Origin of the sequence: Pseudomonas sp. P116 (assembly GCF_020149425.1) — a bacterium.
GTDB classification, from domain to species: Bacteria; Pseudomonadota; Gammaproteobacteria; order Pseudomonadales; family Pseudomonadaceae; genus Aquipseudomonas; species Aquipseudomonas anatoliensis.
Genome location: NZ_JACVHB010000006.1, coordinates 346,030 through 403,700 on the forward strand (window position 1 = coordinate 346,030; position 57,671 = coordinate 403,700).

General features: G+C 57.8%; 50 protein-coding genes and 2 pseudogenes (2 of these 52 only partly in view). 32 read left to right on the top strand and 20 right to left on the bottom strand.

What is annotated here, in order from left to right:
- The 5 genes from lepB to pdxJ all read left to right on the top strand — a co-directional run.
- Positions 1-841: the 3' portion of a signal peptidase I gene (gene lepB / locus ICA15_RS21705; protein ID WP_150617216.1), read on the top strand. 14 nt of this gene lie to the left of the window's left edge; only the last 841 of its 855 coding nucleotides appear in the window; its start codon lies beyond the left edge, outside the window; it ends in the stop codon at positions 839-841.
- 169 nt (positions 842-1,010) lie between these two features.
- Positions 1,011-1,700 (top strand): ribonuclease III, encoded by a 690-nt coding sequence (gene rnc / locus ICA15_RS21710; protein WP_042557788.1) that lies wholly within the window; start codon positions 1,011-1,013, stop codon positions 1,698-1,700.
- Positions 1,693-2,595 (top strand): GTPase Era, encoded by a 903-nt coding sequence (era, locus tag ICA15_RS21715; protein ID WP_042557789.1) that lies wholly within the window; start codon positions 1,693-1,695, stop codon positions 2,593-2,595. The genes rnc and era overlap by 8 nt, the downstream gene beginning before the upstream one ends.
- Before the next feature lie 119 nt (positions 2,596-2,714).
- Entirely contained in the window at positions 2,715-3,404 is a 690-nt protein-coding gene (recO, locus tag ICA15_RS21720) for a DNA repair protein RecO (protein WP_150603749.1), read from the top strand.
- Between the two features lie 48 nt (positions 3,405-3,452).
- Positions 3,453-4,199: a pyridoxine 5'-phosphate synthase gene (pdxJ, locus tag ICA15_RS21725; protein WP_210554572.1), complete on the top strand. Its 747-nt coding sequence runs from the start codon at positions 3,453-3,455 to the stop codon at positions 4,197-4,199.
- Between the two features lie 114 nt (positions 4,200-4,313).
- On the opposite strand, the gene mltF is transcribed toward pdxJ, so the two are convergent.
- Positions 4,314-5,774, bottom strand: coding sequence for a membrane-bound lytic murein transglycosylase MltF (gene mltF, locus ICA15_RS21730; protein ID WP_210554573.1), 1,461 nt, complete (start codon positions 5,772-5,774; stop codon positions 4,314-4,316).
- Positions 5,775-6,059: 285 nt separating this feature from the next.
- Between mltF and purL the strand changes: the two genes are divergently transcribed.
- The 3 genes from purL to ICA15_RS21745 all read left to right on the top strand — a co-directional run bounded on the left by purL (position 6,060) and on the right by ICA15_RS21745 (position 11,668).
- On the top strand, positions 6,060-9,956 hold the full coding sequence (purL, locus tag ICA15_RS21735; RefSeq protein ID WP_210554574.1) for a phosphoribosylformylglycinamidine synthase: 3,897 nt from the start codon (positions 6,060-6,062) through the stop codon (positions 9,954-9,956).
- Positions 9,957-9,976: 20 nt separating this feature from the next.
- Positions 9,977-10,288, top strand: coding sequence for a YqfO family protein (locus ICA15_RS21740; RefSeq protein WP_150617221.1), 312 nt, complete (start codon positions 9,977-9,979; stop codon positions 10,286-10,288).
- A 1,020-nt stretch (positions 10,289-11,308) separates the two neighbouring features.
- Positions 11,309-11,668 (top strand): DUF6124 family protein, encoded by a 360-nt coding sequence (locus ICA15_RS21745; protein WP_210554575.1) that lies wholly within the window; start codon positions 11,309-11,311, stop codon positions 11,666-11,668.
- A 252-nt stretch (positions 11,669-11,920) separates the two neighbouring features.
- Here ICA15_RS21745 and nagE read toward each other — a convergent pair whose 3' ends face one another.
- The 7 genes from nagE to ICA15_RS21780 all read right to left on the bottom strand — a co-directional run bounded on the left by nagE (position 11,921) and on the right by ICA15_RS21780 (position 20,678).
- Positions 11,921-13,636 (bottom strand): N-acetylglucosamine-specific PTS transporter subunit IIBC, encoded by a 1,716-nt coding sequence (gene nagE, locus ICA15_RS21750; RefSeq protein WP_210554576.1) that lies wholly within the window; start codon positions 13,634-13,636, stop codon positions 11,921-11,923.
- A gap of 23 nt (positions 13,637-13,659) precedes the next feature.
- Positions 13,660-16,176 carry a phosphoenolpyruvate--protein phosphotransferase gene (gene ptsP, locus ICA15_RS21755; protein WP_210554577.1) on the bottom strand — a complete coding sequence of 839 codons (2,517 nt, stop codon included), beginning with the start codon at positions 16,174-16,176 and terminating at the stop codon, positions 13,660-13,662.
- Positions 16,177-16,364: 188 nt separating this feature from the next.
- Positions 16,365-17,387: an SIS domain-containing protein gene (locus ICA15_RS21760; RefSeq protein WP_210554578.1), complete on the bottom strand. Its 1,023-nt coding sequence runs from the start codon at positions 17,385-17,387 to the stop codon at positions 16,365-16,367.
- Complete coding sequence (gene nagA / locus ICA15_RS21765; protein WP_210554579.1) at positions 17,368-18,474, bottom strand: N-acetylglucosamine-6-phosphate deacetylase; 1,107 nt, start codon at positions 18,472-18,474, stop codon at positions 17,368-17,370. Before nagA ends, ICA15_RS21760 begins: the two co-directional genes overlap by 20 nt.
- Before the next feature lie 24 nt (positions 18,475-18,498).
- Complete coding sequence (locus ICA15_RS21770) at positions 18,499-19,230, bottom strand: GntR family transcriptional regulator (RefSeq protein ID WP_042557811.1); 732 nt, start codon at positions 19,228-19,230, stop codon at positions 18,499-18,501.
- Positions 19,231-19,512: 282 nt separating this feature from the next.
- The gene (locus tag ICA15_RS21775) at positions 19,513-20,028 is read right to left on the bottom strand and encodes a murein L,D-transpeptidase family protein (RefSeq protein ID WP_150617226.1); all 516 of its coding nucleotides are present in this window, start codon (positions 20,026-20,028) and stop codon (positions 19,513-19,515) included.
- Positions 20,029-20,126: 98 nt separating this feature from the next.
- Positions 20,127-20,678, bottom strand: a complete 552-nt coding sequence (locus ICA15_RS21780; RefSeq protein WP_210554580.1) for an NUDIX hydrolase — start codon at positions 20,676-20,678, stop codon at positions 20,127-20,129.
- Between the two features lie 146 nt (positions 20,679-20,824).
- Here ICA15_RS21780 and ICA15_RS21785 point away from each other — a divergent pair, with 146 nt between their 5' ends.
- From ICA15_RS21785 to purT, 5 genes are all read left to right on the top strand, one after another.
- Entirely contained in the window at positions 20,825-21,424 is a 600-nt protein-coding gene (locus ICA15_RS21785; RefSeq protein ID WP_150594921.1) for a CoA pyrophosphatase, read from the top strand.
- A gap of 51 nt (positions 21,425-21,475) precedes the next feature.
- Positions 21,476-22,000, top strand: coding sequence for a gamma carbonic anhydrase family protein (locus ICA15_RS21790; RefSeq protein WP_047538150.1), 525 nt, complete (start codon positions 21,476-21,478; stop codon positions 21,998-22,000).
- On the top strand, positions 21,997-22,212 hold the full coding sequence (locus tag ICA15_RS21795; protein WP_150603762.1) for a DUF1289 domain-containing protein: 216 nt from the start codon (positions 21,997-21,999) through the stop codon (positions 22,210-22,212). Before ICA15_RS21790 ends, ICA15_RS21795 begins: the two co-directional genes overlap by 4 nt.
- Positions 22,213-22,355: 143 nt before the next feature.
- Positions 22,356-22,823: a preQ0 transporter gene (locus tag ICA15_RS21800; RefSeq protein ID WP_210554581.1), complete on the top strand. Its 468-nt coding sequence runs from the start codon at positions 22,356-22,358 to the stop codon at positions 22,821-22,823.
- Between the two features lie 100 nt (positions 22,824-22,923).
- The gene (purT, locus tag ICA15_RS21805; RefSeq protein ID WP_122662258.1) at positions 22,924-24,105 is read left to right on the top strand and encodes a formate-dependent phosphoribosylglycinamide formyltransferase; all 1,182 of its coding nucleotides are present in this window, start codon (positions 22,924-22,926) and stop codon (positions 24,103-24,105) included.
- Positions 24,106-24,219: 114 nt separating this feature from the next.
- Here the strand turns inward: purT and ICA15_RS21810 are convergent, their stop codons facing one another.
- The 3 genes from ICA15_RS21810 to ICA15_RS21820 form a co-directional block, all read right to left on the bottom strand.
- Positions 24,220-25,536 (bottom strand): MFS transporter, encoded by a 1,317-nt coding sequence (locus ICA15_RS21810; protein ID WP_210554582.1) that lies wholly within the window; start codon positions 25,534-25,536, stop codon positions 24,220-24,222.
- Positions 25,537-25,848: 312 nt separating this feature from the next.
- Entirely contained in the window at positions 25,849-27,090 is a 1,242-nt protein-coding gene (locus ICA15_RS21815) for a transporter associated domain-containing protein (RefSeq protein ID WP_210554583.1), read from the bottom strand.
- A gap of 12 nt (positions 27,091-27,102) precedes the next feature.
- Entirely contained in the window at positions 27,103-27,915 is an 813-nt protein-coding gene (locus ICA15_RS21820) for an inner membrane protein YpjD (protein ID WP_150603765.1), read from the bottom strand.
- 210 nt (positions 27,916-28,125) lie between these two features.
- Here ICA15_RS21820 and ffh point away from each other — a divergent pair, with 210 nt between their 5' ends.
- From ffh to ICA15_RS21885, 13 genes are all read left to right on the top strand, one after another.
- Positions 28,126-29,502: a signal recognition particle protein gene (gene ffh / locus ICA15_RS21825; protein ID WP_150617231.1), complete on the top strand. Its 1,377-nt coding sequence runs from the start codon at positions 28,126-28,128 to the stop codon at positions 29,500-29,502.
- Between the two features lie 249 nt (positions 29,503-29,751).
- A complete protein-coding gene (rpsP, locus tag ICA15_RS21830; RefSeq protein WP_042557823.1) occupies positions 29,752-30,003 on the top strand; it encodes a 30S ribosomal protein S16 in 252 nt (83 codons plus the stop codon).
- Positions 30,004-30,008: 5 nt separating this feature from the next.
- Positions 30,009-30,545, top strand: coding sequence for a ribosome maturation factor RimM (rimM, locus tag ICA15_RS21835; RefSeq protein WP_210554584.1), 537 nt, complete (start codon positions 30,009-30,011; stop codon positions 30,543-30,545).
- A gap of 2 nt (positions 30,546-30,547) precedes the next feature.
- Positions 30,548-31,300, top strand: coding sequence for a tRNA (guanosine(37)-N1)-methyltransferase TrmD (gene trmD, locus ICA15_RS21840; protein WP_042557825.1), 753 nt, complete (start codon positions 30,548-30,550; stop codon positions 31,298-31,300).
- A gap of 45 nt (positions 31,301-31,345) precedes the next feature.
- Positions 31,346-31,696, top strand: coding sequence for a 50S ribosomal protein L19 (gene rplS, locus ICA15_RS21845; RefSeq protein ID WP_003175895.1), 351 nt, complete (start codon positions 31,346-31,348; stop codon positions 31,694-31,696).
- A 150-nt stretch (positions 31,697-31,846) separates the two neighbouring features.
- Positions 31,847-32,260: an acyl-CoA thioesterase gene (locus ICA15_RS21850; RefSeq protein ID WP_150603767.1), complete on the top strand. Its 414-nt coding sequence runs from the start codon at positions 31,847-31,849 to the stop codon at positions 32,258-32,260.
- A gap of 69 nt (positions 32,261-32,329) precedes the next feature.
- Positions 32,330-33,226 (top strand): site-specific tyrosine recombinase XerD, encoded by an 897-nt coding sequence (gene xerD, locus ICA15_RS21855; RefSeq protein ID WP_042557828.1) that lies wholly within the window; start codon positions 32,330-32,332, stop codon positions 33,224-33,226.
- Between the two features lie 326 nt (positions 33,227-33,552).
- Positions 33,553-34,284, top strand: a complete 732-nt coding sequence (gene dsbC / locus ICA15_RS21860) for a bifunctional protein-disulfide isomerase/oxidoreductase DsbC (RefSeq protein ID WP_150617232.1) — start codon at positions 33,553-33,555, stop codon at positions 34,282-34,284.
- A 131-nt stretch (positions 34,285-34,415) separates the two neighbouring features.
- Entirely contained in the window at positions 34,416-35,720 is a 1,305-nt protein-coding gene (locus tag ICA15_RS21865; protein ID WP_150617233.1) for a homoserine dehydrogenase, read from the top strand.
- Between the two features lie 105 nt (positions 35,721-35,825).
- Positions 35,826-37,235: a threonine synthase gene (gene thrC / locus ICA15_RS21870; protein ID WP_210554585.1), complete on the top strand. Its 1,410-nt coding sequence runs from the start codon at positions 35,826-35,828 to the stop codon at positions 37,233-37,235.
- 120 nt (positions 37,236-37,355) lie between these two features.
- Positions 37,356-38,729, top strand: a complete 1,374-nt coding sequence (locus ICA15_RS21875) for a transporter substrate-binding domain-containing protein (protein WP_210554586.1) — start codon at positions 37,356-37,358, stop codon at positions 38,727-38,729.
- Between the two features lie 117 nt (positions 38,730-38,846).
- The gene (locus ICA15_RS21880) at positions 38,847-39,254 is read left to right on the top strand and encodes a response regulator (RefSeq protein ID WP_150617236.1); all 408 of its coding nucleotides are present in this window, start codon (positions 38,847-38,849) and stop codon (positions 39,252-39,254) included.
- 164 nt (positions 39,255-39,418) lie between these two features.
- Positions 39,419-39,700: a DUF3509 domain-containing protein gene (locus tag ICA15_RS21885; RefSeq protein ID WP_150617237.1), complete on the top strand. Its 282-nt coding sequence runs from the start codon at positions 39,419-39,421 to the stop codon at positions 39,698-39,700.
- Positions 39,701-39,876: 176 nt separating this feature from the next.
- Here ICA15_RS21885 and ICA15_RS21890 read toward each other — a convergent pair whose 3' ends face one another.
- Positions 39,877-40,803, bottom strand: coding sequence for a TIGR02285 family protein (locus ICA15_RS21890; protein WP_411959665.1), 927 nt, complete (start codon positions 40,801-40,803; stop codon positions 39,877-39,879).
- A complete protein-coding gene (locus tag ICA15_RS21895; protein ID WP_210554588.1) occupies positions 40,784-41,983 on the bottom strand; it encodes a CaiB/BaiF CoA transferase family protein in 1,200 nt (399 codons plus the stop codon). The genes ICA15_RS21890 and ICA15_RS21895 overlap by 20 nt, the downstream gene beginning before the upstream one ends.
- A 146-nt stretch (positions 41,984-42,129) precedes the next feature.
- On the opposite strand from ICA15_RS21895, the gene ICA15_RS21900 reads away from it, so the two are divergent.
- From ICA15_RS21900 to ICA15_RS21910, 3 genes are all read left to right on the top strand, one after another.
- Positions 42,130-42,672: a YaeQ family protein gene (locus tag ICA15_RS21900; protein ID WP_042557838.1), complete on the top strand. Its 543-nt coding sequence runs from the start codon at positions 42,130-42,132 to the stop codon at positions 42,670-42,672.
- A gap of 51 nt (positions 42,673-42,723) precedes the next feature.
- The gene (gene recJ, locus ICA15_RS21905) at positions 42,724-44,433 is read left to right on the top strand and encodes a single-stranded-DNA-specific exonuclease RecJ (RefSeq protein WP_210554589.1); all 1,710 of its coding nucleotides are present in this window, start codon (positions 42,724-42,726) and stop codon (positions 44,431-44,433) included.
- Between the two features lie 252 nt (positions 44,434-44,685).
- Positions 44,686-45,792, top strand: coding sequence for an NADH:flavin oxidoreductase/NADH oxidase (locus ICA15_RS21910; protein ID WP_150617241.1), 1,107 nt, complete (start codon positions 44,686-44,688; stop codon positions 45,790-45,792).
- A 340-nt stretch (positions 45,793-46,132) separates the two neighbouring features.
- On the opposite strand, the gene ICA15_RS21915 is transcribed toward ICA15_RS21910, so the two are convergent.
- Entirely contained in the window at positions 46,133-47,764 is a 1,632-nt protein-coding gene (locus tag ICA15_RS21915; RefSeq protein ID WP_150603778.1) for a glucan biosynthesis protein D, read from the bottom strand.
- 404 nt (positions 47,765-48,168) lie between these two features.
- On the opposite strand from ICA15_RS21915, the gene ICA15_RS21920 reads away from it, so the two are divergent.
- Both ICA15_RS21920 and ICA15_RS21925 read left to right on the top strand, forming a co-directional pair.
- Positions 48,169-48,354 (top strand): hypothetical protein, encoded by a 186-nt coding sequence (locus tag ICA15_RS21920; RefSeq protein ID WP_102357616.1) that lies wholly within the window; start codon positions 48,169-48,171, stop codon positions 48,352-48,354.
- A 203-nt stretch (positions 48,355-48,557) separates the two neighbouring features.
- Positions 48,558-49,280 carry a tellurite resistance TerB family protein gene (locus ICA15_RS21925; protein WP_210554590.1) on the top strand — a complete coding sequence of 241 codons (723 nt, stop codon included), beginning with the start codon at positions 48,558-48,560 and terminating at the stop codon, positions 49,278-49,280.
- Between the two features lie 268 nt (positions 49,281-49,548).
- On the opposite strand, the gene ICA15_RS21930 is transcribed toward ICA15_RS21925, so the two are convergent.
- The 3 genes and pseudogenes from ICA15_RS21930 to ICA15_RS21940 all read right to left on the bottom strand — a co-directional run.
- Positions 49,549-50,736 carry a DUF6708 domain-containing protein gene (locus tag ICA15_RS21930; RefSeq protein WP_224450901.1) on the bottom strand — a complete coding sequence of 396 codons (1,188 nt, stop codon included), beginning with the start codon at positions 50,734-50,736 and terminating at the stop codon, positions 49,549-49,551.
- Between the two features lie 200 nt (positions 50,737-50,936).
- Positions 50,937-51,206: a hypothetical protein gene (locus ICA15_RS21935; RefSeq protein ID WP_210554591.1), complete on the bottom strand. Its 270-nt coding sequence runs from the start codon at positions 51,204-51,206 to the stop codon at positions 50,937-50,939.
- A 51-nt stretch (positions 51,207-51,257) separates the two neighbouring features.
- A pseudogene (locus tag ICA15_RS21940) lies at positions 51,258-51,647 on the bottom strand (hypothetical protein); the annotation flags it as partial.
- On the opposite strand from ICA15_RS21940, the pseudogene ICA15_RS21945 reads away from it, so the two are divergent.
- Positions 51,646-51,869, top strand: a pseudogene (locus ICA15_RS21945) (transposase); the annotation flags it as partial. The pseudogenes ICA15_RS21940 and ICA15_RS21945 sit on opposite strands and share 2 nt — an antisense overlap.
- A 7-nt stretch (positions 51,870-51,876) precedes the next feature.
- Here ICA15_RS21945 and ICA15_RS21950 read toward each other — a convergent pair.
- The 3 genes from ICA15_RS21950 to ICA15_RS21960 form a co-directional block, all read right to left on the bottom strand.
- The gene (locus ICA15_RS21950; protein ID WP_224450902.1) at positions 51,877-53,136 is read right to left on the bottom strand and encodes a hypothetical protein; all 1,260 of its coding nucleotides are present in this window, start codon (positions 53,134-53,136) and stop codon (positions 51,877-51,879) included.
- Between the two features lie 592 nt (positions 53,137-53,728).
- Positions 53,729-54,700 carry a tetratricopeptide repeat protein gene (locus ICA15_RS21955; protein WP_210554592.1) on the bottom strand — a complete coding sequence of 324 codons (972 nt, stop codon included), beginning with the start codon at positions 54,698-54,700 and terminating at the stop codon, positions 53,729-53,731.
- Positions 54,693-57,671: the 3' portion of a hypothetical protein gene (locus tag ICA15_RS21960; protein WP_210554593.1), read on the bottom strand. Its footprint extends 33 nt past the window's final position; only the last 2,979 of its 3,012 coding nucleotides appear in the window; the start codon falls outside the window, past its right edge; its stop codon occupies positions 54,693-54,695. The genes ICA15_RS21955 and ICA15_RS21960 overlap by 8 nt, the downstream gene beginning before the upstream one ends.

The following is a 57,671-nucleotide window of genomic DNA, read 5'->3' on the forward strand; positions in this document are numbered from 1 at the left end:
CCCGCTGTTGCTGGTCATCGCCGTGTTCGTCTGCGGCCTGTTGGCGTTGCTTGATCTGTTGATCCTCGCGCCGCGTCGGCGTGCTGCCATTGCCTCCTATCAGGGCAGCGTCAGCCAGCCTGACGGGGTAGTGGTCGAGAAACTGAACAAAGAGCCGCTGCTGGTTGAATACGGCAAGTCGTTCTTCCCGGTGTTGTTCATCGTGCTGGTGCTGCGTTCGTTCCTGGTGGAACCGTTCCAGATTCCATCCGGCTCGATGAAGCCGACCCTGGACGTCGGCGACTTCATTCTGGTGAACAAGTTTTCTTACGGGATCCGCCTGCCGGTGATCGACAAGAAAATCATCGAAGTCGGTGATCCACAGCGTGGCGATGTGATGGTGTTCCGCTACCCGAGCGACCCTGCCGTCAACTACATCAAGCGTGTAGTCGGCTTGCCGGGCGATACCGTGCGATACACCGCTGACAAGCGTCTGTTCGTCAATGGCGAGTCGATTGCCGAGCAACTGGTCGGCTCCGAGCCGGGCACGCTGGGCAGTGCAGAGCTCTACAAGGAAAAACTTGGCGCTGCCGAGCACCTTATCCGCAAGGAAATGGGCCGCTACCGCACCCCGCCGGATCGTACGTGGACAGTGCCGGCCGGGCACTACTTCATGATGGGCGACAACCGCGACAACTCGAACGACAGTCGCTACTGGGATGATCCGAACATTCCCAAGGATCTGCTGGGCATGGTTCCCGACCAGAATATCGTCGGCAAGGCCTTCGCGGTCTGGATGAGCTGGCCGGAACCGAAACTCAGCCACCTGCCGAATTTCTCGCGGGTTGGCCTGATCAAGTAATCACACACGGCGCTGTTGACCACAGCGCCGAATGCATTTCTGGAGTCGACACAATCGGCTTCGCTATCGCCAGGATTTAATTTTTGAACACAGCGTTAATTGTCCCAGGCCTGCGCCGTACCCCGGCGATGGCGGTGGAATCCAGCTTTGAACACAGCGTGGGTAAACCGTGAGCGCCTCATTAAGCCGTCTCGAGCGTCAGCTCGGTTACACCTTCAAGGATCAGGAGCTGATGCTCCTGGCCCTTACGCACCGCAGTTTTGCCGGGCGCAACAACGAACGCCTGGAATTCCTCGGTGACGCCATCCTCAATTTCGTCGCCGGCGAAGCACTGTTTGATCGCTTCCCGCTGGCCCGCGAAGGCCAGTTGTCGCGTTTGCGCGCACGTTTGGTGAAAGGTGAGACGCTGGCCGTACTGGCTCGCGGTTTCGACCTCGGCGATTATTTGCGTCTGGGTTCCGGTGAACTGAAAAGCGGCGGTTTTCGTCGCGAATCGATTCTGGCCGATGCCCTTGAAGCACTGATCGGTGCGATCTACCTCGACGCCGGCATGGACGTCGCCCGCGAACGCGTACTGGCCTGGCTGGCCGGCGAGTTCGAAGGCCTGACGCTGGTCGACACCAACAAGGATCCCAAGACCCGCCTGCAAGAACATCTGCAATCGCGCGGTTGCGACCTGCCACGTTACGAAGTGGTGGATATCCAGGGTGAGCCGCACTGCCGAACCTTCTTCGTCGAATGCGAAGTTGTCTTACTGAATGAAAAAAGCCGAGGTCAGGGTGTGAGCCGTCGTATTGCCGAACAGGTAGCGGCCGCCGCAGCACTGATTGCCCTGGGCGTGGAGAATGGCAATGACTGATACAAACGCAACTCGCTGTGGCTATGTTGCCATCGTCGGCCGTCCCAACGTGGGCAAGTCCACGCTGCTGAACCACATCCTGGGCCAGAAGCTCGCGATCACCTCGCGCAAGCCGCAGACCACTCGCCACAACATGCTCGGGATCAAGACCGAGGGTGACGTGCAAGCGATCTACGTCGACACCCCGGGCATGCACAAGGGTGGCGAAAAGGCGCTGAACCGCTACATGAACAAGACCGCTTCGGCGGCGTTGAAAGACGTCGACGTGGTGATCTTTGTGGTTGATCGCACCAAGTGGACCGACGAAGACCAGATGGTTCTGGAGCGCGTGCAGTACGTGACCGGCCCGCTGATCGTCGCACTGAACAAGACCGATCGCATCGAAGACAAGGCCGAGCTGATGCCGCACTTGTCGTGGTTGCAGGAGCAGCTGCCGAACGCGCAGATCATCCCGATTTCGGCGCAGCACGGGCACAACCTTGAAGCGCTGGAAAAGGTGATTGCCAACCACTTGCCGGAAAATGATCACTTCTTCCCGGAAGACCAGATCACCGACCGCAGCAGCCGTTTCCTTGCCGCCGAACTGGTGCGCGAGAAAATCATGCGCCAGATGGGCGCCGAGCTGCCGTACCAGATCACCGTCGAGATCGAAGAATTCAAGCAGCAGGGCAAGACCCTGCACATTCACGCCTTGATCCTCGTCGAGCGTGATGGCCAGAAGAAGATCATCATCGGCGACAAGGGCGAGCGCATCAAACGCATCGGCACCGAAGCGCGCAAGGACATGGAGCTGCTGTTCGACTCCAAGATCATGCTCAACCTGTGGGTCAAGGTGAAGGGCGGCTGGTCCGACGACGAGCGTGCATTGCGCTCGCTGGGTTACGGCGACCTCTAAGCGGTACCAAGATCAAAAGATCGCAGCCTTCGGCAGCTCCTACAGAGTTTTGTGTATACCTGTAGGAGCTGCCGAAGGCTGCGATCTTTTTTGCAATCTCCGACCGGGAAACAGCCCTCATGTCGCAAAACCCGCCTCCCGCCCAACCCGCCTACGTCCTCCACTCACGCGCTTACCGCGAAAACAGCGCTTTGGTGGATTTCCTCACGCCGCAAGGTCGGCTGCGGGCGGTGTTGCGCAGTGCGCGGGGCAAGGCCGGGACACTGGCGCGGCCATTTGTGCCGCTGGAAGTGGAGTTTCGTGGCAAGGGTGAACTGAAGAACGTCGGGCGCATGGAGAGTGCCGGAACCGCGACCTGGATGGTTGGCGAGGCACTGTTCAGCGGCCTCTATCTAAACGAGCTGTTGATCCGCTTGCTGCCTTCGGAAGATCCGCATCCGGCGGTGTTCGATCACTACGCCGCGACTTTGTCGGCCCTGGCTGAAGGCCGACCGCTGGAACCCTTGCTGCGCTCCTTCGAATGGCGATTGTTGGATGATCTTGGCTACGGCTTTTCCATGAACACTGATGTTCACGGCGAACCTGTCGCGCCGGACGGTCTCTATCGCCTGCAAGTGGATGCAGGGCTTGAGCGTGTGTATCTGCTGCAACCGGGGCTGTTCAACGGCACCGAATTGCTGGCCATGGCCGAAGCCGATTGGTCGGCGCCTGGTGCATTGTCCGCTGCCAAGCGGTTGATGCGTCAGGCATTGGCCGTTCACTTGGGCGGTCGTCCTCTCGTCAGTCGCGAGCTGTTTCGCAAGCCCTGATCTCACGTATGCTGTGCGCCGAATCTTTTCCTTCAGGAGCGCGCATCCGTGACCACCAGCAATCGCATTCTTCTTGGCGTGAACATCGACCACGTCGCCACCCTGCGTCAGGCCCGTGGCACGCGCTATCCGGATCCGGTCAAGGCTGCGCTGGACGCGGAAGAGGCGGGCGCTGACGGTATCACCGTGCACCTGCGTGAAGACCGCCGCCACATTCAAGAGCGCGATGTGCTGCTGCTCAAGGATGTGCTGCAAACCCGCATGAACTTCGAAATGGGCGTCACCGAAGAAATGATGGTGTTTGCCGAGCTTATCCGCCCGGCGCACATCTGCCTGGTACCGGAAACCCGTCAGGAACTGACCACCGAGGGCGGTCTTGACGTGGCGGGGCAGGAAGCGCGGATCAAGGCCGCGGTTGAGCGGCTGTCGAAAATCGGCAGTGAAGTGTCGCTGTTCATTGACGCCGACGAGCGCCAGATTGCTGCGTCCAAACGTGTGGGCGCACCGGCGATTGAGCTGCACACCGGGCGTTATGCCGATGCCGAAACCCCGACTGAAGTCGCTGAGGAATTGAAGCGTGTGGCGGACGGTGTGGCGTTTGGTCTGGCGCAGGGGCTGATCGTCAATGCCGGTCATGGCCTGCATTACCACAACGTTGAGGCGGTCGCGGCGATCAAGGGCATCAACGAATTGAACATCGGCCATGCGCTGGTGGCGCATGCGTTGTTCGTGGGTTTCAAGTCTGCGGTGTCTGAGATGAAGGCGCTGATTCTGGCGGCTGCCTTGAAGGGCTGAAGATCAAAAGATCGCAGCCTGCGGCAGCTCCTACAGGGGGATCATGCTGACCCCGCAATTTTGCGGCGCATGTGATCCCCTGTAGGAGCTGCCGAAGGCTGCGATCTTTTGCTTTTAAAGCGGAGCAGGCTCTTGGGTCGGCTTGGACTTGTCGATCGCCGGCACATGCAGGTTGCCCTCGGCCACTTGATCACCCTCAAGCTGCGGTTGGGTCACCCAGGTAAGAATGTCGTAGTAACGACGGATGTTCGCCACGAAATGCACGGGCTCGCCGCCTCGGGCGTAGCCGTAGCGGGTTTTGCTGTACCACTGCTTCTGCGATAAGCGCGGCAGGATTTTCTTCACGTCCAGCCACTTGTCCGGATTCAGCCCTTCCTTGGCCGTCAGTTTGCGCGCGTCATCCAGATGACCGATGCCGACGTTGTACGCCGCCAGTGCAAACCAGGTGCGATCCGGCTCCTTGATCGAATCATCAAGCTGATCCTTCATATAAGCGATGTACTTGGCGCCGCCCATGATGCTCTGCTTCGGGTCGAGGCGGTTGGACACGCCCATCGCCTGAGCAGTGTTCTGGGTCAGCATCATCAAGCCGCGCACGCCGGTTTTCGAGGTGACCGTCGGTTGCCACAGCGATTCCTGATAACCGATGGCCGCGAGCAGGCGCCAGTCGACTTTCTCTTTCTTCGCGTAGTTCTTGAAGTGTTGTTCGTATTTCGGCAGGCGCTGCTGCAAGTGTTGGGCAAACGTGGTGGCGCCCATGTAGCCAAGGACGTCGACGTGGCCGTAGTAGCGGTCTTTCAAGCGTTGCAAGGTGCCGTTCTTCTGCACCTTGTCCAGATAGTCGTTGATCTCGTTGAGCAGGCTGTTGTCTTCGCCGGGGCCCACCGCCCAGCTCTGACTGCGCGCATCGCCAAGGTCGAAGGCCACGCGGATGTTGGTGAAGTAAACCTGATTCATTGCCACTTCGTTGGAGTCGACCAGGGTCAGGTCGATCTGGCCTTCATCGACCATGCGCAACAGGTCGACCACCTCGACAGCGTCGGACTCTTCGTATTCGATGCCGGGGAATTTCTGTTTCAGCTCGGCCAGTTGCTCGGCGTGGGTGCTGCCCTTGAGCACCATGATCTTCTTGCCGACCAGATCACCGGCATCGGTCGGCCGCGACTGGCCGTTGCGATAGATGATCTGCGGCGTGACTTCCAGGTAGGAGTGGGAGAATCGCACCTGCTGCTTGCGCTGGTCGCTGCTGACCAGACCGGCAGCCGCCAGTACCGGCCCGTTGGGCTTGCCGATCTGGTTGAAGAGGTCGTCGAGATTGTCGGCGGTCTCGATTTTCAGTTCGACACCCAAATCGTCGGCAAAGCGCTTCACCAGCTCGTATTCGAAGCCGGTTTCACCACTGCGATCCTGGAAGTAGGTGGCGGGGCTGTTTCGGGTAATCACCCGCAGCACGCCATCCTCCTTTACGCGCTCGAGTGTGTTGGGTTTATCAACACAGCCACCGAGCATCAGGAAGAGTCCGGTTGCGATCAGCCATTTGGCGTACCGCGGACGCAAAGCCGTTGGGAAAAACATTTGCGCAGTATACGCAAAGGACTGCGGGCGCCATATCTCGACAGTGCAGGGCGACTCTGCTAGAGATCACAAAACCAGCCGAAACCCCGCAGAAACGGGCCTGAAGGGCATTTTGTTACAGTTAAAATTAACGTTGTTCACCTAGTCCGGAAATTTGACTCTCAAGGCAGAAACACAGATCGACACCCGAGTGCAACCGTGCGTAGCGTTTCGGGTGATGTTGAGGGCGGTTTAGGCTAGAATGCACGGCCTCAAAGCACACCCCTTCCCGAGGCTGTCCCGAAGATGTTGATCCTGCGCGGCGCTCCTGCCCTTTCTGCCTTTCGCCACAGCAAACTCCTTGAGCAACTGAGCCAGAAAGTTTCGGCTGTCAGTGGCTTGTATGCTGAATTCGCTCACTTCGCCGAAGTTACCGGCGTCCTGACCGGCGACGAACAGCAGGTGCTTGCGCGCCTTCTGAAGTACGGTCCAAGTGTTCCGGTTCAAGAGCCGACCGGCCGTCTGTTCCTGGTGTTGCCGCGTTTTGGCACCATCTCGCCATGGTCGAGCAAGGCCAGCGACATTGCCCGCAATTGCGGCCTGAGCAAGATCCAGCGTCTGGAGCGCGGCATCGCGTTCTACGTGGCCGGTCAGTTCAGCGACGTCCAAGCACAGCAGATTGCTGATGTATTGCATGACCGCATGACGCAAATCGTCCTCGGCAACCTTGAGCAGGCCGCCGGTCTGTTCAGTCACGCCGAGCCGAAGCCGCTGACGGCGATCGACATCCTCGGCGGCGGTCGCGCCGCGCTGGAAAAAGCCAACACCGAGCTGGGTCTGGCCTTGGCCGAAGACGAGATCGACTACCTGGTCGACGCCTTCAACGGTCTCAAGCGCAACCCGCACGACATCGAACTGATGATGTTCGCCCAGGCCAACTCCGAGCACTGCCGTCACAAGATCTTCAACGCCAGTTGGGATATTGATGGTGAGAACCAGGAAAAAAGCCTGTTCGGCATGATCAAGAACACCTACGTGATGCACAGCGAAGGCGTTCTGTCGGCTTATAAGGACAACGCTTCGGTGATCGTCGGCAACGTTGCCGGCCGTTTCTTCCCGAATCCTGAAACCCGCCAGTACGGCGCGGTGCAGGAGCCGGTGCACATCCTGATGAAGGTTGAAACCCACAACCACCCGACCGCGATTGCCCCGTTCCCGGGCGCATCCACCGGTTCCGGTGGCGAGATCCGTGACGAAGGCGCAACCGGTCGTGGCGCCAAGCCAAAGGCTGGCCTGACCGGTTTCACCGTATCCAACCTGCAGATCCCGGGCTTCGAACAGCCGTGGGAAGTGCCGTACGGCAAGCCTGAGCGCATCGTTACGGCGCTGGACATCATGATCGAAGGCCCGCTCGGCGGCGCCGCGTTCAACAACGAATTCGGTCGTCCGGCCCTGACTGGTTACTTCCGTACCTTCGAACAATCGATCACCACCCCGCACGGTGACGAAGTTCGCGGTTACCACAAGCCGATCATGCTCGCTGGCGGCATGGGTAACATCCGCGAAGAACACGTCAAGAAAGGCGAAATCGTCGTTGGCTCCAAGCTGATCGTGCTTGGCGGCCCGGCGATGTTGATCGGTCTGGGCGGCGGCGCGGCTTCCTCCATGGCCACCGGCACCAGCTCGGCGGATCTGGACTTCGCTTCGGTTCAGCGTGAAAACCCTGAAATGGAACGTCGTTGCCAGGAAGTCATCGACCGTTGCTGGCAGTTGGGTGACAAAAACCCGATCAGCTTCATCCACGACGTCGGCGCGGGCGGTCTGTCCAACGCCTTCCCGGAACTGGTCAACGATGGCGAGCGCGGTGGCCGTTTCGAACTGCGCAACATTCCAAACGACGAGCCGGGCATGGCCCCGCACGAAATCTGGAGTAACGAATCCCAGGAACGCTACGTTCTGGCCGTTGGCCCTGAAGACTTCGCGCGCTTCCAGGCCATTTGCGAACGCGAGCGTTGCCCGTTTGCCGTCGTCGGTGAAGCCACCGCCGAGCCACAACTCACCGTGACCGATAGCCACTTCGGCAACAACCCGGTGGACATGCCACTGGAAGTGTTGCTGGGCAAAGCCCCGCGCATGCACCGTTCGGTTGTTCGTGAAGCCGAGCTTGGCGATGACTTCGATCCGTCGAATCTCGACATCAGCGAAAGCATCGAACGCGTTCTGCATCACCCGGCTGTTGCGAGCAAGAGCTTCCTGATCACCATCGGCGACCGCACCATCACTGGCCTCGTCGCCCGTGACCAAATGGTCGGCCCATGGCAGGTTCCGGTGGCCGACGTTGCCGTTACCGCCACCAGTTTCGACGTTTACACCGGTGAAGCGATGGCGATGGGCGAGCGTACTCCGCTGGCTCTGCTGGACGCTCCGGCGTCGGGCCGCATGGCCATCGGCGAAACCCTGACCAACATTGCCGCTTCGCGCATCAACAAGATCTCCGACATCAAACTGTCGGCGAACTGGATGTCGGCTGCCGGTCACCCGGGCGAAGACGCGCGTCTGTACGACACCGTGAAAGCGGTCGGTATGGAACTGTGCCCTGAGCTGGGCATCACCATTCCGGTGGGCAAGGACTCGATGTCCATGGCCACGCGCTGGAATGATGAAGGCGTCGAAAAAACCGTGACCTCGCCGATGTCGTTGATCGTGACCGGTTTCGCGCCAGTGGCTGACATCCGTCAGACCCTGACTCCGGAACTGCGCATGGACAAGGGCACCACCGACCTGATCCTGATCGACCTCGGTCGCGGTCAGAACCGCATGGGTGCTTCGATCCTTGCTCAGGTTCACGGCAAGCTCGGTTCGCAAGCGCCGGACGTCGATGATGCTGAAGATCTCAAAGCCTTCTTTGCCGTGATCCAGGGCCTCAACGCCGACGGTCACCTGCTGGCTTACCACGACCGCTCCGACGGTGGTCTGCTGACCAGCGTCGTGGAAATGGCCTTCGCCGGTCATTGCGGTCTGAGTCTGAACCTCGATGGTCTGGCTGAAACGTCGGCCGACATCGCCGCGATCCTGTTCAACGAAGAACTGGGCGCCGTGATCCAGGTTCGTCAGGACGCCACGCCAGACATCCTCGCGCAGTTCAGCGCTGCCGGTCTGGGCGATTGCGTTTCGGTGATCGGTCAGCCAATCAACAACGGCCAGATCAACATCACCTTCAACGGTGACACCGTGTTCGAAGGCCAGCGTCGTTTGCTGCAGCGTACCTGGGCTGAGACCAGCTACCAGATCCAGCGTCTGCGCGACAACGCCGACTGCGCCGAACAAGAGTTCGACGTGCTGCTGGAAGAAGACAATCCGGGCCTGAGCGTCAAGCTGAGCTACGACGTCAACCAGGACATCGCCGCGCCGTACATCAAGAAAGGCATCCGCCCACAGGTTGCCGTGCTGCGTGAGCAGGGCGTCAACGGTCAGGTGGAAATGGCCGCCGCGTTCGACCGCGCCGGTTTCAACGCGATCGACGTGCACATGAGCGACATTCTGGCCGGCCGTGTCGACCTGAACGAGTTCAAAGGCCTGGTGGCGTGCGGTGGTTTCTCCTACGGCGACGTACTCGGCGCCGGTGAGGGCTGGGCCAAGTCGGCACTGTTCAACAGCCGCGCCCGCGATGCGTTCCAGGGCTTCTTCGAACGTAACGACAGCTTCACCCTCGGCGTGTGCAACGGTTGCCAGATGATGTCCAACCTCCACGAGCTGATCCCGGGCAGCGAATTCTGGCCGCACTTCGTGCGCAACCGTTCCGAGCAGTTCGAAGCGCGCGTGGCAATGGTTCAGGTTCAGGAATCGAACTCGATCTTCCTGCAGGGCATGGCCGGCTCGCGTATGCCGATCGCCATCGCTCACGGTGAAGGTCATGCCGAGTTCTCCAGCGAAGAAGCACTGCTGGAAGCGGATCTGTCGGGTTGCGTGGCGATGCGTTTTGTCGACAACCATGGCAAGGTCACTGAATCGTATCCGGCCAACCCGAACGGTTCGCCGCGCGGGATCACCGGTCTCACCAGCCGTGATGGCCGTGTGACGATCATGATGCCGCACCCGGAGCGTGTGTTCCGTGCCGTGCAGAACTCGTGGCGTTCGGAAGACTGGAACGAAGACGCACCTTGGATGCGTATGTTCCGTAATGCTCGGGTCTGGGTAAACTAAAAGCGGGTGAACTAAGACCTGTGTACAAGCTCGCTTTTTTTGTTCCTGACAGTCATGTCGAGGTGGTCAAGGGGGCTGTGTTCGCTGCCGGTGGTGGGCGGATCGGTGACTATGACCACTGTGCGTGGCAGGTGCTTGGTTTGGGCCAGTTTCGACCTTTGGACGGGAGTCAGCCGTTCATTGGTGAGGCGGGGCAGGTCGAGCAGGTTGAGGAATGGAAGGTTGAGCTTGTTGTTGCGGATGAGTTGATTGTTGCTGTTGTGGCGGCTTTGAAGCTTAGTCATCCGTACGAGACGCCGGCTTATGAAGTGTGGCGGCTGGAAGATTTCTAATCTTCCTTGCTGCTGAAACAGGAAACCCGCAGATCAGTGATTGTCTGCGGGTTTTTTGTTGCCCCCGATTTTGTGTGTTAACTCATCCCACTGTGGGAGCTGGCTTGCCAGCGATGGCGCCCTGACAGGCGACCATGCTCTGTCTGATTGAGAGAATATCCATTTCTTCGAGTGCTGCGGCTGGCGGTTTCGCCCTTACGGCGACTCACTTTTTTACAAGCGCCTAAAAAAGTAAGCAAAAAACGCTGGCCCCAACATTCGGCCCGCTCGCTGGGGCTCGGGGTTCCTTCGTTCCGGGATCCATCCGGGCGCATCGTCTCCGGTTTGCTTCGCTGCACCTCCTCTCGATGTGTTTGGCTTCGCCAAACGGTCGCTGCGCTCCCACCCCCGGATGAATCCCTCCGCTCAGCCTGCCGACGGGGCGGGTGGATCAAGGTCAAGAGCTGCAGCCGAGCTAACGCTCATCCTGTTGGTTGGTGAGGAGCAGGAGCGAGTAGGTGGCGCTGCTTTGCTTTTCTGTGGGAGCTGGCTTGCCAGCGATGGCGGCCTGACAGCCGACCAGTCTCTGAGGGTGTAGCTATCCCCTGTAGGAGCTGCCGAAGGCTGCGATCTTTTGATTTTGATGTTGAAACGTCAAAGTCAAAAGATCGCAGCCTTCGGCAGCTCCTACACGGGGTGTATTTTAATTCGGTATGTTTAGTTGTGTGTGGAACAGACAGAGGATTCCCACAAGGTTTTCAGGTTGTCCGTCGGACGTGCGGTCTCTAGGCTTGGGTTGTCACTGCCAATGCGGTGATCGGGCGTGAGAACCCGGGTAAGTGTCATTCCAGCGCCAGTAGTCCCATAATTGCCGCCAGCTCATTCGCTGCTGCATTTTTATGGTGGCTATGTGCGGGCGGACTTCGGTCCGGCCGGAGGTTTGCTGGTCTTTGCCCGGTTTCTCACCCCGCACATAGCTGCCACCCAATTCGCCGCGTGAGAAACGGTATTTGGATGGCTCCAACCAGCAAGGACCGATCTATGACTAAAATCGTCCCCGACCCACCCGAAACCAAAACCCCACTCGAAGAAGCCCTCCGCGCCGAGGAGCAGGCCCGAAACCGCGAAGCCATCAAGCGCGCCCTCGACTTCTACCTGTGCCCCGAACCCGCAAAACCTCGCCGACCGAGCACCATGTTCATGGTCTGCCCCCAGGCCGACACCGAAAGCCTGCTCGCTCACGCGGTCGAATCGTTGGCCAGCGCAAGCGCCGCCGCCAGCAACTTCGCCAATGAGCTAAGCGGTCTGCAGCGCAGCACGGCATTAGGCATCCAGCAAATCGTCATGCTCGCCGAACTGGCAGTGAATAGGGCGCTGGATCGGGTCGACCCGCAAAACTGACTACCGTGTCACCGTTCATCGCCAGCAGGCTGGCTCCACCGGGGCGTGCACGATCTTGAGAACACTGCACAACCTGTGGGAGCCTGGCTTGCCAGCGATGGCGGCTTGCCAAACGACCTGACTCTAGGGGTTGAGAGCATCCCCTGTAGGAGCTGCCGAAGGCTGCGATCTTTTGATCTTGCCTTTGACTGTCAAAAAACAAAGTCAAAAGATCGCAGCCTGCGGCAGCTTCTACATGGGTGAAGTGGTAGGTCAGACCTTGGCGCCGACCTCGCTACGATTGACCAATGCCTCAATCGCCCCACTCAAACTCGCCGCCTTATCCCCCACCAACAAATGCCAAACCCCACCTTCCAACTGGCTGACACCTTGGCAGCCCAATTCCTTCAACTGAGCCTCGGACAACGCCTTGCCATCCGCCAGCAACAGCCGAATACGGCTCATGGCGATGCAATCCAGTTGCAGCACATTGCCGCCGCCGCCCAGTGCATTCAGCCATTTCTGTGCCTCGGCGCCCGCGACCATCAGCGCTTTCGGCTCTTCGACAACGGCAACAGATTCGGCAATAACAGCACGCCCCAACGCCGGCATCGCCAGGCGAATTTCATCAGCAATGCTGTCGGCCAGCGGCCCGACCACTACCTGCAAACTCCCCCCTTTACCCGGACGCACCACCGCCATTGCACCCAGTGCTTTCAGATCGGCATCCGAGGCCTTGTTGCGATCCACCATCTCCAGCCGCAATCGCGTGGTGCAAGCGCCAACAGTCAGCAGGTTTTCAGCGCCGCCCAATGCCTTGATGTAGGCACTGGCGCGCTCGTTTTCAGTCAGTACGGCTTTCTCACTGACAGCGACATCTTCTCGGCCCGGCGTCTTCAGGTTGAATCGACGAATACAGAAATCAAACACGGCGTAATACACAACGGCATAAGCCAGCCCGACCGGAACCACCAGCCAACCATTGGTGGACTTGCCCCAACCCAGCACCATGTCAATAAAGCCGCCAGAGAACGTAAAGCCCAAATGAATATTCAGCGCATTGGTGATCGCCATCGCCAGCCCGGTCAGCAGTGCGTGCAGCAGAAACAGCAGCGGCGCCAAAAACATGAAGGCGAATTCGATCGGCTCGGTCACGCCGGTCAGGAATGAGGTCAGCGCCATCGACAGGAAGATCCCGCCCATGACTTTGCGGCGTTCGGGCAGGGCGTTGCGATACATCGCCAGGCACGCGGCGGGCAGGCCGAAGATCATCATCGGGAACATGCCGGTCATGAACTGGCCGCCCTTCGGATCGCCGGCGAAGTAGCGTGACAGGTCGCCGGTCACTAGTGCGCCAGTGGTCGGGTCGGTGAAGTTGCCGAAGACGAACCACGCCATGTTGTTGAGGATGTGGTGCAGGCCGGTGACGATCAGCAGGCGATTGAACACGCCGAAGACAAACGCGCCGATGCTGCCGCTTTCCATCATCAGGGCGCCGAAAGCGTTGATGCCGTGCTGGATCGGCGGCCAGATGTAGCCGAACACCACGCCCAGGCCGACGGCCGCGAATCCGGTGACAATCGGCACGAATCGTCGGCCACCGAAGAACGCCAGATACTCCGGCAGCTTGATGTCCTTGAAGCGGTTGTACAGTGCGCCGGCCATCAGGCCGCTGACGATCCCGGCGAGCATGCCCATGTTGATGCTCGCATCGAGCACTTTAAGGGTGGAGATCATCACCAGATAACCGATCACCCCGGCCAGGCCCGCGGTGCCGTTATTGTCCTTGGCGAAACCGACGGCGATGCCGATGGCGAAGATCATTGCCAGGTTGGCGAAAATGACTTGGCCGGCGTCGTGAATGATCGCGATGTTCAGCAGGTCGGTGTCACCCAGACGCAGCAGCAGGCCGGCGATGGGCAGGATCGCAATCGGCAGCATCAGCGCACGCCCGAGGCGTTGCAGGCCTTCGATGAAGAGTTGGTACATGGCGGTTCTCCTTCTTGTTGTTATTAGCGCAGAGGCCAGTGTTGGTGGCAGGCGTGACGTACCGCGGCGGCGCTGCTCAGCTTGAGCAGGTCACGGGCGAGGCGTTGGCATTCGGCTTCGTGCAGCTGACGCACACGGTCCTTGATTTCACCGATCTGCACCGGGCTCACCGACAATTCAGTGACGCCGAGGCCGATCAACACCGGCGTCGCCAGCGGGTCAGAGGCAAGGGCGCCGCAGACACCGACCCAACGCTTGTGCACCGCCGCGCCTTCGCAGGTCATGGCGATCAGGCGCAGCAGCGCCGGATGCAAGGCATCGACACGTGCGGCGAGGCCGGCGTGGTCGCGGTCCATGGCCAGGGTGTATTGGGAGAGATCGTTGGTGCCGATGGACAGGAAGTCTGCATGTTCGGCCAGTTGTTCGGCTTGTAACGCGGCGGCCGGAACTTCGATCATCACGCCGATTTCCGGGCGTTGAGTGATACCGAGTTCATTGCACAACGCATCGACGCGCTCACGGATGTGCAGCAGTTCGTCGACTTCGGTGACCATCGGCAGCAGGATCCGGCAACGCTGCAACGGGCTGACTTGCAGAAACGCACGCAGTTGTTGATCGAGGATTTCCGGCCGCGCCTGAGCCAGACGAATGCCACGCAAGCCCAACACCGGGTTGGCTTCGGAGGGTAGCGGCAGATAGTCGAGCTGCTTGTCGCCGCCGACGTCGATGGTGCGGATGATCACCGACTTGTCGCCCATCGCATCGATCACGGCCTGATAGGCAGCACGTTGTTCTTCGACGTCCGGTGCGGTCTGGCGATCAACGAAAAGGAATTCGGTACGCAGCAGGCCGACGCCATCGGCGCCGTTGGCGAAGGCGTCTGCTGCTTCAGCGCTGGAGGCGACATTGGCGACGACTTCGATGGTCACACCGTTGCGGGTTTCGGCCGGCAGATGCGCTTTGGCTTGCTGCGCATCGCGGCGTTGCTGGCGGTCGATTTGCATTTGTTGGACTTCGGCCAGTCGATCAGCGCTTGGCGTCAGTTCGAGGCGACCGCCATCGGCATCAAGCACCACCGCTTGGCCTTGCGGTTGATCGAGCATTGCTGAACCTAGCGCAACCATGCAGGGCAGACCTTTACCGCGCGCGAGAATCGCCACGTGAGAAGTCGCGCCGCCCTCGGCCATGCACAAACCGGCGACACCTTGCGCGCTGAGTTGCAGCAGATCCGACGGCGTCAGTTCATGGGCTGCGACGATGGCGCCGGCCGGTACGTCGTAGTGCCAGGCCTCGCCGAGCAGGGCGCGCAACACGCGTTGCTTGAGGTCGCGCAGGTCATTGGCGCGCTCGGCCAGCAGCGCGCTGCCGGTGTGTTGCAGGACTTCGCACTGGACATCAATCGACTGGCTCCATGCGTGAGTTGCTGCACTGCCTTGGTCGATGGATTGCTGTGCAGCGTCGAGCAGGGCCGGGTCTTCCAGCAATGCCAAATGCGCGGCGAAGATGGCTTCTTCGTCGGCGTTACGTTGTTTTTTCGCCTGGGCGAGGGTGCCGTTGATTTCGTTGCGCACCTGGGTCAGCGCAATCTCAAGTTTCTGCTGCTGTTCCAGCAGATCATGATTGCCGGCATCCACTGGCAAGTTGATGGTGTTCAAACGAAATAACGGCCCGCCGACTAATCCCGGTGCAGCGCAAACACCCTGCAACACGCCAGCCTCGGCCGGACGCTTGGGGGATGCAACGCGCACAGGTGCGGCGGCGTGATGATCATCCGGCAGTGCGGTGGCCAATGCGCTGAGCAACGCTTGCAGCGCGGCTTCGGCGTCCGGTCCCTGACAGCTGACTTGCACTTCATCCTGCTCGCCGATCGCCAGCGCCATCAACCCGATCAGGCTGTTGCACGGCGCCGATTTGCCGGCGAAATGCAGCTGCGACTGGCTTTTGAAACGCTGCGCAGTCTGACGAATCAGCGCAGCGGGGCGCGCATGCAAACCGCCTCGATGCGCAACCAGCACATAACCGTTAACCTCAGGCCCGGCGATTTCTTCTGCATTCGCCGCCGAAGCGTTGCGCGCCACGATGTGCAACAACGGCTCGCCGACTTTCACCGGTTTCAGGGTGATCGGTCGCACCTGAAAATCCTGGCTGTTGGTCAGGATCAACAGGCTGACCAGGCTTTTGCATTGCTGGCCGACTTTGTCCAGGTCGTAGCGCAACAGCGGCTGACCGTTGCTCACTCGCACGCCTTCCTTGACCAGCATCGAGAAGCCTTCGCCGTTCAGCTCAACGGTGTCGAGGCCCAGGTGCAGAAGAATTTCCGCTCCATTGTCGGCGCGCACGGTGAGGGCGTGGCCGGTGCGGGCGACGTGAATGATCACCCCGGCGCATGGCGAATACAGGGTGTCGTTGAGTGGATCGATGGCAATGCCATCACCCATCGCACCGCTGGCGAACACCGCGTCCGGGACTTTGGCGAGCGTGAGCACCGGGCCGCTGAGCGGGGCGCTGAGGGTCAGCTCTTTATTGTTGTTGTTTTGCATGGCTCGGTCTCATCAGTAGTTCGGAATTTCGCGATTGCACGGTGTTGCTGAATGCCTGCATCGCGATCTCACGGTTTCGCTGAACCCTGTAGGAGCTGCCGAAGGTTGCGATCTGTTGATCTTGATCCATAAAAACAAGATCAAAAGATCGCAGCCTTCGGCAGCTCCTACAGGTCGCTCATCAGTGGTCAGTGCGTGCGGGTCACTTTGCTGAGATGGCGCGGTTGATCCGGGTCCATGCCTCGGGCCACGGCCAAACCTGCGGCCATCACGTAGAAACTCTGGATGGCCAGAATCGGATCAAGGGCCGGGTGTTCGGCGCGGGTCAGGGTCAGGTCGCGTTCGCTCACATCATCTGGCGCGGCCAGCAATACCCGTGCGCCGCGTTGACGCATTTCTGCCGCAAGGCTCAACAGACCAGCCTGTTCGGCACCGCGTGGGGCGAACACCAACAGTGGGTAGTGCTCGTCAATCAGCGCCATCGGGCCGTGACGCACTTCGGCGCTGCTGAACGCTTCGGCCTGGATCGCCGAGGTTTCCTTGAACTTCAATGCCGCTTCCTGGGCAATGGCAAAACCGGCGCCACGGCCGATGACCATCAGGCGTTCGCAATCGCGCAGTGCTTCGATGGCCACGCTCCAGTCCTGCTGGGCTGCTGCACGCAAGCCTTCGGGCAGGGCGTTGTGCGCCTCAAGCAGTTCGCTGTCTTCTTTCCAGTGCGCGATCAAACGGGCGCTGGCGCTGAGGGTGGCGATAAAGCTCTTGGTAGCGGCGACGCTGCTTTCGATGCCGGCGAGCAGCGGCACGCTGAATTCACACGCGGCTTCCAGTGGCGAATCGGCGGCGTTGACCATCGACACGCTCAGCGCGCCACGCTTGCGCAGCAGACGCAGGCTGTTGACCAGATCCGGACTTTGGCCCGATTGCGAAAAGGCAAACGCCACCTGACCGCTGACCTTCAGCGGCGCTTGCTGCATGGTCACCACCGACATCGGAATCGACGCCACGGGCACGCCCAGTTGCTGCATGGTCAGGTAGGCGAAGTAGCTCGCCGCGTGGTCGGAGCTGCCGCGCGCGATGGTCATTGCCACTTGTGGCGGCTGACGGCGCAGACGCCCGGCGATCTCGATCAGTTGCGGGTCGAGCTGTTGCAGTTGGGCTTGCACGGCCTCGAACGAGGACAGCGCCTCTTCAAGCATTTTTGAAGTCAATGTCTTCTCCTTCGACCATGACGGCGGTCAGTGTGAGTGAGCGATCCAGCCGCACGCAGTCGGCCCAGGCGCCGGGTACAAGGCGCCCGCGTTCGGTGATGCCGAGATAGTCGGCGGGGAATTGCGAAAGACGTTGCGAAGCCTCGGCAATCGGCAAACCGATCTTCACCAGATTGCGCAGGGCTTGATCCATGGTCAGCGTGCTGCCGGCCAGCGTGCCGTCGGGCAGGCGCACGCCGCCCAGGCATTTGGTCACGGTGTGGCTGCCGAGTTTGTATTCACCGTCGGGCATGCCGGCGGCGGCGGTCGAATCGGTGACGCAATACAGACACGGGATCGAGCGCAGGGCGACGCGGATAGCGCCGGGGTGCACGTGCAGCAAATCCGGAATCAGCTCGGCGAATTTGGCGTGGGCCAGTGCCGCGCCAACGATCCCCGGCTCGCGGTGATGCAGCGGGCTCATGGCGTTGTACAAATGGGTGAAGCTGGTCGCGCCGGCGTCCAGTGCGGCGACGCCTTCCTCGTAACTGCCGAGTGTGTGGCCGATCTGCATGCGGATGCCGCGACTGCTGAGCTCACGAATCAACGCGTCGTGGCCGGCGATTTCCGGGGCGATGGTGATCACGCGAATCGGCGCGAGCGCCAGATACTCTTCGACCTCGGCCATCAACGCGGTGTGGGCGAAGTTCGGTTGGGCGCCGAGTTTGCCGGGATTGATGTACGGGCCTTCAAGGTGCACACCGAGCACTCGCGCGCTGCCTTTCGGACGCTGTTCGCAGAACTCGCCGACCTCTTTCAAGACGCTGGAAATCTCTGCGCTCGGTGCGGTCATGGTGGTGGCCAGCAGCGAGGTGGTGCCGAATCGCACGTGGGTTTTGGTGATGGTCTCGAAGGCGCTGGCGCCTTCCATGATGTCTTTGCCGCCACCGCCGTGAACGTGCAGGTCGATGAAGCCCGGCAGCAGATACGGCAGATCGTTGTCTGCCGGATCGCAAGGCACGCCTTCGATCGACACGACTTTGCCGTGTTCGTGAATCAGCCGGCCGCGAATCCAGCCGCTGGCGGTGAGGATGTTGTCTTCGGACATTTTGGTTCTCGCTTATGGCTGCTCTTAACGACGCAGCTCTGCAACAAAGTCGTAGTAGTCGTTGCGGCAATAGGTGTCGGTGACTTCGATCGGCGTGTTGTCTTCCAGATAGCCGACCCGGGTCATCAGCAGCATGGCGGTACCGGGGGCGATGCCGACCAGGGCGGCAAACTCGTCCGAGGCGTTGATCGCCTGAATGTGCTGCAAGGCGCGGACGATCGGTTTGCCGATGCCGTCGAGGTATTCGTAGAGCGAATCGCCCACCGCTTGCGGCTTGGGCATGATCGAGGCGGGCAGGGTGCTCATCTCGATGGCCATCACGGTGTCGTCGGCTTTGCGCAGGCGTTTCATGCGCGCGACTTTGTCGTTCGGCGACAGGCTGAGACGGATCAGTTCTTCGTGGGTCGGCAGGGTGATTTCTCGCTCCAGCCATTGCGAACTGGGCACGAAGCCCTTGAGGCGGAGCATTTCACTGAAGCCGGAAAGGCGTGAAAGAGGTTGTTCCAGGCGTGGGGTGATGAACGTGCCGGAACCTTGCAAGCGCCGGATCAGGCCTTGGTCGAACAACACTTCCAGCGCCTTGCGGGCGGTGACTCGGGAGATGCCGAGCTGCTCGCTGAGATTGCGCTCCGAAGGCATCGCCTGTTCGGCTTTCCATTGACCGGAATGAATCGCCGCTTCCAGGTTGCGCGCCAGTTGCAGGTACAGCGGCGTCGGCTGGGAGTCGTCGGGGCGTAGGACGTGGAGGTCATTCATGTCGGTCATTTCCGGCGCGAGTATTGGATTGTTGTGGCTCGCTTGTGGGGCGGAAATTAATACCACTTGAATACCATGTCAACGCAGTGAAATGGCCATTAGGCCAATGAAATGGCGGGTTTTAGGTCGGTGGGCTTGAAGTGGTATTAGGGCTGGACTGTAAAAAGCAAAAGATCGCAGCCTTCGGCAGCTCCTACAGTAGGAAGTGGTATCAACCCTGTAGGAGCTGCCGAAGGCTGCGATCTTTTGATTTATTTTTTGCAGGTGACCGGCGGTCGGTGATTAAGGGCGGATTTCGATCATCGTGCCGTCCGGCACCAGACCCCACACTTCGCGCATATCGACGTTGCGCATGGCGATGCAGCCGTCGGTCCAGTCCAGGGTGTGCAGCAGGTCTTCGGGGTTTTCCTCCGTGTCAGGCGTGCCGTGAATCATGATCATCCCGCCGGGCTCGACGCCTTCACGGCGGGCGCGGGCGGAATCGGTGATGTTCGGGTAGGAAATGTGCATCGACAGATTGAATTTCTCGCTGGTCTTGCGCCAGTCGATCCAATAGAAACCTTCTGGAGTGCGTTTGTCGCCTTCTATCAGTTTCGGACCCTTTTTCGCGCCCTTGCCAAGCGAGATGCGATAGGTCTTGAGCGGCTTGCCGTCGGCAATCAACTGCAGACGATGAGCCGATTTGAGCACCAGGACTTTTTCGATCATCGGGGTGTTTGAAGGCGTCACGGTGGTCACGAATGACGCTTGCGAGACCGTAACGAACGACAGGCAGAACAGGGCAAGCAACCAACGCATTGAAACGATTCCCCAGGAAGTGACGCAAATATGACGTTAAGTGTAGGAGCTGCCGCAGGCTGCGATCTTTTGATCTTCTAGCCGGTGCCGTCGCCGGATCAAATAATGACCGGCTGGGCCAGCGGCGGAATCGATTCGGAACGAACCGGGTAGGTCTCGGCGCGCCGATCCGCGAAGAAGCATTCTAAAGTACGCCCCACCGTGCGGAAAGCCAGCTCATCCCATGGAATGTCGGCTTCGTCGAATAGTTGTACTTCCAGGCTCTCGGGGCCGGCAGCAAAATCCGGCTCGGCCAGCTCGGCGCGGAAGAACACATGCACCTGACTGATGTGCGGCACGTCGATCAGGGTATAGATGCTCAGGTTGCGCACCCGGGCGCAGGCTTCCTCGGCGGTCTCGCGGATCGCGGCCTGCTCGATGGTCTCGCCGTTTTCCATGAATCCGGCGGGCAGGGTCCAATAACCGAGGCGCGGTTCGATGGCGCGGCGACAGAGCAGCACTTTAGTACCCCAGGTCGCGACACAGCCGGCGACGATATTGGGGTTCTGATAGTGAATGGTCTGACAGCTATCGCAGACAAATCGCAGTCGCGAGTCGCCCTCGGGAATGCGCTGGGTCACCGGGTTGCCGCAATGGCTGCAAAATTTCATGCTTGGGTTCCTGAAGGCTGCGCCTATCTTGGCGTGCAGCGGTGTCGGTCGGCAAGTTGTCGTTTCGCGACATGGCCCCGTGAGGGGGTTGGGCGGCTGCAATGATTGGTGCATGATGCAGGGTAAGGCACAGATCGAGAACACTCATGCTGGACGAGCTACTGCATAGGGTAAGCAACCACACACCGCGCACGCTGGAGACCGACAAACGTTTCCCCGAGGCCGCCGTTCTGGTGCCGATCACCCGCAGTGACGAGCCGGAACTGGTGCTGACCCTGCGGGCCAGCGGCCTCTCGACCCACGGCGGCGAAGTGGCCTTCCCCGGTGGGCGCCGCGACCCGGAAGACCCCGACCTGATCTTCACCGCGTTACGCGAAGCCGAAGAAGAAATCGGCCTGCCGCCAGGGCTGGTCGAAGTGATCGGTCCGCTTAGCCCGCTGATCTCCCTGCACGGTATCAAAGTCACGCCTTATGTCGGCGTCATCCCCGATTTTGTCGAATACCAGCCCAACGACGCAGAAATTGCCGCCGTGTTCAGCGTCCCGCTGGAATTCTTCCGTACCGATCCCCGCGAACACACCCATCGCATCGACTATCAGGGCCGCAGCTGGTACGTGCCGAGCTATCGATACGGTGAGTACAAGATCTGGGGGCTGACGGCGATCATGATTGTCGAGTTGATCAATCTGCTCTATGACGCGAAAATCAGCCTGCATCAGCCGCCCAAAAGCTTTATCAACACCTGAAGTCATAAGCCATCGTTCGAATGGCCACTCGTGAGCCCTGAGGAAAACAAGATGAAATACCGCTTGGGCGACGCCCGCGTCGAGACCCATCCACAGAGCTGGGTCGCCCCCAACGCCGTGCTGGTGGGCAAGGTCAAGCTGGAAGAGGGCGCCAACGTCTGGTTCAACGCCGTACTGCGCGGCGACAACGAGCTGATCCTGATCGGCAAGAACAGCAATGTGCAGGATGGCACGGTGATGCACACCGACATGGGCTACCCGCTGACCATCGGCACCGGTGTGACCATTGGCCATAACGCCATGCTGCATGGCTGCACAGTTGGCGATTACAGCCTGATCGGCATCAACGCGGTGATTCTCAATGGCGCAAAGATTGGCAAAAACTGCATCATCGGCGCCAACTCGCTGATCGGCGAAGGCAAGGAAATTCCTGATGGCTCGTTGGTCATGGGTTCGCCGGGCAAGGTTGTGCGTGAGCTGACCGAGCCGCAGAAGAAAATGCTCGAAGCCAGCGCCGCCCACTATGTGCATAACGCTCAGCGTTATGCCCGCGATCTGGTTGAGCAGGAAGAATGACTACGCCCGAAAGACCAGTCGCCTCGCCGTGCGTGAATATTTGTGCGCTGGATGAGGCTGATATTTGCACCGGGTGCCAGCGTACGGTGGCGGAGATTACGCGCTGGAGCCGTATGAATAACGATGAGCGGCGGGTGGTGTTGGGGTTGTGTCATGAGCGGGCGAAGGCGAGTGGGTTGGTGTGGATGATAGGTAAGACGCCGGGCCAATAATTCAAGATCAAAAGATCGCAGCCTTCGGCAGCTCCTGCGGAATGGGCGGCGAACACGGTTAATGCAGGAGCTGCCGAAGGCTGCGATCTTTTGATTCTGCTGTGTCTAAAGTACCCTGTGCGCCAATCTGACAGGTCGCCCCCATGATTTTCCTCATCGCCTACATCAGCAGCGTTGTACTCATCAACTTCGCTTTCTCCACCGCGCCACACCTGGACATCATCTGGTCGGCGTGGGGCGGCTTGGTGTTCGTGCTGCGTGACATGGTGCAAACCCGCTTCGGCCACGGCGCAATCATTGCCATGCTGGCGGCACTGGTGTTGTCCTACGTCACGTCTGATCCGTCCATCGCTCTGGCCAGTGCCACGGCGTTCGCGGTCTCCGAATGCATCGACTGGCTGGTGTTCAGCATCACCAAGCGCCCATTGCGCGACCGGTTGTGGATCAGTTCGGCACTGAGCATTCCCCTCGACACCTTCATCTTTTTCGGCATGATTGACCTGCTGACTCCGCCGGTGATCATCACTGCGCTGGTCTCGAAGTTTGCCGGCGTCACCACTGTCTGGTTGATCATGGCCTGGCGCGATCGCAAACAGGCCGTCGCCAGCTGAAGCCAAACCCTCGGGTTCATGTAAAATGCCGCGCTTTCTCCCCATGGAAAGCGCGCATGGCGACGCTTTCCTCGATGATCCGCTTCTTTGAGGACCTGAGATGACCCGTATCGGAACTCCATTGTCGCCAACCGCGACCCGCGTATTGCTGTGTGGCTGTGGTGAGTTGGGCAAGGAAGTGGTGATCGAACTGCAACGTTTGGGTGTTGAAGTGATTGCCGTTGACCGCTACGCCAACGCGCCGGCCATGCAGGTCGCGCATCGCAGCCACGTGATCAACATGCTCGATGGCGCCGCCCTGCGCGCAGTGATCGAAGCCGAGAAGCCGCACTTCATCGTGCCGGAAATCGAAGCCATTGCCACCGCCACTCTGGTCGAGCTGGAAGCCGAAGGCTTCACCGTGATCCCGACTGCTCGCGCTGCGCAATTGACCATGAACCGTGAAGGCATCCGTCGTCTGGCCGCCGAAGAGCTGGACCTGCCGACCTCGCCGTACCACTTCGCCGACACCTTCGAGGACTACAGCAAAGCTGTTGAAGACCTGGGTTTCCCATGTGTCGTCAAACCAGTGATGAGTTCGTCGGGCAAAGGCCAGAGCCTGCTGCGCAGCGCCGATGACGTGCAGAAAGCCTGGGACTACGCCCAAGAAGGTGGTCGTGCCGGCAAAGGGCGGGTGATCATCGAAGGCTTCATTGATTTCGACTACGAAATCACTCTGCTGACCGTGCGCCACATCGGTGGCACTACATTCTGCGCACCGGTCGGTCACCGTCAGGAGAAGGGCGACTATCAGGAATCCTGGCAGCCACAAGCCATGAGCCCGGTTGCGTTGGCGGAATCCGAGCGTGTTGCCAAAGCGGTAACCGAGGCGCTGGGTGGCCGTGGGCTGTTTGGTGTCGAGCTGTTTATCAAAGGTGATCAGGTGTGGTTCAGCGAAGTTTCGCCGCGTCCGCATGACACTGGCCTGGTAACGCTGATTTCCCAGGACCTGTCGCAATTCGCCCTGCATGCCCGCGCGATTCTGGGCTTGCCGGTGCCGCTGATCCGTCAGTTCGGCCCATCGGCTTCGGCGGTAATTCTGGTGGAAGGGCAGTCGACCCAGACTGCATTCGCCAATCTTGGCGCTGCGCTGAGCGAACCGGATACGGCACTGCGTCTGTTCGGCAAGCCAGAAGTGAACGGTCAGCGCCGGATGGGCGTGGCATTGGCGCGGGATGAGTCGATCGAGGCTGCTCGTGCCAAGGCGACCCGTGCTGCTCAGGCTGTTGTTGTAGAGCTGTAAACCGAGGCGCGTTCATCGCGGGCAAGTCCGCTCCCACAGGTTGTTTGGTTGCACACAAAATTTGTGATCAACAGAAATCCCTGTGGGAGCGGGCTTGCCCGCGATAGCGGTCTGTCAGGCAATCTGATTCAGGTCGTTATTGCGCGTTTCCTTCAAGCACAGCACCGCGATCAAGCTGATCACCGCCGCTCCCGAAACATACCCGCCGACATAACTCAAACCACCCATCGCCACCAGTTTCTGCGCAAAGAACGGCGCCGCCGAGGCTCCGACAATGCCGCCTAGGTTGTACGCGGCCGACGCGCCGGTATAGCGCACGTGGGTCGGGAACAGTTCCGGCAGCAACGCGCCCATCGGTGCGAACGTCACGCCCATCAAGAACAGTTCGATGCACAGAAACAGCGCCACGCCCCAGGTCGAACCCTGGGTCAGCAGCGGCTCCATCAGAAACCCCGAAAGAATCGCCAGTACACCGCCGATGATCAGCACCGGTTTGCGTCCATAACGATCGCTGGCCCAGGCTGACAGTGGCGTCGCTGCGGCCATGAACAACACGGCAAAACACAGCAGCCCCAAGAACGTCTCGCGGCTGTAACCGAGGGTGGACACGCCGTAGCTCAGGGAAAACACCGTCGAGATATAGAACAGCGCATAACACACCACCATCGCCGCCGCGCCCAACAGGGTCGGCGCCCAATATTGGCTGAACAGTTCGACCAGCGGCAGTTTGACCCGCTCCTGGCGCGCCATGGCGTTGGCGAACACTGGCGTTTCGTGGAGTTTCAGACGTACATACAGACCGACCATCACCAGCGCTGCGCTGAGCAGAAACGGAATGCGCCAGCCCCAACTGCGGAACTGTTCGTCATCCAGCGTCATGGCCAGCGTCAGGAACAGACCATTGGCGGCGAGAAAACCAATCGAAGGGCCGAGTTGCGGAAACATGCCGAACCACGCTCGTTTGCCTTTCGGCGCGTTCTCCGTCGCCAGCAGCGCGGCACCGCCCCATTCGCCGCCCAATCCCAGGCCCTGACCAAAGCGCAGCACACACAACAGAATCGGCGCCCAGGCCCCGATGGTGGCGTAACCCGGCAGCACACCAATCAACGTGGTGCACACGCCCATCAACAGTAGCGAGGCGACCAGTGTCGATTTGCGCCCGATGCGGTCACCGAAGTGACCGAACAGCGCCGAACCCAACGGCCGGGCGAGGAAGGCAATGCCAAAGGTGAGAAACGCCGAAAGCATCTGCGCAGTGCCGGATGTTTGCGGAAAGAACACCGGCCCGATCACCAGTGCGGCAGCCGTGGCGTAGACGTAGAAGTCATAGAACTCGATCGCGGTGCCGATAAAACTCGCCGTGGCTACGCGGGTGGCGGAGTTGGTCGGTTGGGCTGGCGTGGTTTCGCTGAAAGCGGTACTGGTCGTCATGCGGTGATCCCTGACAGTCATGAGCTCCGGTGGAGCGAATTATTATGGTTGAGCACCCAGGGATGTGGGATCAGGCGCGAGCGCTGTTTCGAGTAGGAACAGTCGTCGGAGTGAAGCGGAAATCGTCGAGATCCGTGTAGTGCGGGGTAAGCACAAGGTTCGGCGAGGCTTGGGTAAGCCGGCTGGATTATAGGAAGGTGGCTAACAATCAAACAAGAGTAAAAGATCGCAGCCTTCGGCAGCTCCTACAGGGGACCGCATTCCAAAATGTAGGAGCTGCCGAAGGCTGCGATCTTTTGATCTTTTGATCTTCTATCTGGCAGGCACCAGAGCAGGTACAGAAGAGGTATGCCAGATCAGCACCTTGCTCACCCGGTTCTCCTCGGTCTCGAGAATCTCCAGCCGATAACGCCCGATCTTCAAGCAAACAGCGCTTTCCGGAATGGTCTCCAGCGCCTCGGTTACCAGGCCATTGAGGGTTTTCGGCCCATCGCTGGGCAAGTGCCAGCCCAGGCACTTGTTCAATTCACGGATCGAGGCGGTGCCGTCGATCATCATGCGGCCATCGGCTTGTGGGTGAATGTGCGGATTATCGAGGCTGTGCTCGCTTTCGAATTCGCCGACGATTTCTTCGAGAATGTCTTCCAGCGTGACGATGCCGAGCACTTCGCCGTACTCGTCGACCACCATACCCAGACGTCGCTGCTGCTTGTGGAAGTTGAGCAGTTGCAGCTGCAGCGGTGTGCTTTCGGGCACGAAGTACGGCTCGTAACTGGCGGCTAGCAGCGCTTCGCGGGTCAGGTCGTCATCGTTCAGCAAGTGACGGATCTGCCGGGTGTTGAGCACGGCTTCAACCTGGTTGATATCACTGTGGAACAGCGGCAGGCGCGTGCGCTTGGTGTTGCGCAGTTGTTCGATGATTTCTTCGATCGGGTCGTCGAGGTTGATACCGTCGACGTCACTGCGTGGCACCAGAATGTCGTTGACCGTAATGTTGTCCAGCGCATGGATACCCGACACCGGGTGCGCGCGAACCGGGTGCTCCGGGGCATCGTGACGATCAGTCGGCGCATCGTCTTCGCTTTGCTGCACGACCTGGACTTTGCGCACCAGCGGCGTCAGCAGCAAAGCGCTGATACGGCTGAACAGCCAGGCGAACGGGTAAACGATTTTCAGCGGCACCGCCAGCAGCGAATTGCCAAACGCCAGCACGGCATCCGGATAACGCTGGGCGAGGGAGCGCGGGAAGTAATCGGCAAACACCAGCAATACCGCACCGACACCCAGGCACGCCGCCCACGGGCCGTTTTCTTCACAGAGGAAAATCGCCAGTAGCGTGGCGATCATCACCGCGAGCGCACGGCACAGGGTATTGCAGAGGATCAGGCTGTCGAGCGGGAAGCTCAGCTTCGCCAGCGGTTTATCGCTGGCACGCGAGGCTGTGCGTTGTGCGAGCAGGTGCTGCTGCGCGATTTCGACGGCGGTAAATAGCCCCGACCATAAAACCAGCAGGATAAATACCGCGAGCATCGGCCCTATGGGCAAACCGTCCATTTATGCCGCCCGTCAGATGTGCAGAATGTATTCACGAACCAGTTTGCTGCCGAAGTACGCCAACATCAGCAGGCAGAAACCGGCGAGGGTCCAGCGAATCGCCTTGTGGCCGCGCCACCCCAGACGATTGCGGCCCCACAACAGCACGCTGAAAACGATCCAGGCCAGACACGCCAGCAAGGTCTTGTGCACCAGATGCTGGGCGAACAGGTTCTCGACGAACAGCCAGCCGGAGATCAGCGACAGCGACAGCAGCGTCCAGCCGGCCCAGAGGAAACCGAACAGCAGGCTTTCCATGGTTTGCAGCGGCGGGAAGTTCTTGATCAGCCCGGACGGGTGCTTGTGCTTGAGCTGGTGGTCTTGCACCAGCAGCAGCAAGGCCTGGAACACCGCGATGGTGAACATCCCGTAGGCGAGGATCGACAATAGAATGTGCGCAAGAATACCCGGCTCTTCATCGATGATCTGCACCGTGCCGGCCGGCGCGAACTGCGCCAGCAACACGGTGATCGCACCCAGCGGGAACAGCAGCACCAACAGGTTCTCTACGGGAATCCGCGAGCAGGCGAGCAGTGTCAGGGCGATCACTGCCGCCGCGATGAGACTGGAGGCGCTGAAGAAATCCAGGCCCAGACCGATCGGGGTCAGCAAATGCGTGAGCAGGCTGGCGCTGTGAGCCACCACGGCGAGGACGCCGAGCGTAACCAGCAGGCGCTTGTTCGCCTTGGCGCCGGTGGCCAGACGAGTGCTCTGATAAAGGGTCGCAGCGGCATATAGAAGGGCGGCGGCGAGGGTAGTCAGCAAACTGGGTGACAAGGGGAGCATAAATCCTGTTAGGCAAGCCCGAAAGGGGCTGAGTTTGGCATAGAACCGCCATGACACGAAAGACTCAGGAAGCTGACAGCGAGGTGTCCGCCAGACGCAGTCTTCGCTATAATCCGCGACCTGCCCACGCCGCAGGCTCGCCGAGCACATGTTGATTCCGGTCTGGGCCGCCATTATCCCGGTCTACACAGGGCCTGAAAGGATCGCGCAATGTTTGAAAACTTAACCGACCGTCTCTCGCAGACGCTGCGCCATGTCACCGGCAAGGCGAAGCTGACTGAAGACAATATCAAAGACACCCTGCGTGAAGTGCGCATGGCGTTGCTCGAAGCCGACGTCGCCCTGCCGGTGGTCAAGGACTTCGTCAATTCGGTCAAGGAGCGCGCTGTCGGCACCGAGGTGTCGCGCAGCCTGACGCCGGGCCAGGCGTTCGTGAAGATCGTCCAGGCCGAACTCGAAAGCCTGATGGGCGCAGCCAACGAAGACTTGAACCTGAGCGCCGTGCCGCCCGCCGTCATTCTGATGGCCGGTCTGCAGGGTGCTGGTAAAACCACCACCGCCGGTAAACTTGCGCGCTTCCTTAAAGAGCGCAAGAAGAAGTCGGTCATGGTCGTGTCGGCGGACGTTTATCGTCCTGCTGCTATTAAACAGCTGGAAATGCTGGCCGGTGAAGTCGGTGTCACCTTCTTCCCGTCCGACCTGAGCCAGAAGCCGGTCGACATCGCCGCTGCGGCTATTAAAGAAGCAAAGCTTAAATTCATCGACGTGGTCATCGTCGATACCGCCGGCCGTCTGCACATCGACGAAGAGATGATGGGCGAGATCAAGGCGCTGCACGCCGCGATCAACCCGGTCGAAACCCTGTTCGTGGTCGATGCCATGACCGGTCAGGACGCGGCCAACACGGCCAAGGCCTTCGGCGATGCACTGCCGCTGACCGGTGTGATCCTGACCAAGGTCGACGGCGATGCACGCGGTGGTGCGGCCCTGTCGGTGCGCGCCATCACTGGCAAGCCGATCAAGTTCATCGGTATGGGCGAAAAGAGCGAAGCGCTCGATCCGTTCCACCCTGAGCGTATCGCTTCGCGGATTCTCGGCATGGGCGACGTGCTCAGCCTGATCGAACAGGCTGAAGCGACCCTCGACAAGGACAAGGCCGACAAGCTGGCCAAGAAGCTGAAGAAGGGCAAGGGTTTCGATCTCGAAGACTTCCGCGATCAGCTGCAACAGATGAAAAACATGGGCGGCCTCGGCGGGCTCATGGACAAACTGCCGAGCATCGGCGGCGTCAACCTGTCGCAAATGGGCAATGCCCAGAACGCCGCAGAGAAGCAGTTCAAGCAAATGGAAGCCATCATCAACTCCATGACCCCGGCCGAGCGCCGCGACCCTGAGCTGATCAGCGGTTCGCGCAAGCGCCGGATCGCCATGGGTTCCGGCACTCAGGTGCAGGACATCGGTCGCTTGATCAAGCAGCACAAGCAGATGCAGAAGATGATGAAAAAATTCACCGCCAAAGGCGGAATGGCCAAGATGATGCGCGGCATGGGCGGTATGTTGCCCGGCGGCGGTATGCCGAAAATGTAAAAAACTGGCCGGTCGTCGCACCGGCGCAGGCCCCGCAAGGATGCGGGATCAACAGCAAACCCGCACTTGGCGGGAGCTGACTGGCCGTTTTCAACGACGGCTCTATAGCAAATCTGCATGGCGTCCGATAGGCCGCCGGAAAAAGACATTTGCAAAAGTCCGGATATTCCTTAGAATATGCGGCCTTTCGGGCACCTATTCCCGCTGTGCCTTTAGATTTGCAGCACCGACTACAGGAACGATGTTCACATGCTAACAATCCGTCTTGCCCTTGGCGGCTCCAAAAAGCGCCCGTTTTACCACCTGACCGTAACCGACTCGCGTAACCCGCGTGACGGTTCCCACAAAGAACAGGTTGGTTTCTTCAACCCTGTTGCCCGTGGTCAGGAAATCCGTCTGTCCGTGAACCAAGAGCGCGTAGCCTACTGGCTGAGCGTTGGTGCACAACCTTCTGAGCGTGTTGCTCAGTTGTTGAAGGAAACTGCCAAGGCTGCGGCCTGAGCAATATGAACGCGACGCCTGCTGTTGCCGATGATTTGATCGTTATTGGCAAAATTTATTCTGTTCATGGCGTTCGCGGCGAAGTGAAGGTTTATTCCTTTACTGATCCGACTGAAAACCTGTTGCAGTACAAAACCTGGACGCTCAAGCGCGAAGGTAATGTGAAACAGGTTGAGCTGGTCAGTGGACGCGGGAGCGACAAGTTCCTGGTCGCAAAGCTCAAGGGTCTTGATGATCGTGAAGAAGCTCGTCTTCTGGCCGGTTATGAGATCTGCGTGCCGCGCAACCTGTTCGCTGAATTGACCGACGGTGAGTACTACTGGTACCAACTCGAAGGTCTGAAGGTCATCGACACCCTTGGGCAATTGCTCGGGAAAATCGATCATCTTCTGGAAACCGGCGCCAATGATGTAATGGTAGTCAAGCCTTGCGCTGGCAGCCTGGATGATCGCGAACGCCTGTTGCCCTATACGGAGCAATGCGTGTTGGCAGTCGACCTCGCAGCGGGCGAGATAAAGGTGGATTGGGACGCGGACTTCTAAGCGTGGCTAACTTGCGCGTAGAAGTGATCAGTTTGTTTCCCGAGATGTTTTCCGCCATTGGCGACTACGGCATCACCAGTCGTGCGGTCAAACAGGGGCTCTTGCAGCTGACCTGTTGGAATCCGCGAGATTACACGACGGATCGGCATCACACTGTGGACGATCGCCCGTTTGGCGGTGGTCCGGGCATGGTGATGAAGATCAAGCCCCTGGAAGATGCGCTGGCTCAGGCCAAGGCAGCAGCCGGGGAGGAGGCGAAGGTTATTTACCTGTCCCCCCAAGGCCGTCAACTGAATCAGTCGGCGGTACGCGAGTTGGCACAATCGGATGCATTGATCCTGATTGCCGGCCGCTATGAAGGCATTGACGAGCGCTTTATTGAGGCTCATGTCGATGAAGAGTGGTCGATTGGCGACTATGTACTGTCTGGCGGTGAGCTGCCGGCCATGGTCCTGATCGATGCGGTTACACGGCTGCTGCCTGGAGCTTTAGGGCATGCGGACTCCGCTGAGGAAGATTCCTTTACGGATGGTTTGCTGGATTGCCCGCACTACACCCGACCTGAGGTGTATGCGGATCAGCGTGTTCCCGACGTGTTGCTAAGTGGCAATCACGCGCATATCCGGCGTTGGCGTTTACAGCAGTCCCTTGGTAGGACCTATGAACGACGCGCCGATCTTCTGGAAAGCCGCTCGCTTTCTGGAGAAGAGAAGAAGCTGCTCGAGGAATACATCCGCGAGCGGGACGATAGTTAACAACGTATCGATGGTAGATCAGTTGATTTACCTTAGGAGCACAGCATGACCAACAAAATCATCCTTGCACTCGAAGCAGAGCAGATGACCAAAGAAATCCCTACCTTTGCCCCAGGCGACACCATTGTCGTTCAGGTGAAAGTGAAGGAAGGCGATCGTTCCCGTCTGCAAGCGTTCGAAGGCGTTGTTATCGCCAAGCGTAATCGCGGCGTGAACAGTGCGTTCACCGTACGTAAAATCTCCAACGGTGTTGGCGTAGAACGTACTTTCCAGACCTACTCCCCGCAGATCGACAGCATGGCTGTCAAACGTCGCGGTGACGTACGTAAAGCCAAGCTGTACTACCTGCGCGACCTGTCGGGCAAAGCAGCTCGCATCAAGGAAAAACTGGCTTAAGTCCAGCTTCCGATGCAGAAAAAAGCAGCCTTCGGGCTGCTTTTTTGTTGTCCGAAATTCACCAAATCCCCCCTGTAGGAGCTGCCGAAGGCTGCGATCTGTTGATCTTGCTTTTCATTCGGAAGCCCGTCACACAAGAGCAGTAACCCCATGACCCCGCGCGACCAGGAAATCGAACGCCGCACCGAACTCTCGGTGACCCGCGTAACCAAAGCCGTCTTTCCGCCGACCACCAACCACCACAACACTCTGTTCGGCGGCACTGCGCTGGCATGGATGGATGAAGTGTCGTTCATCACCGCCACGCGTTTCTGCCGCTTGCCACTGGTGACCGTGTCCACTGACCGCATCGACTTCAATCATGCGATCCCGGCGGGCTCGATCGTTGAGCTGGTGGGGAAGGTGATCAAGGTCGGCAACACCAGCCTCAAGGTCGAGGTAGAAGTGTTTGTTGAAAGCATGAGCTGCGACGGTCGCGAGAAAGCGATTCATGGCCAGTTCAGCTTTGTCGCCATTGATGATGACAAGCGACCGGTGCCGGTGCTTCCGGGATTTGCCGGCTGAGTGTTCCGTGATCGATTGCTCTGTGAAAGACTGTCGACCACCCGCAGTTGCTGCCTGACTTGAGCCTTTATGCCTGCCATCGACCATCCGCAGATTGACCAATTCCTCGACGCTTTATGGCTTGAAAAAGGCCTGTCCGATAACACCCGCGATGCCTACCGCAGCGATCTGGCGCTGTTCAACGGCTGGCTGCAGGAAAAGAACCTGGAGCTGATCAACGCCGGTCGTGAGCTCATTCTCGATCATCTGTCCTGGCGCCTGGAGCAGAACTACAAGCCACGCTCTACTGCCAGATTTCTCTCCGGCGTGCGTGGCTTTTATCGGTATTTGCTGCGAGAAAAGATCATCACCGTTGACCCGACGTTACGCATCGACATGCCCCAACTGGGTAGGCCGCTGCCCAAGTCGCTGTCGGAAGCGGACGTCGAGGCGCTGCTGAAGGCGCCGGATCTGAGCGAAGCCATCGGCCAGCGCGACCGCGCCATGCTTGAGGTGCTTTATGCCTGTGGTCTGCGGGTCACCGAGTTGATCAGTCTGACGCTCGAACAGGTCAATCTGCGTCAGGGCGTTTTGCGGGTGATGGGCAAGGGCAGCAAGGAGCGGCTGGTGCCGATGGGCGAGGAGGCGATTGTCTGGGTCGAGCGTTACATGCGGGACGGTCGCAGCGAGTTGCTCGGCGGCCGGCCCAGTGACGTGCTGTTTCCCAGTCAGCGGGGTGAGCAGATGACTCGTCAGACCTTCTGGCACCGGATCAAGCATCAGGCCAAGGTCGCGGGGATCGGCAAGTCGCTGTCGCCGCACACCTTGCGGCATGCGTTCGCCACCCATTTGCTCAACCATGGCGCGGATTTGCGCGTGGTGCAGATGTTGCTCGGGCACAGCGATCTGTCGACCACGCAGATCTACACCCACGTCGCCCGCGCTCGATTGCAGGACCTGCACGCCAAACACCACCCAAGAGGCTGATGCAGGTTCCAATGTTGGAATGCTGACCTGTGGTGAGGGGATTTATCCCCGTTCGGCGACGAAGTCGTCGCAAAACCAGTCAACGCGGTTTGCCTGACTGAATGATGGCGGATGGTTTTGGCGCTGCTTCGCAACCCATCGGGGATAAATCCCCTCGCCACGCTGAGGATTGCCAATCGAGCATCACAGTTTCTCTGGCATCCAGCGCATTCGGCCACCGTGACCTTATGTGTTAGGCTTTGCCGGTTTGCACGATGGACGGTTATGACCCGGTGTTTCGGCACGGGCGTTCTGATCGATCCATTTGTCCGCCTTCAGGAGTTCTCATGCGTCTGACCCAGATTTTCGCCGCCGCAGCCATTGCGTTGGTCAGTACCTTTGCCGTCGCCGATGACGCGGCCAACAAAGCCATTCGTCAAAGTCTCGAAAAACTCGAACTCGAGGTTCCGGTAGAAAGCATCAACGCCAGCCCGCTGCCAGGCATGTATGAAGTCAAGCTCAAGGGCAGTCGCGTGCTGTACGCCAGCGCCGACGGCCAGTACATCGTTCAGGGCTATCTGTTTCAGCTCAAGGACGGCAAGCCGGTCAACCTGACCGAGAAGACCGAGCGTCTCGGCGTCTCCAAACTGGTCAACGCCATTCCGGTTGCCGAAACCGTGGTGTACCCGGCCGTGGGCGAAACCAAATCGCACATCACCGTATTCACCGACACCACCTGCCCGTACTGCCACAAACTGCACGCCGAAGTGCCTGAGCTGAACAAGCGCGGCATTGAAGTGCGTTATGTGGCGTTCCCGCGTCAGGGCCTCGGTTCGCCGGGCGACGAGCAACTGCAAGCCGTGTGGTGCTCGAAAGACAAGAAAGCCGCCATGGACAAAATGGTCGATGGCAAGGAAATCAAGGCCGCCAAGTGCGAGAACCCGGTTTCCAAACAGTTCGCGCTCGGTCAGTCGATTGGCGTGAATGGCACACCGGCCATCGTTTTGGCTGACGGACAAGTCATTCCGGGCTACCAGCCGGCGCCACAAGTCGCCAAACTGGCGCTGGGCGTCAAGTAATTCGCATCGTCACGGTCAGCCTTTGACGATCATGGTCCGGTGGCAGCATCGCCGGGCCATTAATAGAGAACCGCGAGCACGCGGTTGTTTTCCGGCCGACCCTGCGTCGGCCGTTTTATGGGGAGTTCACAGTGAATCCGGTCAAAGTAGGCATCTGTGGGTTAGGGACCGTCGGTGGCGGTACCTTCAACGTACTTCAGCGCAACGCCGAGGAAATTGCTCGTCGTGCCGGGCGTGGGATCGAAGTGGCACAAATTGCCATGCGCACGCCAAAGCCTCAGTTCCAGACGACCGGTATTGCGATTACCAACGATGTCTTCGAAGTGGCCACGAACCCTGAGATCGACATCGTCATAGAGCTGGTGGGCGGCTACACCGTTGCCCGCGAGCTGGTACTCAAGGCCATCGAGAATGGCAAGCATGTGGTCACCGCGAACAAGGCTCTGATTGCCGTTCACGGTAATGAAATTTTCGCCAAGGCACGCGAGAAAGGCGTGATCGTGGCGTTCGAAGCGGCAGTGGCCGGTGGCATTCCGGTGATCAAGGCGATCCGTGAAGGCCTGTCCGCCAACCGCATCAACTGGGTCGCCGGGATCATCAACGGCACGGGCAACTTCATCCTCACCGAAATGCGTGAGAAGGGTCGCACCTTCGAAGACGTGCTGGCCGAAGCTCAGGCACTGGGTTACGCCGAAGCCGATCCGACTTTCGACGTTGAAGGCATCGACGCGGCGCACAAGCTGACGATTCTGGCCTCCATCGCGTTCGGCATTCCGCTGCAATTCGACAAGGCTTACACCGAAGGCATCACCAAGCTGACCACGGCTGACGTCAACTACGCCGAAGCGCTGGGCTATCGCATCAAGCACCTCGGCGTGGCGCGCAGCACTGACGCCGGCATTGAGTTGCGTGTACACCCGACGCTGATCCCGGCCGATCGTCTGATCGCTAACGTCAACGGCGTGATGAACGCGGTGATGGTCAACGGCGACGCTGCCGGTTCGACCTTGTTCTACGGTGCTGGCGCTGGCATGGAGCCGACGGCTTCGTCGGTGATCGCCGACCTCGTGGACGTGGTTCGCGCCATGACCTCCGACCCGGAAAACCGCGTACCGCATCTGGCCTTCCAGCCGGATTCGCTGTCGGCCCATCCGATTTTGCCGATCGAAGCCTGCGAAAGCGCCTACTACCTGCGTATTCAGGCCAAGGACCATCCGGGCGTTCTCGCTCAGGTGGCGAGCATCCTCTCGGAGCGCGGCATCAACATCGAGTCGATCATGCAGAAGGAAGTCGAGGAACACGACGGTCTGGTGCCGATGATCCTGCTGACCCACCGTGTGGTGGAAAAGCGTATCAACGATGCGATCGCCGCTCTCGAGGCCCTTGCCGGCGTGGACGGTCCGGTTGTGCGGATCCGCGTCGAACACTTGAATTAACAGCAGCGGCAAGTTTCAAGCTTCAAGCTGCAAGTAAAAGCAGAACCGCTTTCCACTTGTAGCTTGCAGCTCACAGCTTGTAGCTCAAACCGAAGGTTTGCCCCTATGCGTTATATCAGTACCCGCGGCCAGGCACCGGCCCTGAATTTCGAAGACGTCCTGCTGGCAGGTCTTGCCACCGACGGCGGTCTGTACGTCCCGGAAGTCCTGCCCCGTTTCACTCAGGAAGAAATCGCTTCCTGGGCTGGCCTGCCTTATCACGAGCTGGCCTTTCGGGTTATGCGACCGTTCGTGACCGGCAGTATTCCGGACGCCGATTTCAAAAAAATTCTTGAAGAAACCTACGGGGTGTTCTCGCACAGCGCCGTCGCGCCGCTGCGTCAGTTGAACGGCAACGAATGGGTGCTCGAGCTGTTCCACGGCCCGACCCTGGCGTTCAAGGACTTCGCCCTGCAACTGCTCGGTCGTCTGCTCGACTATGTGCTGGAAAAGCGTGGCGAGCGCGTGGTGATCGTCGGTGCCACCTCGGGTGATACCGGTTCGGCTGCCATTGAAGGCTGCAAACACTGCGAAAACGTCGACATCTTCATCCTGCACCCACACAACCGTGTGTCCGAAGTGCAGCGTCGCCAGATGACCACGATTTTCGGCGAGAACATCCACAACATCGCTATTGAAGGCAACTTCGACGACTGCCAGGAAATGGTCAAGGCCAGCTTCGCCGACCAGAGCTTCCTCAAAGGCACCCGTCTGGTGGCAGTGAACTCGATCAACTGGGCGCGGATCATGGCCCAGATCGTTTACTACTTCCACGCATCGCTTCAATTGGGTGGCCCGGCGCGTTCGGTATCGTTCTCGGTGCCAACTGGCAACTTCGGCGACATCTTCGCCGGTTACCTGGCGCGCAACATGGGCCTGCCGATCAACCAGTTGATCGTCGCCACCAACCGCAACGACATCCTGCACCGCTTCATGAGCGGCAATCAGTACGTCAAGGAAACCCTGCACGCGACATTGTCGCCGTCGATGGACATCATGGTCTCGTCGAACTTCGAGCGCCTGCTGTTCGACCTGCACGGTCGCAACGGTGCAGCGATTGCCGGGCTGATGGATTCGTTCAAGCAGGGCGGTGGTTTCAGCGTCGAGCAAGAGCGCTGGACCGAAGCACGCAAACTGTTCGACTCGTTGGCTGTCGACGATGCCCAGACTTGTGAAACCATTGCCGAAGTTTACGAGCAGACCGGTGAACTGCTGGATCCGCACACGGCCATCGGTGTCAAAGCCGCGCGCGAGTGCCGTCGCAGCCTGGACATCCCGATGGTCATTTTGGGCACTGCCCATCCGGTGAAATTCCCGGACGCGGTGGAGAAGGCCGGTGTAGGAAAAGCTCTCGAGCTACCTGCACATCTTTCTGATTTGTTTGAGCGAAATGAGCGCAGCACCGTTCTGCCGAACGACCTGAAAGCCGTGCAGGCCTTTGTCAGCCAGCATGGCAACCGCGGCAAGCCACTTTAAGCCCGCGAAAGCTGTCACATTTTGAAGCCCGTCTCCTGACGGGCTTTTTTGTTTCTACTGCCACACTGCTCGGGTTTTCACCCACGAAGGACGGGTGAGTCGATCACGAAGGATGTGGCAATGCTGTTTTATAGAGGTTTGAAACCGGCACTGGTTTGCCTGGTCTTTTTCGGGGTGCTGGGACTGATGCACTGCAGTGTGGCGGCGCAATTGGCACTGCAAGAAAACGCCGAGGTGTCTGGCGTCCAGCCTGTCGAGCTGGATGCACGTGAGCGCCAATGGATTCGCGACAACCCCAAGGTGACGGTGGCGTCGGTGCAGTACCCGTTGTATCTGTTTCAGGATGAACATGGGCACTGGAGCGGTTTGAACATTGATGTGCTCAAGCGCGTCACTGCGATGACCGGTCTGCGATTTGAGCATCACGAGTCGTTTTCTACCGAGCAAATGCTCGAGCGCCTCGAGAGTGGGCAGGCTGACATGAGTACCACTCTGGCCATGAGCGATGAGCGCAAAGTGTTTCTGGATTTCAGTCACGCATTTGGCGGCGCAGGATGGGTGTTTGTCGGCCGCGCTGGAGCACCATCGGTCGAGTCTCTGGAGCAACTGGCCAAACGGGTGCTGGTGCTACCGGCCAGGCACGCACTGGAGGACATGATCCGCCGCGATTACCCGTCGATCCAGATTCGCTCGGTCAAGACTTACGCCGAAGCGCGAGCATTGGTCGAGAGCGGTGAGGCCGACGCAACCATCGAAAACGAAATCGGTGCGCAGCTTTATCCATTGGGTCTGCTCAAGGTCGGCGCTCTGGTGGAGGGCAAGTGGGAGGCTGATCACCTGGCAATACGCAAGGGCATGCCCGAACTCTTGAGTATTCTCAACAAGGCGCTGGAGGCGTTTCCCGCGGCCGAACTGCGCGCCATTCAACTGAAGTGGCTAGAGGGTATTTCCCTGGCTCCGGTGCCTTCGCTCTGGCAACGGATAATTGAGTGGGGCTGTTGGGCAACGGTAGTCCTTGGCGTGTTTGGACTGCTCTCGCTGGTGTGGAATCGACGGCTGACGGTGGTGATCAAGCAGCGGCGGGCGGCCGAGAAAGACCTTGGCGATCAATTGGCCTTTCAGCATGCGCTGATCGATTCCATGCCCGATCCCGTATTCGTCCGTGATCTGCAAGGGCGCTTGATTATGTGCAACCGCAGTTACGAGGAGGCGTTTTCGGTTCGGCTGGATCAGAATCAGGGGCGGCTGTTGATCGAAATTGATGCCTTGCCCGAAGCGACGGCGTTGATGCTGCACGGCGAGTTCATGGTGCAGTTGCGCACACGCAAGTCATGCTTCATCAAACGGCATTTGCAGCTCAAGAACGGTCGCCGCGAGATCTATCAGTGGACGGTGCCGTTCTACAGTGCCGACGGAAATTTGCGTGGTTTGCTGGGCGGCTGGACGGACATTACTCAGCGTCGGATGGAAAGTGGGTGCCGATGTCAGCATTGAAGATCGGAAATGTCCTATACGACGCGGCTACTTTTCCGATGGGAGGCTTAAGACGGCTGCCCTAGAGTGGACGATAAATGCGGTGAGAGTCCGCGATTGTCGCTCCAGAGGTCGCCCATGCGCTCGCTTAAAGTCCTGATTCTTGAACCCGATCCGTTTCAGATGATGGCATTGCATCAAATGCTCAATGCCATCGGCATATACAACGTACTCACCGCGCCGTCGCTGGCAGCGGCCTTGTGTTCGCTGGGGCATCGCGGTGCAGTCGATATCGCCATTTGCGATCCACAGCTCAAGGGCGGCCATGGCCTGGCCTTGATCCAGCATCTGGCGGTGCAGCGTGAGGCGCGTGCGCTGATTCTATTGGGTACGGTCGCACCGAGTCTGCTGAGCGATCTTGAGCCGTTGTTGAGCAAACATCGATTGCGACTGTTGGGACGTCTGCAAACGCCGGTATCGGCGGTATTGATGAGAGGGCTGCTGGACAGCTACCTGATCGCCTCTATGCAACCTGTTGAGGTCTGATGCGTACGGTTATTTTTCTGTCACCTTCGCCGTGCATGCTCTGACAGACCGGTGACACTCCAATGCTTGCGACCGGAATACAGAACTTTCTTCTCGGGCCGATTGTCATTTAATGTAGACATGCCCCAGACACAATGTTTTCGGACTATTGAGTGGAGATCGAGATGGAAAGTATCAGTCTATTGCTCGGTGAGGCTCTGAGCCCGTATCAGGTTTCGTTGTCTCCAAACGGTGCTCATGGCGAATGCCTGGTGAGCTTGAAGAACAGCAGCGGCGCAATTGTGGTGGAACGCGAATTCAATCAGGCGCAGCTGACCGACAAGCGTCAGTTGACCGATGTTGTCGACGGCTTGCACCGTGACATCCTGATTGCCGAAGGACGCCTGGAACCCTGCGTGATCGCGGCCTTGCGCAATGCAGCTCTGGACAAACGTCCTGTGCTCTAAAGATGAATTATTTTTTGTGGGAACCTTCCTGCATCCCTGTCAGTCAGACCCCGTAACAGCAAGATCAAGCATTGTGCTCCGGTGCTTGTCGCTTGCTGCTACTGGCCTTTATGTAGGCCACGTTTAACCCCGAGTCGTCTCCCCACTTCTCGGGGTTTCTTTTGTCCGCGATTTATTCACTGCGCCGATTGGTGTTCGAAAAACCTTCGGGCCTGTTCGACGTAATCGGTGCGCATCTCAGGATCGAGCCAGTCGGCGTAGCGCTGGTTCAATGGATCGTGAGGCAGGGTGCGAAGCAACTGGTTGATCTCGGTGATCGCCTGGCGCCCCTCAGGTGTGTCGGAGCAGCCGATGTAACCCGAAAGATATTTTCCGTTGTCCCGGATCGGATAGAAGCGCAATTCGTCTTCGGCAATTTGCGCCAGGTGAGCCTGATAACGGATCTCCGGCCAGTAGCCCAACACCACCTGCAACCGACCGAGGCGCTGCATCAGCAGCAGACTGTTCAGGGCATCGTTGCCGTAATGGGCGGTCAGTGCATCCTTCGGTGCCTGGCGCAGCAAATTATCGACCAGCTCACCGTAACTGCGCTCCGCCACGACGCCGACCTTGTCTTCGCCATTGGCCAAGAGCGCCGCCAGATCAACTTCACCGTCCACCAGAAAAGGCGCCAACACGCCGTGATCTTTCTGACGCACCACCAGCCCATTGCTGACAGCGCGGAACGCGGGGATGGAAAATGCGATCCATTGCGCGCGCTCCTTGCTCCACATCAGCGACGGGTCGCACGTGAAGGATGCTTCTTGAAGCATCTGCATGCCTCGGGCGCGGTTGACCCGCATCAGCGTGTGTTCGTATTGCGGCATGCCGGCGATCAGCATCGGCATAAGGTGGTCGATGACCCCCTGACCCTTTTTCGGGCCTTCAAAAATGGTCAGTGGCGGCAGATCGCGCAGTAACCAGATCAACGTCGGCTTCGCCTGTGCCCAGGCTGGCAGGGCCAGCAGAAACAACAGGCCGAACAGCCTCCACGTCCACCAGTGGTGGGCGCGGTTGGCGTTCGATTTCTGCAGGCTTTTCAGCTCAAATGGCTCCGTCTTCACGCAGCCGGGCGATCTGCTTTTCGTCGTAGCCAAGATCGTGGAGTACCTGCGCGTTGTGTTCACCGAGCTGCGGTCCGACCCATTCGGAGGAACCCGGTGTCTCTGAGAGTTTCGGCACAATGCCGGGCATCTTGAAGGGTTTGCCATCCGGCAATTTGGCGTGCAGGAACATTTCCCGGGCCAGGTATTGCGGATCGGTGAACATGTCCTCGGCGCTGAAGATCCGGCTGACCGGTACCTCGGCCTGATTGAGCAGATCCAGCACGGTTTGCAGTGGCAGCGAATTGACCCAGCGATCGATCACGCCATACAACTCGTCACGTCGACTGTCGCGCCCGTCGTTGCTGGTCAGCATTGGGTCGTTGGCCAGATCTTCACGGCCGATGGTCAGCATGAAACGCTTGAAAATCGCATCGCCATTGGCGCCGATCTGCACATGCTTGCCGTCGGCGCTGGTGTGGATAGAGGAGGGCGTGATGCCGGGCATGATGTTGCCGGTGCGCTCGCGGATGAAACCGAACACATCGAACTCCGGCACCATGCTTTCCATCATGGCGAAGATCGCTTCATACAGTGCGACATCGACCACTTGGCCCAAACCGCCGTTGACCTCGCGATGACGCAGCGCCATCAGCGCGCCGATCACGCCCCACAGCGCCGCAATCGAATCGCCGATGGAGATCCCGGTACGCACCGGCGGTCGATCCTCGAAACCGGTGATGTAGCGCAAGCCACCCATGGATTCGCCCACGGCTCCGAAACCTGGTTGATCCTTCATCGGCCCGGTTTGACCAAAACCGGAGAGTCGCACCATCACCAGTTTCGGGTTCAAGGCGTGCAGGGTTTCCCAGCTCAGACCGAGTTTCTCCAGGACGCCGGGTCGGAAGTTCTCGATCAGGATGTCGGCTTCAGCGATCAATTTTTTCAGGATGGCCAAACCGTCAGGATGTTTGAGGTTCAGTGTCAGCGACTTCTTGTTGCGCGCCTGAACAAACCACCACAAGGACGTGCCTTCGTACAACTTGCGCCATTTGCGCAGCGGATCACCGCCGTCCGGCGATTCGATCTTGATCACTTCGGCGCCGAATTCGCCGCAAATGCGCGAGGCAAACGGCCCGGCAATCAACGTACCCAATTCAATGACTTTCACACCGCTGAGCGGTTTATTGGCGAACGGCATACAGAATCCTGTAGGACAAGGCTGAGCGTATACAGCGTTTTAACATAGCCGGCCGTCAGGCGCCCAAAGTTGATCGCCATCAATTCGATGATTGCCTACCGCATCGGTTAGACTTGCCGACTTTCCTCGTATCAAGAAGCCCGTTCATGGCCCAGCCTTCCACCACTTACAAGTTTGAACTGAACCTCACCGACCTCGACCGCAGTGTCTACGAGAGCGTCAAGCAGACCATCGCCCGTCACCCTTCGGAGACCGAAGAGCGCATGACCGTGCGGTTGCTGGCCTACGCCCTCTGGTACAACGAGCAGTTGTCGTTTGGCCGTGGTCTGTCAGACGTGGATGAACCTGCGCTGTGGGAAAAAAGTCTGGACGACCGTGTCCTGCACTGGATCGAAGTCGGCCAGCCGGATTCCGACCGTCTGACCTGGTGCTCGCGCCGTACCGAACGCACCAGCCTGCTCGCCTACGGCAGTCTGCGCGTGTGGGAAACCAAGGTGATTCCGGCGATCAAGAACCTGAAAAACGTCAACATCGCCGCCGTCCCGCAAGAAGTCCTGGAAACCCTGGCCAAGGACATGCCCCGCGTCATCAAGTGGGACGTGATGATCAGCGAAGGGACGATTTTCGTCACCGACGACCGTGGTCAACACGAAGTCCAGTTGCAATGGCTGCAAGGCGAGCGCGGCTGATCTGCCTTCGCTGACTAATCCTACGTATTGAAGAGAAGTATCCGTTACCCCATGCGCATCGAACCTCGCCAACTGCCTGCCACTCTGCCATTTCTCGGTGATCTGCCGCCGCTGCTGACGCGCTTGTACGCGGCGCGGGGTGTGCAGTCCGAGGTGGAGCTGGACAAGAGCCTCAAGCACTTGATCCCGTTTGAGAAACTCAAGGGCATCGAGGCCGCGGTAGACCTGCTGGTGACGGCGCTGGAACAACGTCAGCGCATCCTCATCGTCGGTGACTTCGATGCCGATGGCGCGACGGCCAGCACGGTCGGCATGCTCGGCTTGCGCTTGCTGGGCGCGGCGCATGTCGACTATCTGGTGCCGAACCGCTTTGAATACGGCTACGGCCTGACCCCGGAAATCGTCGAAGTCGCACTGACCCGTGAGCCGCAATTGTTGATCACTGTCGACAACGGCATCTCCAGCGTCGAAGGTGTGGCCGCCGCCAAGAAGGCCGGGCTCAAAGTATTGATCACCGACCACCACTTGCCCGGCGATGAACTGCCGTTGGCCGATGCGCTGGTCAATCCAAACCAGCCGGGCTGCGAGTTCCCAAGCAAGGCGCTGGCCGGGGTCGGGGTGATTTTCTACGTGTTGATGGCCTTGCGGGCGCGCCTGCGCAGCCTCGGCTGGTACGAGAACAGCCCACAGCCGAACATCGGTGAACTGCTCGATCTGGTGGCGCTGGGCAGCGTCGCGGACGTGGTGCCGCTGGACGCCAACAACCGGATTCTGGTGCATCAGGGGCTGGAGCGGATTCGGGCCGGGCGCGCGCGGCCGGGGATCAAAGCGATTCTTGAAGTGGCCAAGCGTGATGCAGCGCGCATCACTTCAACCGATCTGGGATTCATCGTCGGCCCTCGCCTGAACGCCGCCGGGCGTCTGGATGACATGAGCCTGGGCATCGAATGCCTGCTCACCGCCGACACCAACCTGGCCCGGGAAATGGCCGCGCAACTGGATGGCATGAATCAGGATCGCAAATCCATCGAGCAGGGCATGCAGCGTGAAGCGCTGGCCCAACTCAAGGATCTGCCCGTCGAGTCGATGCCGTTTGGCCTGTGTCTGTTTGATCCTGAATGGCACCAGGGTGTTATCGGTATTCTTGCCTCGCGGATGAAAGAGCGTTATTTCCGTCCGACCATTGCCTTCGCCGACGCTGGCGACGGCTTGCTCAAGGGGTCTGGGCGTTCGGTGCAGGGTTTCCATATTCGCGATGCGTTGAGCGTGGTCGCGGCGCAACACCCAAACCTGATCGCCAAGTACGGTGGCCACGCGATGGCGGCTGGCCTGACCTTGCCGCAAGAGAATTTTCCGTTATTCGCCGAAGCATTCGACGCCGAAGTGCGCAGGCAACTTCGCGAAGAAGACCTGACCGGGCGTTTGCTGTCCGATGGCACGCTGGCCGTTGAAGAATTCCACCTCGAACTGGCCCGCGCCCTGCGCCATGCCGGGCCTTGGGGGCAACACTTCCCTGAGCCGCTGTTCCACGGTGTGTTCCAGTTGGTCGAGCAGCGCGTGGTCGGCGAGCGTCACCTGAAAGTGGTGCTGAAAAGCGAATGCGGCTCGGTGAAACTCGACGGCATTGCATTTGGCATTGACCGCGACATTTGGCCGAATCCGACCATCCAGTGGGTCGAATTAGCCTACAAACTCGACGTCAACGAGTTTCGTGGCAACGAGACCGTTCAGTTGATGATTGCTCATATCGAACCGCGCTGAAGATCAAAAGATCGCAGCCTTCGGCAGCTCCTACATGGGAATGCGCCCTGTAGGAGCTGCCGAAGGCTGCGATCTTTTCTTGAATTTCCCCCGATCCCCCGTTGTCGACTAGGCTCTAAGCACTGCTTGATTGGCCTTGTGACGTCTTGTCGAATTTTTTGCCCGCGGGGGCGGGTGCTGCACCTTTTCCTGTCACTCGTCGACTTTTCAAACAGAACCCTGGAGCCTGCCCACTGATTTGAGAGGTGCCCCATGAGTCTGCTGCTTGAACCTTTTACCCTTCGCCAACTGACCCTGCCCAACCGCATCGCCGTATCGCCCATGTGCCAATACTCCAGCGTCGACGGCTTGGCCAACGACTGGCATCTGGTGCACCTCGGCAGCCGCGCAGTGGGCGGCGCCGGGCTGATATTCACCGAAGCCACAGCGGTCACGGCCGACGGGCGGATCACCGCCGAAGACCTTGGCCTGTGGAACGACGACCAGATCGAAGCGCTGCAACGCATCACCCGATTCATTACCGCTCAGGGCGCGGTCGCCGGCATTCAACTGGCCCACGCCGGGCGCAAGGCCAGCACTCACCGCCCCTGGATTGGCAAACATGGCAGCGTCAAACCCGATGATGGCGGCTGGACACCGGTTGGCCCTTCACCCATTGCCTTCGACCCGCAACATACCCAACCCAAACAACTGGATGAAGGGCAAATCGCCGACGTCATTCAAGCCTTCGTGGATGCCGCCAAGCGCGCGCTGACTGCGGGTTTCAGTGTGGTCGAAGTGCATGCGGCCCACGGTTATCTGCTGCATCAGTTTCTGTCGCCGCTGAGTAATCAACGGCGGGATCAATACGGCGGCTCATTCGAAAACCGCATTCGCCTGGTGCTGCAAGTCACCGAAGCCGTTCGCGCTGTCTGGCCGGAAGAGTTGCCAGTGTTTGTCCGCGTGTCGGCTACCGACTGGGTTGAGGATGGCTGGAACCCTGACGAAACCGTGGAGCTGGCGCGTCGCCTGCACACCCTCGGTGTGGACCTGATCGATGTTTCGTCGGGCGGCACCGCAGCCAACGCTGAGATTCCCGTTGGTCCGGGCTATCAAACCCGTTTCGCCGAACGCGTGCGCAAGGAGTCAGGCATCGCCACCGGCACTGTGGGAATGATTACCGAGCCCGCCCAGGCCGAGCACATTCTGCGAACCTGTCAGGCCGACATCATCTTCCTCGCCCGCGAACTGCTGCGTGATCCGTACTGGCCGCTGCACGCCGATGATGACCTGGGTGGGCGCAAAGCCGTATGGCCGGCGCAATATCAGCGCGCGACCCATCGTGATCAGCCGATTCACGAGTCTGACCTGCGCGATTGATTGAACCGCCAGAAAACAAAAAGCCCCGGCCAGTGATGGTCGGGGCTTTGTTTTCATCTTTCTGATTCTGTAGTGCTTGGGGAGCCGCCATCGCTGGCAAGCCAGCTCCCACAGGTTTTGTGGTGAAACACACTTCACATTTCAACTTCGATCCGTGTAGGAACCGGCACGCTGCGATCTTTTGATTTTGACTCAGAAAACCTACAGCAAGATCAGAAGATCGCAGCCTCCGGCAGCTCCTACACGGACCCCGTACAGTCACTAGTCACCAATGTGAACAAAGAATCCTTGAGGGAGCCGGCTTGCCAGCGATGAGTCCCGTTCAGACGCTATAGAACCATCAAGGGTACTTACGCTTGTCCGGCGCCGGTGGGAAGTACTGGTACAACCAGGTCTCACTCAGCGTGCGGTCATTGGTACGGATGAACAACCGCAGCTCAACCGGCTCGACGCTGTCATTGGTTGGATACCAATCGAACAGGATCCGATAGCCCTTGATGTCATCCAGCACCAGCACGCTGAAGTCCTGAACCTTGCCGTTCGAGCAGGTGATCACCGGCTCAATCCCGGTGCCCTGCGGCAGGCGATCGAGACCGCCTCCGTTGAAGTCCACGGCGAAACGACGCGCCCAGACTGGCGGATAATGCTCGCCGGGTGCCCAGCCTTCGACGAAACCGCCCATACCGGAGCGCGTGGCGTGCACTCGCGCCAACGGCGTACTCACCGGCGGCAGGGCGCTCCAGTACAGCTTGTAGCCGTAATTCAGCGAATCCCCGGCAGCCACCGGTTTTTTCGGTGTCCAGAACGCCACAATGTTATCGAGGGTCTCGCCGGTTGTAGGAATTTCCAGCAGATCGATAGAGCCTTCGCCCCACGCGGTTGTAGGTTCTACCCACAGGCTCGGGCGCTTGCTGTACCAGTCGACGGTGTCCTGATAGTTGGCGAACTCATGGTCGGTCTGCACCAGGCCAAAGCCCTTCGGATCCGTATCGGCAAACGCGTTGAATTGCAGGGTTGCCGGGTTGTTCAGCGGGCGGCAGATCCACTCGCCGTTGCCACGCCACATCGCCAGGCGATCCGAATCGTGGATTTGCGGGTGAATGGTGTCGCACATACGGCGTTCGTGGGTGCCGCAACTGAACATACTGGTCATCGGCGAGATGCCCAACTGTTCGATGGCAGTACGCGCATTGATGTGTGCGTCGACTTCCATTACCACGCGCTCGGCCTGGCAATCGATATCGAAGCGATACGCGCCAGTGGCACTCGGTGAATCGAGCAAGGCGTACACCACAAAACGCGTGGCGTTCTTGTCCGGTGTCTCGAACCAGAACTTGGTGAAGTCAGGGAATTCTTCGCGTTTCTTCGCGTAAGTGTCGATCGCCAGTCCGCGCGCCGAAAGGCCATATTGGCCAGTGGCATCGACTGCACGGAAATAGCTGGCGCCGAGAAACGATAGAACGTCATGCCGATCAAGTTCCGGAGCCTTGAACAACTTGAAACCGGCAAAACCCAGGTCGCCCTTGAGCTGCTGGGTGTCGACCGAGGTGTTTTCATAGTTGAACAGCGCCGGACGGAAATGCACCTCGCGGGCGGTGCGTGTCTTGGCATCGACGCTGTACATGCGCACCGGCTGACGGAAACCCATGCCGACGTGGAAGAACTGCACGTCCAGTTGACCCTTGTTCTCCTTCCACAACGAATGCTCGCCGTCGTAGCGGATCGCGTTGAAGTTTTGCGGGGTCATGGTCGCCAGGGTCGGCGGTAGTACCTGTTTGGTGTCCTGATAAGCGTTGCCAGCGAGTTGCTTGGCTTGACGCTTCAGCGCTTCGAAATCGAAGGCCTGCGCCTCGCCATCGGCGGCGCCACCACTGGGGGCCGCCCAGGCACGACTGGCCAGCAGGCCGGTGGCCGAAAGACCGGTGTAAGCCGCAATGGCCATGGACGCTTTGAGCAAATTCCTGCGGTGCATAAATACAACCTGTCGTGTGCAATCCCGCGCCTTTCCTGGCACGTGCTGGATCATAAATAACGGTTCGGACAAGCCTTCGACCAAACGCAACGGACTATAAACAGATGCCGGATAGCTTAAACCGTTCGATTGTCGAGCAGAAATGATTGATTACAAGGCGCCATCTGGCAATGAAACAAGACATGTCTGTATTTTTTCCGACAGTGCTTTCTGATTTATACGACATATCTGCTTTTATCGACTAATTACTCTAAATAACCCTTTTCAGCACCGATTTAATTTCTATTCTATAGGCATGACCGGCTGCGAACCTTCAGACCGGTGGGGCACTCGACGCTGCTGACAGGGGCAGGGCGATGTGGTGGTTTAGCAGTTCTTTGACGTATTAGAGAAGGACATCGTCCATGGCAAAAATACAAGGCATCACCGACATGTTGGGCATCTTTCCGTGTCTGGGCAGCGGCCGCAGAAGACGCCGGCTAAGCTCCGATGAGCTGAAACTGGTGGAGCGTTATCGAGAGCTTTCGGAGAGTGATCGCATAGCGATGCGCTATCTGGTGGACGCGATGAGGAGTGTTTCGCGGTTTTGAGTTGTGAAATGAAAAAAGGGCGGACTGAACAGTCCGCCCTTTTTTTGCCTGCAGGAAATGCGAGCTAAGCGCGTAGTCACGGGGCTGGGCTTGATAGGGAGGGCGAGCAACATCTGGAAGCACACTTGTAAGTCTGTCCAGGGCACTTTCGAACTAGGCTGAGGGCCTTATAGATCCTGATAACCCCAGTTTGGAGGCGAAACATGAACACCCGTGGCTTGCTCGATCAACTTCTCAAATCCGGCCAGGATCTGTTACAGAACAAGGCCGGCGGATCGCAGAACAAATCGGCTGCCGGTGGCTTGGGCGGCTTGCTTGGCGGGTCTTCCGGCGGCGGAGGCCTCGGCGGTCTGCTCTCAGGCGCGGGTGGTGGTGCATTGGCGGCGGGCGCCATGGGTCTGCTGCTCGGCAGTAAAAAGGCGCGAAATGTCGGCGGCAAAGTCGCTGTCTACGGCGGCCTCGCCGCGCTGGGCGTGCTGGCCTACAAGGCTTACGGCAACTGGAACGCCCAGCAAGGCAAAGCTCCGCAGACAGAACCACAAACCCTCGACCGCTTGCCACCGGCGCAAGTCGAACAACACAGCCAGGCGATCCTCAAGGCCCTGGTCGCCGCCGCCAAAGCTGACGGCCATATCGACGACCGCGAACGCCAACTGATCGAAGGCGAATTCACCAAACTCGACAACGATCAGGAACTGCAACACTGGCTACACGCCGAACTCAACAAACCCCTCGACCCAGTAGACGTCGCCCGCGCCGCCAGTACTCCGGAAATGGCGGCTGAGATGTACATCGCCAGTGTGATGCTGGTGGACGAGGAGAGCTTTATGGAGAAGAGCTACCTGGATGAACTGGCGCGGCAGTTGAAGCTGGAGCCGGGGTTGAAGGTGGAGTTGGAGAAGCAGGTGCGGTTGGCTGCTGTGTAAACGGTAGGAAAGAAAAAATCGCAGCGTTGGGCTGCGATTTTTGGTTTGTGCAGCAGGGTTTCGAAGTCCAGCGACGGCTGCTCACTGACGAGCTCCACCTCACAAAGAAAAGGCTTTACCGAGGGCCGATTATGTTTTCGGTATCAAAGTAACGCATGATATAACTGACCGAGGAGACTTGGTCTTTCGAGTTATAAAGCGATAACTTCTGACATGCTTTATTTTCCAATTAAGGAAAAACTGACCCCGTTATTTGACAGTTTTTTCTTTAAATTAGACCGGCGGTCTTGCATGCCTCAACAAACGTTGCGCCCTTTTTATCCATTGCGTTTTTTACCGCCTGATTGGCGTTTATCAATGCGGGGCTTGGTTTTGCCCATTGTGCTTTAGGCAAGGGTTGGGACCAACTATCTACTTTTTCCGGTAGAGCGCGACCTCCCTTCCGGTAGCTCCACTCGGCCAGTATGTAAGGCATTTTCCAAAAGCTCAGCACGCGCCAGATGTACCAACGACGTAATGGCCACGGTGTGCGCTTGGGGTAACCATAATGCTCACGCTCCTTGTCCGTAAGTTTGGCCCCTTCGTCGTTCGAATTGCACATCCAGCGAGCGTCATCGCGCTCGATTTCAAAAGTGTGCAGCCCTTCATATGATTTCAGGCGATCACCTGTCGGAGTAAGTCCCAAAGCAGTTAGCATTGGGTTAGGCGTATCTACTATCTGTCCGTCTTCCATGTAGTTTCGGATTGATGTCCACATCCCTAGCGCGTGTGCGTCACTGGGCTGTGGGAGAAGAAGAAACTGCACTTTGTCTTGTTCGGCATCCTCAAGAGCCATCCCAAAGGTGTATTGGCGTGTCGCGCCATAGCTGGTGATACCTTGGGTTTTTGCGACCCAAGCAACCACGCCCTCCCATGGCACCACCAGTACGCGATCAGTATTATGGTCAACGTAGCAAACTTCACGACGTTGGCGATTGAAGCGCACTGGATATTTTTTTGGAGAAAAAATTACGTCGGAAAACATTCCATATAAATAGGCTCCTATTGGTATAGCGAATAAGAGAGAAACACTAGTCGTCACCTGTAAAAAGGTAATTAGATCTGTAAGCGGCTCAGGAAAATTTTCAGGGTAAAAAATAACGCCGGCAAGGATTACTAGGCTAGGCATTATGAAGGCTGTAAACAGCGCCATCCAAATAGCCGCAGCGAGTTTTTTTCCTTGCTCAACCATTCCCCAGTTGCTTCCACCTATCTCAAGGAATACGTCATTTATGTCGGAAAAGTTACGGCTATAACCTTGTGTTTGTCCGGTGTAAACAGGTAGTGGGGCTAAGAATAAGGTTTCGTTTAATCTTCCTGTGCGAATCTCGCCCGCACAGGGTCGCTGACTTTTAATGTCCGGCGCATCTAGTGTTTCTGAAAACTTGTCACTGCGTTTGAAAATATTTTTAAACATCGACGGTCGCCAGTTCTTCTTTCTTGAATTTTTAAACGGGCCTTTTCCCGCCCCATCAGCAAGGTATCAACAGGGTCGAGTGCATACTTGCCCTTGGTAGGGAATCGTCAATCAGGGACGGACCACTTTTACAGTGCGAAAAATTGAAACTCATAAATTGCAGACCAACTTCAGAAAAAGAAAACGTGGTCTGTCCCCATTTACGTGAAGAATGACAGCCCCAGTGCCTCCCAGAAGATTTCGGAATTACGTTCATGGTGGACAAGCCAAATACTCAACAGCAGCAGCGGCCAGATGACCATTACAGCAGAGCCAATGCTGTAAGAGCAAATATCAAGAAAAACGTCGTTCTTTCGCCAAATGGTATTAGGTACATCCTTGGGCGCTTGCCCCGTCGGAACAGCCGGTTGTGCTAGATAATCCTCTTGTGAGAACAGTCCTTTGCGGCTGCTTAGTGTGGCGGAAGTCATGCCTTTTCCTTCGGCTTCAAACGTTAGAACTCTACTGTTCTTAATTTTTATTCATTGCACCGTCTGCAAAGCCAATTCGGCTTCACGCTTTGCGATGGCTTCTTCCAGTTCTGGGGCGCGTTTGGCCCAATGCTCGGGAGGAAGGGGTTTGGACCATTCGACGATGGCGGGATCGCTCAGATCAGGTGGTGGTGCGAGTTTCCAATTTTGCAATTTTTCGGCCCAGTATGTTCCTAGGAAAATAACAAAAAACAACCCGTGCAAGACGTCCAGAATGGCGCCTTTGAAAAGGCTGGTAATGATGGAACCGATCTGTGTTTCGGCGTAAGGTTTTCGAAACAATCTGCTATCTGGGATCGCATCTGGCCCCTTCTCCATGTAGTTGCGCATGCACTCCCAGAGGCTCATGACTGTTTCGCCGCCACCGCAGCTGAACCCAATGCAACCCGTCAGCCCGCTGCGCTCGATGAAGCGCAAATCCAAGCCTGGCTTACCAAAACTGTTTGATCGGCCCAAGTACCGACAGCGCAACATCATCGAGCGCATGTTTGGCTGAATGAAAGAGAACCGCCGGATCGTGACACGCTTCGACAAGCTCGAAAAAGCTATGCAGCCGTGATTTCACTGGCTTGTTCCATGCGGTGTTTGCGACATCTCTCTAGTACAGAACCTAGTGCAAGCCGGCGATCCTGCACGCTTCAACAAACGTCGCGCCATTTTTGTCCATGGCGTGTTTTATTGCTTGATTGGCTTTCACCAAGGCTGGACTTGGTTTCGCCCACTGATTCTGAGGTAAAGGTTGTGACCAGTTTTTTACCTGTTCTGGCAGAGTAGGACGGCCTGCCTTGTGACCCCATTCGGCTAGCACGTAAGGCATTTTCCAGAAACTCAACACGCGCCAGATATACCAGCGACGCAGTGGCCATGGTGTTCGCTTGGGATAACCGTAATGCTCGCGCTCCCTATCCGAAAGGTTGGCGCCTTCATCGTTCATGTTGCACATCCAACGAGCGTCCTCGAGTTCAATTTCAAAGGTGTGCAGCCCTTCGTAAGGTTTCAGGCGATCGTTAGTGGGGGTTAGTCCCAACGCTATTAGCATTGGGTTCGGTGTATCTACTAGCTGACCGTCTTCCATATAGTTGCGGATTGAGGTCCACATTCCCAAGGCGTGCGCACCGCTGGGCTGTGGCAGCAGGAGAAACTGTACTTTGTCCTGCTTTTCATCTTCCAGCCCCATGCCGAGTGTGTACTGGCGAGTGGCGCCGTAACTGGTGAGGCCTTGGGTGCTGGAAACCCACGCGACGACGTTTTCCCATGGGACTATCAGCACTCCATCGGTTTTGTCGTCGACATAACAGACTTCGCGTCGTTCTCGGTTGAAGCGAACGGGGTAACTATTTGCAGATTGACGAATGCCAGAGAGAATTCCATATAGGTAAACACCAATCGGAATAATGAATAGTAAAGAGCCAGTGCTGAACACTTGTAGCGCATCTCCGATTATCTCTGAAAATTTTCGGTCGATTTCGGGAGGGCTAAATAATACGAGCCAAGTACATATAAGTACAGGCGCTATAAATGCCGTAGATAAAGCCATCCAAACCATAGTGGCTAGTATCTTGCCTTGTTCTACTATTCCGTGATTGTCGCCACCTAATTCCAAATAGGTAGGGGTTATTTCTGAGAATTTTCGGCTCGATACTTGAGGCTGCCCTGTGTGAACAGGTAGTGGCGCCAAGAAAAGAGTCTCAGTTAACCCCTTTGAGCGTATTTCTCCCGCGTGTGGGCGCTCATTTTTAATGTCCAGTGGAGAGGGTAAGACGCCGGCATTACTTTTTCGAGTTCGGAGTGTCTTAAACATCGTCAGTCGCCAAATCTTCTTTTTTAAATAGTCTGAAATTTGCTGTGTCGGTTCCAGGTGGCATGGCATCTGTGGAGTCCATCGTGTAGGTTCCTTTCGTAGGAACCCTAACCCCATGGCTGGCGATGATACGTAAATCGCGTAAAATAAAACAAGTACGATGCATCAAGTTTCGTTCAGGGCGTTAGCTTCGTGTTGGAATATTTCCAAGCCGAGCTTAGGAGGTTCGCCCGGAGCACCTAGCAGATTGAGTTGATACAGTAATGGTTCGCTCCACGGTCATTGCGCTGTTGGTTAGTTAGCCAGTAAGCACTGAGGCCGAGATTGAAATCTTCTAGATCATTGGCTGCCACCCCCGGCACGCTCAATAGTAAATAAATACGTCCCCTTTAGTGTAGGCATCCCGGTTGGTATCGGTTTTGGAGATAAGTATATTATTTCTAGTCCATTTTCTTTTTCGTAGTCCCCCGCACGGGGTAATCGCTCATGCTTAATTTTAAGCGCTTGTGTTCTCCGTCCTTGCTTCCTGTGCTCATGCGCGGCTCTGAAAGAAATGGGTGTTTTAAAAGAAAAAAGCGACAGATTATTTAATTGTTGAAGTACCTGTTAAATAAATCTATCGCTTTGTGTTGTTGGTTGTTCTCTAGCTGCAATGGGTTCGCTAGTAACCATATGTCGGGTGGAAATACGATAAAGGAGGGTGGGATTTTTCCCATTCTTTTGCAAATGATATTCCTAGCTTTATTTCTTCAGGTTGCATTTTTTTTGCTATTTCCAGGAGGTTCAATCTTGCATCTTCCGGTGCGATTGCTCCGCCTTTGAGGCTTGCTATCAAGTAGGTGAATCCGTAAGCCTTAACGAGATCTAAAGGAAATCCATAGGTATCTGGAAGGTGAGCAATATTTAATGCATAGCCCCCTAGTGCATTTATATGTCCGGATTCAGCTGTTTTTTTGAGCCAGCTTCCTACCTCTTCTTTACTACCATTGTGTTCATATAAATAGTTTGCATACAGATACATGCCCGGAGGAAAACCTCCTTCTGCTGAAGCCTTAAACCATTTTTTAACTGCTTTCTCGCGAGTCCCAGGGATAAAAAACCATCCCTCTCCACTTTGGTAAGCACTAGCGAGCCGCTGTTGAGCAAAATTATCACCCGATTCTGCGGCTCTTTCTAGCCATTCCAATCCTTGATTTGCCGTAAACAGCACAACCATTGCCTCAGTATCACCTTTGTCGGCACGTTCACGGGCAATTTTTAAAGCTTGCGCTCTCCAATCAACATTGCCTTTCCCCGCGCAGTCATCTAATAAGTTGCAAAGATCCTTTTTACTACTTAGACGTAGCATAGCGTAAAGTTCACCTTGCTCTGCCGCGGCTACGTACCAATTTCTGGCCTCCTCTGTCATGTAGCGATTACTCAGCCGTATCGCCTCACCTAGAAAATATTGAGATTTTTTATCGCCGGCCTGAGCCGCGGTTCGTAAAAACGGTTGCGAGGAAGTCCATGCACCTTGTTGATAAAGAGTAATCCCCTTGTCTTTGGCTATTGCCTCGGGCTCTGTCAATTGTGCAGCGGAGGCACTGGATAAAATAAAAAATATTAAAAAACTTAAGATTGCTCGATTAATCAATGTTTGGTCCTTTGTAAATAGCTTTGAGACCTTGGACTGGTGCGAAAGCTGGTCCGGTGTATGTGATGCTGTAGTCGCAATGCTTGTTTAAGCGTATTCCAAGTTTAGAGACCCGGTCTCGATACCTGGATCGCATGGCGTTGTTGGTTTCGTCAAGTCCTAATACCCGCTCAGCCATAAATAGATCTAGCTTTGCCTTGTTTTTACAGTAAGAGAGTCCAGCTTGTTCAGGTCGTGCACCATCTCGATTCATACGAATGATTGCTTCTTCAAACTGTTGATTTGCGTCAGGCTTGCTGGATATCCAGCCTAGGCATCGCTCAATTGACTGCTGCTGTAAAAGGTGAACTTCATCTTCATTGAAGTTTTCTTTTTCTTTTTCGTCGTCTTCTACTGTGAGCGGTTTGGGTGGAGTGCTCAGCGCCAGTAGTAGTGGTCCCAAAGCCTGCGGTTGCAAGTTATAAACCCAATCCTGCATTATTTTCTGGTTTTCAGCTATTGCGAGTGAGTAAGCAATCTGCCCACCCCGATCCCCTTCGGTCAGCGCATCAAAAATCTCTTTAACAATTGCATACCCACGCACATACGCAAAAACGACATCTATACCTGTGGCGCCAAGGAAGCTCAGTTTTTCCATATAGGCTGAGGCTTCTTTATCCACCCAATCGAGATCCTTGTATTGGTTCGCGGCCATTTCCTGTCGCACCAGTTCCGTCAATGCAACGATGCTGTCGTAGCCCACTTCAAAGGTCAAATAACCTTTAACACCCGCGCCCCAGACCAGTGAGCCTTTGATCGACAGTAAAAGGTGTCCGTTTTGCATGCGAAGGTGCATATCGCCCGAGATGCCTGCGCCGAGTGCAACCGCCATTTCGACTTCCAGTTTGGCCAACGGGCGCCATTGGTTGGCTAATACGCGATTGGGTACTGGGGCAGGGGGGAGGACGCTGGGGGGCGGGCACCAGAACAGTTTGCCGGTGACTTTGCATCCGGCCTGGGCGCCGGCGAATATCTCGTACTTGGCGAGGTCGCCGGATTTTTCGGCAAGGTCTACACCGACAAGGCTGGTGTAACCGGTTTTTTGATCGAGAGTGAGATCGCGCGACAGCATGAGGCTGGCACCGGCGAACCCCCAGGCCTTGGCCTCCAGATCAAGGGATAATTTGCCGAAGTTGACACTGCGAATGCTGCCGTCGTGGGCGGTGTATTGAGCGGTCCAAGGCTCGGCCTTGGCCCGTTTGGGGTACTCGAATTTCAGCAAGGTCACTTCCCCTCGCCATGCCGCCACATCCAGCGCGACCTCAACGTTCGCGAGTTGGGGACTGCCACTTTTCAACGTGGGTCCTTCCATTTTGACTTCGGTCAGCAGGTTGGCACCTTCCGGTAGCAGGCAGCGCACGAGTTGGGCCTGCGGGCTGTTGTCAAAAAGCATGAGGTTACGAAGCTGTTTATCTTCGAAAACCATGGCTTTTAGGTTTTCGCCCCAGCTTTTTTTCTTGGCTTCGGCTTTGATGCTTTCGACTTTGTAGCCTTTGGCTTCCAGCGCAGCGAAGAACTTTTCTGGCAAGAACAGGCCATGTTCATCGAACCATGGGCCTTTCTCATCGAACTGAAGTGCGCCTTCCTGATCCAGCCAATCACTGAACACACGATCGTCGTCTGCTTCTTTGGCAATCGATTTGGGCAAGCTGCTCTTGAGCTCTTTTAGTTGGTCCTTAAACGCGTTGCCACTGGCTTGGGCCAGTTGTTTCAGGCTGATGTGGTTCAGGATCGTCGTCGAAGAGGCGCTGCTGAGTTCACGTAGCGGAATGTTGGTTTTGGCCAGGCGTTCGAGGGGTTTTGGCTTGTAACTCTCCGCGTCCCAGAGGAAGAGGCGGGGAGGTTTCAGTGCTCGAACGCGTGCTTCGGCGGTGGTCTGAATCCGCTCAGCCTCTGTGTTCAGGTCGTACCACTGCTTTTGCAAGCTGACAAAGAGCACTCCAGGTGGCGCTGACTTGCCACCGGTAGCCGAGACCCATTGGGAATAACGCGCTTCGATTTTTTTCTCAAGCTCATCGCGTTTGTTTGTCAGTTCGATAAAGGCCTGAAAATCCTCGGTCCCTGCGTACTGGTCATCAGGGCTGAGTGCGAATTCGGGAACCGCCACCCCGCACTCGGCGAGTTCCACGATGGCATTGATGTATGGGGACATCAGGTCTTTCAGTGCGAGGATGTTGATCTGCACACCCTTGAGCTTCTTTTCGTCGATCTCGCCGGTTTCAATGAGTTTTTTGTGAAGCGCCTTATAGTCCTTCAGATGCTCCCACGCCGACGCAATCTTTTTACTGCCGGGATCGAACATTTTGTAGCCGTGAGCTTTTGCTTTGTCGCGCTCTTCAATGTACTTGTCGATTGCATCGCGAGCCTTTAAAGCACGCGGTGTATAAAAAACTCCGCTTTCTCGCTTGTACCCCAACTCCTTTGCGCTGGTGTCGGATACTTTTTCCAACGCTTCCATGTTTTTCTTGTTTTTATCAATGCGTTGCTGAGCTGCGAACAACTCGCGCTCAGCATGCATCGTCGCGTCGCTGTCACCCTTGGCTTTCGCTGCGTCCCAATCCTTGCGGCACTGCGCTTTTTTAGCCGTGTCTTCGGGGATTGCCGATTTTGACGCCAGGTAACTGCTACGGTCGTCTGCTTCGAGAAAAGCCTCCGGGCTGGGCGTGAGGAAGTAGTCCATCAGCCCGGCATCGGCGATGTTGCTCATGCGCGTGGCTTTGTCTGCGTCGACGGTTTTTTGTTTGAGCAGGTTGACGCTTTCTTTCAGCTTCTCCGACACGCGTTTTGGCAGAAGCCAGAAACGACGCTGGCCGGTGACGTAGATGATGTCGTCATAGCTGCTGCTGCAACCTGGCTTCTTGTCCTTGCAGAACGTTTCTGAGTCGGCTGATGACTTTGGTTGGTCAGCCGGGATAACAACAGGTGGTTGTTC

Coding starts and splice junctions, on each gene's coding strand:
- era (WP_042557789.1), top strand. CDS start 1,693: ATGACTGATACAAACGCAACTCGCTGTGGCTATGTTGCCATCGTCGGC.
- recO (WP_150603749.1), top strand. CDS start 2,715: ATGTCGCAAAACCCGCCTCCCGCCCAACCCGCCTACGTCCTCCACTCA.
- mltF (WP_210554573.1), bottom strand. CDS start 5,774: ATGTTTTTCCCAACGGCTTTGCGTCCGCGGTACGCCAAATGGCTGATC.
- purL (WP_210554574.1), top strand. CDS start 6,060: ATGTTGATCCTGCGCGGCGCTCCTGCCCTTTCTGCCTTTCGCCACAGC.
- ICA15_RS21745 (WP_210554575.1), top strand. CDS start 11,309: ATGACTAAAATCGTCCCCGACCCACCCGAAACCAAAACCCCACTCGAA.
- nagE (WP_210554576.1), bottom strand. CDS start 13,636: ATGTACCAACTCTTCATCGAAGGCCTGCAACGCCTCGGGCGTGCGCTG.
- ptsP (WP_210554577.1), bottom strand. CDS start 16,176: ATGCAAAACAACAACAATAAAGAGCTGACCCTCAGCGCCCCGCTCAGC.
- nagA (WP_210554579.1), bottom strand. CDS start 18,474: ATGTCCGAAGACAACATCCTCACCGCCAGCGGCTGGATTCGCGGCCGG.
- ICA15_RS21770 (WP_042557811.1), bottom strand. CDS start 19,230: ATGAATGACCTCCACGTCCTACGCCCCGACGACTCCCAGCCGACGCCG.
- ICA15_RS21775 (WP_150617226.1), bottom strand. CDS start 20,028: ATGCGTTGGTTGCTTGCCCTGTTCTGCCTGTCGTTCGTTACGGTCTCG.
- ICA15_RS21780 (WP_210554580.1), bottom strand. CDS start 20,678: ATGAAATTTTGCAGCCATTGCGGCAACCCGGTGACCCAGCGCATTCCC.
- ICA15_RS21785 (WP_150594921.1), top strand. CDS start 20,825: ATGCTGGACGAGCTACTGCATAGGGTAAGCAACCACACACCGCGCACG.
- ICA15_RS21790 (WP_047538150.1), top strand. CDS start 21,476: ATGAAATACCGCTTGGGCGACGCCCGCGTCGAGACCCATCCACAGAGC.
- ICA15_RS21795 (WP_150603762.1), top strand. CDS start 21,997: ATGACTACGCCCGAAAGACCAGTCGCCTCGCCGTGCGTGAATATTTGT.
- ICA15_RS21800 (WP_210554581.1), top strand. CDS start 22,356: ATGATTTTCCTCATCGCCTACATCAGCAGCGTTGTACTCATCAACTTC.
- purT (WP_122662258.1), top strand. CDS start 22,924: ATGACCCGTATCGGAACTCCATTGTCGCCAACCGCGACCCGCGTATTG.
- ICA15_RS21810 (WP_210554582.1), bottom strand. CDS start 25,536: ATGACGACCAGTACCGCTTTCAGCGAAACCACGCCAGCCCAACCGACC.
- ICA15_RS21815 (WP_210554583.1), bottom strand. CDS start 27,090: ATGGACGGTTTGCCCATAGGGCCGATGCTCGCGGTATTTATCCTGCTG.
- ICA15_RS21820 (WP_150603765.1), bottom strand. CDS start 27,915: ATGCTCCCCTTGTCACCCAGTTTGCTGACTACCCTCGCCGCCGCCCTT.
- ffh (WP_150617231.1), top strand. CDS start 28,126: ATGTTTGAAAACTTAACCGACCGTCTCTCGCAGACGCTGCGCCATGTC.
- rpsP (WP_042557823.1), top strand. CDS start 29,752: ATGCTAACAATCCGTCTTGCCCTTGGCGGCTCCAAAAAGCGCCCGTTT.
- rimM (WP_210554584.1), top strand. CDS start 30,009: ATGAACGCGACGCCTGCTGTTGCCGATGATTTGATCGTTATTGGCAAA.
- rplS (WP_003175895.1), top strand. CDS start 31,346: ATGACCAACAAAATCATCCTTGCACTCGAAGCAGAGCAGATGACCAAA.
- ICA15_RS21850 (WP_150603767.1), top strand. CDS start 31,847: ATGACCCCGCGCGACCAGGAAATCGAACGCCGCACCGAACTCTCGGTG.
- xerD (WP_042557828.1), top strand. CDS start 32,330: ATGCCTGCCATCGACCATCCGCAGATTGACCAATTCCTCGACGCTTTA.
- dsbC (WP_150617232.1), top strand. CDS start 33,553: ATGCGTCTGACCCAGATTTTCGCCGCCGCAGCCATTGCGTTGGTCAGT.
- thrC (WP_210554585.1), top strand. CDS start 35,826: ATGCGTTATATCAGTACCCGCGGCCAGGCACCGGCCCTGAATTTCGAA.
- ICA15_RS21875 (WP_210554586.1), top strand. CDS start 37,356: ATGCTGTTTTATAGAGGTTTGAAACCGGCACTGGTTTGCCTGGTCTTT.
- ICA15_RS21880 (WP_150617236.1), top strand. CDS start 38,847: ATGCGCTCGCTTAAAGTCCTGATTCTTGAACCCGATCCGTTTCAGATG.
- ICA15_RS21885 (WP_150617237.1), top strand. CDS start 39,419: ATGGAAAGTATCAGTCTATTGCTCGGTGAGGCTCTGAGCCCGTATCAG.
- ICA15_RS21895 (WP_210554588.1), bottom strand. CDS start 41,983: ATGCCGTTCGCCAATAAACCGCTCAGCGGTGTGAAAGTCATTGAATTG.
- ICA15_RS21900 (WP_042557838.1), top strand. CDS start 42,130: ATGGCCCAGCCTTCCACCACTTACAAGTTTGAACTGAACCTCACCGAC.
- recJ (WP_210554589.1), top strand. CDS start 42,724: ATGCGCATCGAACCTCGCCAACTGCCTGCCACTCTGCCATTTCTCGGT.
- ICA15_RS21910 (WP_150617241.1), top strand. CDS start 44,686: ATGAGTCTGCTGCTTGAACCTTTTACCCTTCGCCAACTGACCCTGCCC.
- ICA15_RS21915 (WP_150603778.1), bottom strand. CDS start 47,764: ATGCACCGCAGGAATTTGCTCAAAGCGTCCATGGCCATTGCGGCTTAC.
- ICA15_RS21920 (WP_102357616.1), top strand. CDS start 48,169: ATGGCAAAAATACAAGGCATCACCGACATGTTGGGCATCTTTCCGTGT.
- ICA15_RS21925 (WP_210554590.1), top strand. CDS start 48,558: ATGAACACCCGTGGCTTGCTCGATCAACTTCTCAAATCCGGCCAGGAT.
- ICA15_RS21930 (WP_224450901.1), bottom strand. CDS start 50,736: ATGTTTAAAAATATTTTCAAACGCAGTGACAAGTTTTCAGAAACACTA.
- ICA15_RS21935 (WP_210554591.1), bottom strand. CDS start 51,206: ATGACTTCCGCCACACTAAGCAGCCGCAAAGGACTGTTCTCACAAGAG.
- ICA15_RS21950 (WP_224450902.1), bottom strand. CDS start 53,136: ATGCCATGCCACCTGGAACCGACACAGCAAATTTCAGACTATTTAAAA.